This window comes from Streptomyces sp. 13-12-16, from assembly GCF_002114215.1.
In the GTDB taxonomy this organism is placed as follows: Bacteria; Actinomycetota; Actinomycetes; order Streptomycetales; family Streptomycetaceae; genus Streptomyces.
The window spans coordinates 4,734-46,067 of record NZ_NCTE01000977.1 but is presented as its reverse complement, the minus strand read 5'-3'; the positions used below and the strand labels follow the sequence as shown (position 1 = coordinate 46,067).

Sequence of the window (41,334 nt, the reverse complement as noted above, 5' to 3'; positions counted from 1 at the left end):
GAGGCCGCCGGTCCGCAGCCAGTCGGCGAGCCGCCGCCCCTCCGGCGTGCCCAGCAGTGCGGCCCGCTCGGCGGCGGCCTCGGCGGCCGCCCGGTCCGTGGTGCGCACCCGCAGCAGGGCCTGTGCGAAGTCGCACGCTCCGACGTGGGCGCCCAGCCGCTGGTACGTCTTCAGCCGGTCGGTCAGTTCTCCTGGCTCCAGCAGCCCGTTGTCCCAGCTCGGCGTCGACAGCAGGAACGGCTGCGGATCGGTGAGCAACCTGTGGGCGATCTCCCAGAAGCGGGCCCGGAAGGGGCCGTCCGGGAGGCATCCGGCATGCGCGCCCCCGCCGTCGAGCACTGCCTTCGCGGTGCGCGGTGTGATCCGCTGGTGGAGGCCGGCGAGGACCAGGTCGAGGGCGAGTCGCGGGGTGAAGCGGACATGGGAGGGGGCGAAGGCGGAGGGGACCGAGTCGTCGGGGAGAGGCCGGCGGCAGGTGCGGGACCACCACCGCGTCGCCGCTACCGGCTCGAGCGCCTCCAGCAGTGCTGCTCGATCCTCATGGGCCCAGCGCACCAGTCCGTCCAGGGTCCGCTCGAAGTCGGCGACGGGCAGGATGCCGTGGGAGGCCAGCAGCGCGCCGGTCTCCTCGGCCGTCTCCGCCACTGAGGCCGGCGGCGACGCGAGCGCGACCGGGGACGGAACGGGCGGCAGCGTGTCCTCGCCGGCCGCCTGCAGAGCTTCTTCCGCTCCGGTTCCCAGGGCTTCGACCACTCGGGTGCGCAGGCCGGGGGCGATGGGCGCGGCCGAGGTGAGGATCTCTTCACGCGAGAGGGCGTCGGTCAGATGTGTCCCGTGCCGCTCGATCAGCTTCAGGGCCCGTTCCTGGGCTTCGGTGTCCTCGTGGGTGAGGGCGTGGGACGCGGCCGGGAGCAGTGCGTCGGCTGTGGCGGTGTCGCGGGTGACCACTGTGTCCAGCAGTTTCAGCTGAGCTCGGACCAGGTTCTTCTCCGGCCGGGTGAGCACCGCTCGCGTCATGTCGGCCAGGTCATGCGTCGGCAGGGAGCCGGTCAGGGCGAGCTCGGCGAGGACGGACTGGACGTGGACGGCGACGGGCTGGAGCGCGTCGGCGGCCAGGGCCCGCCAGTCGGCGACACGGCCGGCGTGCTCCTCGGCGGACAGGTCGAGGTCGAGCAGCAGCCGGTGGGACGCACGCTGGTCCACTGCCGTGCCGCCGCGCAACAGCCGCCCCAGGCATCCGTCGACCATGGTGGCGCGGTCGAGCGTGCCTTCTGCGGTGAGCCTCGCGAGAGCGAGAAGCCAGGGATTGTCCTTGTTGGAGTGGCCGCTGTTCAGCGCCTGGCCAGTCCCCCCTGCCGTGAAGAGGCCGGCCACCATGGGCCTGAGGTAGGGCGACTGTCTCAACCGCTCGGCGATCCGGTGCGCCAGCTCCGTCAGCCATTCGGCGGGGCGCTCCTCGAGCATGGGGATGAATCTCTTCTCCGCCACCCACATGCGCTCCCAGCCGGAAGCTGTGAGCCAGGACGCGACGGCCGCCGCTCCGCTCTGGCCGGCGACGCCCGCCACCAGCAGCGCAGGAGAGGCCGCTTGGAGCTGCGGCGTCACCCAGGCGTCGCGGAACTCCTTGCGCAACGCCTTCAGCGCCGGCAGTTCCCCGCGCCGTTCGGCGGCCGTCATGCCGTTCACGATCGTCACCACGTCGTCCGTCCGCCCGCCGCGCACCGCTTCGATCAGCTTGCTCAACTGTTCCTCTCCCGTCGTGCCATGCGTACCGCCAGCGCGTGCTTGCAGGGGCCGCGTCCGCCCCGGTATCTCGCCCACCACAGGCAGCTGCACCTAAAGACGCCGGCGTCCTCGCGCACCCGGTGGGTGTGGCCGTCCTCGGCCGTGACGGTGCCCATCGCGCCGTCCAGCGTCACGGCACCGGCCGACAGCAGGGCACGGGCATGCCGCAGCCTCGGGTTGTGACGCTCGGCGAGACCGGAGTCGTAGGGCAGCTGCCGGTGGAAATAGGCGGCTTCGGCCGTGTCGTAACCCACCCGGCCGGAGGTCGCCAGGCGCATCAGCGCCGACCGGACCCGCGCGGTGGTCACCCCGCAGGCCGCGGCCAGAGCACTCACGTCGATCCGCGGTTCCCACGCCAGCAGCACGGCCACCAGTTCCGCGTCCTGGACGGTCTCGTCGTCGGCCAGTGCCTCCAGTACGCCGCCCTCACCGGAGAAACCCCTTACGGGGTCCGGGGAGAGAGTGAGCGTCAGGAGCATGCCCGGCAGAACCGCTTCCCAGGCACTCGCGGTGGCCGCCCGGCCGTCCCCCACGGGACCGTAGACACGCAGCGCGGTAGCGTGCCGCAGCACACGGTGAAACGCGGCCAGCCGCTCCGGTCCGGGCAGGCACACCGCTCCTGGTGCGGGACACGTGGTGGGCCTGAGCCCTGCCGGGCCAGCACGAACCAAACGGGGCCGCGCGGTTCTCTTCCACCGCTGTGAGGAAGGGACCGCAGGAATCGGACTGCTTCGGACGCGGGCAGTTCGGCACGCAGGTCGAACCCGGAGGCGATCGCCTGCGCCTCCGCGAAGCCGCGCAACCACCGGTCGGGCAGGGGCACCTTCTTCTCCACCACCGCGCCGCCCAGTGTGGTCACCGTCAACTCGTCAGGCCCCACCCGCAGATGGACCGGATCGCGTGGGGCCGACGCGCGTGAGCGCCTCACGTAACGGGTTGTTGACGTCGAAGTTGCTGGTGCCGTGCCCGATCTCTCCTCCGTCGAGTGCGTCTGCCAGCACGTCGAGCCGTGCGTAGACACCGCAGCAGCCGGAGAACGACTCGAAGCGGAGCCGGTCGCCGTTGCCGGTCGCCACCGGGTCCAGCCAAGCCGGTAGGTGAGGCCGGTAGTAGCGGGCGGCGGGGATGTCGGCCACCGAGAGCAGGCCGGCGGCGGCTGCCTGGGGACTGGTGAGGAAACCCGAGAAGAACCGGGGATGGTCCTGGAAGCCGGAGGGCGTCGCGCCTCGGGAGGTCTCCAGCCCCAAGAGGCTTCCGTCCGCCGAGGCTTCGAACGCGGAGAAACGCGCATAGGCGAGGGTCCCCGATGATCGCGTCATGGAGGAGACACTAGAGGCGACCACCGACAATGCCCTGATCAAGCCCTCGCGGCCGGCACTCGAACGAAGAGAGCCCACCGGTCCGGGTCCGCCTTTGCCCCAATTCAGAGTGGATCGCGTTCTTCACTCTCGAGAAAGAACCTCACACGCGGTACCAGGAAAGCGAACGGTTCGGCGTTTCCGACGAGAGCACTGGCCGCTGCGGACACGACCGGCCCGGAAAGAGCTGTGCAGGAATCGAGTGGGATACCGAGAGAGATCTCCTGCCGGGTCACCTGTCCGTGCCACGGTTGAACCGAGAGCGCACGGTCCTGAGGCACGCAGTAGGCGAGCATCCTCCCGTAGTCGGGAAAAGCGCGTCGCCAGGGTCCATCCGTCGGCCACTCGGGCAGCGGAACGAGGTGGGCCTCGGCGTCCGGGGCGGTACCGCGCCCCGGAGCCAGAAGGAGATCGATCCGATCGTCCTGCGCAACGAGTATCGAAGCTCGATCAAGAACGTGCATGGGCAACCCCTCGGCGACCATGCGCGCACCGAGGGCGTGCACCGTGCGATCGACAGCGGTACTGAGGAAGTAGACGCCCAGGGAACCTGTGCGGGGGTGGCGCACGTAGATCCGCCAGTTGCTCTGCAGCGGGGAGGGCAGAAGCCGCCGCCACCGGCCGAGCAGCGCTGGCCCCAGATGTCCATGGCGGTAACTCAGGAAGGTCACCATCGCCTGGTCGCCGCTCTTGCCGAGACGCTGCAGTTCCAGGCCGGGTGGGACCAGGGGTGCGATGCGGTGAGCATCGACCACGTAGTTGACGTAGACGACGTCGGTCACGTCGCTGACAAAGACCATTGAGGGGATGCGCTCACACAGCCTCCGCAGCAGTCGGCTGTCGGCCACCCGGTTCAGCGGTGCGGCGAGCCGGCCTCGCGGATGAACCCACGGTGCGTACCGCCCGTACCTGGTCTGCCGGCGAGTGCGACGCAATGAACGCTCGGCGGCCCAAGCGGCCAGGCCGACCGACAGGACGGAGCCGAGCACGGCGAGGAGCGTGAACATGAAGGCAGTATGGCAACCGCGGCGAATCCGGCTTCGGCCGCCAGGGACGTGGCATGCGATCTCACCCCAGTACTCGGGCCACGTTCGTGAGCCGGAGCCCGCGCCTGCCAGTGGCCGTCCGCGGTGAGCAATCCGGTATGGGTCCGCCCGCCGACGTTGTCGTCGGTCGACTGGGCCCCCAGCCGATTGCCGGTCTCCTGGGAGCTGCCGGTCACCTGTCTCCCGACAACGGACCCGGCGGGGTAGGTCCGAAGGATTACGCCCCGCCGATGAAGGCAGAAACGTGTCGCGAAGCGCGGGCGGCCTTCCCGCTCAGCATCTCACCTGGCGTCGAAGGACTCCCGTGCCTTTTCGATCTGGGGCATGTATGTCCGTACCCAGTCCAGGAGGACATCGACGGGCGGGCGCATGGTCTTCCCCAGCGGAGCGACCCGGTACTCCACTGCGACCGGCCTGGAGCTCACGACCTCGCGCTCGATGATGCCGTTGCGCTCCAGTCGGCGCAGGGTGGCAGTCAGCGACTTCTGTGTGACCGAGGGAATCGCACGGCGCAGCTCGTTGAACCGGCGCGGTCCCTCGCACAGCTCGCTGAGCACGCTCAAGGACCACTTGTCCAGTACTTGGTCGAGCAGTTCGCGGTGGGGCGCCGGGATGCTCAGTTCGTCGTCGTGGGAAGAGGCGGTATCGGTCATGAAACCTGGTCTCGTTGAAGTGTCCTGTGACTCCTAGGTATCAAAGGTATACGAGGTCCGTCACCGGAAGGAGACCACCATGTCCGTCCAACGTTTCACCCCCGAGGGCTTGCTGCAGCCCGCGCCTTACCATCACGTCGCCGTCGGCACCGGCAGCAGACACGTCCACGTCAGCGGGCAGACTTCCAGCCTCGCGGACGGGACCCCCGTCGCGCCGGGAGATCTCTCCGGGCAGGTCGCGCAGGCGCTGCGGAACACCGCACGCGGTCTCGCCGGGGCCGGCGCGACGTTCGACGACGTGGTCCGACTGACCGTCTACGTCACCCAGTGGAAGCCGGAGAAGATGGGCGCCTTCATGGCGGGCGTCGAAAGCGTCGCGGACGAGATCGGGCTGCCCCAGCCCCTCCCCCCGGCGTCACTCATCGGCGTCGACTGCCTCTTCGACCCGGGCGTCCTCGTCGAAATCGAAGCCACCGCCCTCGTCGACTGACCGACCGCTTGCACAGGCCCGCCCACCTGTGGCAGGTCCAGAACTCAGCTCTCTACCGACGCGCTTGTGGAAGGGCTTCGCATATCCCAGCCGAGCGAGGACGCTCGGCCCGACCATCCCGGTTCAGCGCGGGAACACCCGCCCGACCGACGCTTTCGCTGTTCGAGGGCACACGGCGCGACGCAGCTGTGCGCCGTTTCAGCCCAGAAAGGGAGTAACCGCTATCGGGCCGCCTGGTCGAAGCGGCCCAGTACGTGAACCGGTGCGGGCACGCCAACTCGTGGCTCACGTGCAGGGGCTGTCGGAACGCCCCACCGAGATGCCGCCCCGCTGCGGCATGCGAGGACCGGCGCATTCCACACGAATGATCAGGACAAGACGACCCCTCCCTGTACGAGGCGGTCGTCGTCAGAGCGGCACACCGTGGCCGCACCTTATGGGAAAAGGATCAATAGCCATGAAGCGTTCCACTTCGCGCATCGCCGTCACTGTGACGGCGGCGGCAGCCCTGACGGCTCTCCTTCCGGCCTCTCAGGCTGCCGCGATCAACCAGACCGACTGCGGCGACAGGACCGACTTCGTCAAAGTCTGGTACGACGGCGGTGCACGGACCATGTGCTTCGCCAACGGGGGCACTGTGACCCTTCAGCTTCCCAACGTCTCGAAGGTCACCTCCGGCGACAACAACGTCGCGATGTTCCTGGGCGCTCGAGCAGTCACCATGAACAAGTGGTCCACCCTGGTCGACGCCGAAGGACTCAACGCGACGCTTCACGCCCTCCAGATCTACTGACCCACCGCAAAAGTGCCGGGCCACACAGGCCCTTTCGGTGTACGGCATGCTCCGTGAAGCGTCGGCAGCGTCCCCACGCGGCCCGGGGCATGCCCACTACCCCCGCAGCGCTCGCGGCGGTACTTTCCACACCTTTGGCACCTCCCTTACGGCCGGCCGGTAGCTGCTCCGACGGTGGCTGCCGCTCAACGCCGCGTCTCTGTCCGGAAGTTGTGAGGCCGCTGGCACCACTGCGCTCTCGTAAGCTGCTCAGGTTCGATGCGTGTGTACGGGAGGAGTTCGTCGTGGTGCAGCCGTTGGAACAGGGAGATCCAGACTTCCTGGGTGACTACCGGGTGGTGGGTCGACTGGGTGAAGGCGGCATGGGGCGGGTCTTCCTCGGGCGTTCGCCGAGCGGCCGGTCCGTGGCGATCAAGGTGGTGCACGCGTCGCTGGTGCACGAGCCGGAGTTCCGGGACCGGTTCCGACGCGAGGTGGAGGCGTCGCGTCTGGTCGGGGGAGCTTTCACCGCCCCCGTGATCGACGCCGACACGGAGGCCGAACAACCCTGGATGGTCTCCAGCTACATCCCCGGCCCCTCGCTCCACCAGGCGGTCGTCGAACAGGGGGTCCTGCCCCCGGTGACGCTGGCCGCTTTGGCCGCGGGGCTGGCCGAGGCCCTGGTCTCCATCCACCGGGCCGGCCTGGTGCACCGCGACCTGAAGCCCTCCAACGTGCTACTCACCGACGACGGCCCGCGCGTCATCGACTTCGGCATCGCCCGGGCGCTCGACGCCACCGCCCTCACCAGGACCGGGGCCACCATCGGCTCGGCGGGCTTCATGTCCCCCGAGCAGGTCGCCGGTGGCGAGATCACCGCGGCCAGCGACGTCTTCTCCCTGGGCGCGGTGCTCGCCTTCGCCGCCACCGGGGCCGGTCCGTTCGGTGTGGGATCGGCGCCCGCCATGCTCTACCGCGTGGTGTACGAGCCCCCGGACCTTCAGGGCGTCCCGGACCCCGAGCTGCGTGCCCTGCTGGCCGACTGCCTGGCCAAGGAACCGGCACTGCGCCCCACTCCGCAGCAGATTCTCCGCCGGGTGGCCCCGGCCGCTCCCTGGGCCCCGCGTATGCCGCCGGCCGGCCGGCCGGCCACCGACGGAGAGACCGGTGGGCCCACGCGGCTCGCCACCCTCGCGGAAATGTTCACCCAGTACGCCGGGGCGCCGCTCTCCCCGCCGGGGTCGTCCGGCGGGCGGGCGTCCGCGCCGGGCGACCCCCGCCGGTCCATTCGTCGCGACGTGATGGCCCCGGCCGCCGGCGTCCACGCGGAGGAAGCGGTTCCCGCATCCGGGTTCGGTCCGGCGTCCGGGTACACGCCGGTCTCCGCGGGAGCCGTGCCCGACCCCGGTTCGGTGTCCGCAGCGCCTCGCCCCGTCGCGGCCTGGCGGCTCGACGAACGGTCCGGAACGCGGGCGACGGACGCCACCGGACGCCACCACGCCACGGCCACGGCAGTCAGATGGGCAACGCGCCACGGTGAGGGCGCCGAGTTCAACGGGTTCAGCAGCGAAGTGGCCACCGAAGGCGCGCTGATCGACACGGCACGCGGCAGCTTCACCGTCGGCGCGTGGGTCCGGCTCGGGGTGATCCCTCCCCACTTCGTCACCGCGGTCAGCCAGGACGGCGAGGAAACCAGCGGCTTCTACCTCCAGTACTCCTCCGACGAAGGCCGCTGGGCCTTCGCCCGCCCGGACCTGCGCGTCACGTCGATGTCCGTACCGGTCGCCGGTGCGTGGACCCACCTGACCGGTGTCTGCGACAGCGTCGCCGGTGAGTTGCGCCTCTTCGTGAACGGCGTCGAGGAGGGCGCGATCCGTGACAGGATCCTGATCTGGTCCGAGGGGCCCTTCGTCATCGGCCGGGGCCGTTACGGCAGGAGGCCGGTCGATCACTTCCCGGGCAGCATCAAGGACGTCACGGTCTTCGACCGTGCCCTCACCGAGGGGGAGATCGCCGGCCTGCTTCAGCCATGACCCGCCCAACAGCCCGAATGGCCGGCTCGGAGAACAGGGGGCACTGCCAGCTGTTCGCGGTGGGACTCGGCGTTCACAGCGGCGGGGCTGATGCAGGTCCGCGGTCGGCTGGTGGGACAGCAGACCTCGGCCACGGGCGGCGATGGTCGAAGGGTGACGCGGTGTGTGGACAGCCGTACGGCCGCTGGCAGTTGGCTACCAGGACGTTGTCGGAGGGGTGCCTTACCGTGTCGATCAGGCATCGGGCCCGCCCGCACGGTGCCGGTCACCGATCCCTCGTCAGAAAGCGACTTCGTGGACAACTGGACCAGCACCGTCGGCCCCTCCGGAGATCCTGTGGGGCAGACGTCCCGCAACAGCGCCTTCCGGGCCTTCGCCCGGCGGCACGGGGTCTCCGACGACGCCATCACCCGCCTGCTGTGGAGCATGGAGCCGGCGGTGTACTTCGACTGGAAGGCCCCGGGGAGTGTCCGGCCCGATGACCGGGTGATCGGTTACATCGGAGGGGCGCCGGAGCTGCCCCTGGACATGGAGTGGGACATGGGCGACGTCTTCGTCGCCTCCTTCGACCTCGCGGCGGTGCCCCGGACGCTGTTCGACGACAGGCTGCCCCGGGAGGGGCATCTCCTGCTGTTCACCTGGTCGGACGCGGGCGGCGGCAAGGCGCTCTACATACCACCCGGGACCGAGACGGCTGTGGCCCCGGTGCCCGTCCCGAGCGCACTGGACCTGCGTCTCGGGTCCTCCCACATGGTGCTGGAGCGCAGGACCATGGTGGCCTCCCGCGACGACGCCTGGGACGCCCACGCCTGGCTGATCGGCGAGGAGTACGGGGGCATCTGGGACGAGGTGGAGGACGAGGAGGCCGAGTGGCACGCTCGGCTGGAGGCCGCCGTCGAGGAGTACGCCGCCAAGGTCGGCGTCCGGCCGGCCATGAACAACAGCACTGACAAACTGCGGGGGGTGCAGCGGAACGTCCACGACAGCTGGGACTACGTCACCGAGGCGTTCCAGCGTCTGCGGGAGGAGGCGGTCCTCGCACTCCGGGACGACCCGGAGCGGTTCGACGAGGTGTACGACCGGGCGTGGCGGGAGCTGCCCGAACAACCGCTGTTGCACCTCGCGACCTTCAACATGGAGTCGCTGCAGTACGGCTGGATGGACGGTGACATCAGCTGGTTGATCAGCCGCGACGACCTCCACGCCAGACGGTTCGACAAGGTCGAGCACCACTGGCTGGGCTGACCCCGGCGGCTCGCGCACACGCCCCCGCGCGATCGCCTCGCATGAGACGGTCCGTCGCTGGTGTGTCACGTTCGGACAGACCTACGCCGACGCGCTCCGCCGTCGGCATCTCCGGTCCGGGGTGGCCGGTGCACGAACCACCGGTCCGTCGACGGCCGCCCCGCGCCCGTCTTCCGGTACCGGGAGCGGTCGAAGAGCGGTCGGCAGCGATGCTCGCCAGGCGGATGATGAGCACCGTGCCGACGCGGACGCCGGTGTCGAGTAGGGCCTCGACGGCGCCCGTCGGGCAGTCGGCGAGATGGAGCAATGATGCGGGTCGGTCGGCTGCGCGAACTGAGCTTCCGACCTGGGCGCACGGCTCCGACACCCGCCGGGCGTAGCAGGGAGAAGAGGGAATATTCAGCAGTAATAGGACTGCATGACGCGGTCGAAGCGCTGCGCCAGAAGGTCCTCACGGCGGATGATCCAACTCACCTCCCCGTCGCCGGTGTCGAACAGCTCGGACTCGCCGAACTCCAAGAGGTTCAGCCAGGGGCCGCCCTCCTTCCACCACGCTTTCTCCAGACCCTCGGCATACAGCTCGTCGAACCTCTCCGGCGTATCCCTCAGCGTGACCACAGCTTCTTCGCACCGGTCCAAGAACTCCCTGCCGTACTGGCACCAGTAGTCCCGAGGACTCAACAACTCCCCCCGCAGGGTGCAGGTCCGGTGCACGAAGGGGATACTCCCGACTCGCTCGGCGTACTCCGTGATCGCCTCCAGAAGCGGACGGAGCGTCTCCCTGTCGTCCTCGTGGACGTCATCGAGGTCAGGCATCAGAGCCCGGGGATGGTCGTACTGGTGCTCGGGAGCCCATGTCCAGCCCAGGGGGTCCCATGATGTACCGGGGCGGTAGACCAGTGTCCGGCGCTCAAGGACCTGTGTTGTCCACGTGTTGTACGGGGCAATGACCGAGACGCCCGCGGGTGCGGGTCGTACGGTCGTCTCGGTGCCTGGCGGTACGTACACCACCGGTGCGGACTCGTCGTCCTCGTAGCCGACGTTCGTGAAGAACAGGAGGTGTCCCTCACGGGGAAGATTGAGGGACAGGGGCTGCTCCGGTATCGCGGCCAGGTCCAGGCCGGCGACATAGACTTCCCCGCCCTCCCAGGGAACACCGGTGGGCAGCTCGGGCAGGCCGCCGGTGTGACCGACCACGATGTCGTGAGGGCCGACAGCCGCCGGATCGACCATGTCGAGGTGTACGGACGGCTGCATGCACCACATGATGCGGGTGATGGCCTCATCGGAGACGCCGTGTTCACAGGCGAAAGCCCGGAACTCGTCTGTGTATGACATACCGTCATCCTCACACCTGCCACTGACATGCCATGCGCTCGGGTTTCGTCAGCGGACCGCGTGCGAGGCACCTTTCCGGTGCCGTCGGCATGCTCTCGGCCGGCTGGCATCCGGGCAGCTGGGGCCGTCGGCCAGTAGGGCCGTGCCATCGGCGTACCAAGCGAGGAACTGCGGCACTCAAAGTGGACCTGGCCGCGGAGGAGGGCGCAGTAGCCGAACCGGCCGTCTCATCATGCCCACCACATCCGGGCCGCGGCAGCACGATCACCCGGAGCCTGTCCGGCGTCCAACTCGTCGCCTCCAACGCCCATGCCGGCCTGGTGGACGCGATCGACGCGGTCCTGCCTGGCGCCTCCTGACAGCGCTGCCGCACCCACTGAAGCCGTAAGGATTCAACCTGTCGGGGTGGCGCCTTCGCTTTGTGCTGCGGTGAGGAGATCAGCGGCGGATCGGTAGCGGGTACTGGCCGGGGACGGGAGGAGTCCGGCTTCGGCGAGCAGGGGGCGGATCTCGCGGACCGTGTTGCCGATCGAGGATCTGCTGACGTCGCCCAACGCCTCGGCGAGGACGTCCATAGTGCACAACTTGCGCAGATAAGTGGCGGTCCTCGACCTGGACCGGATCGCCCTTGGGTGCGTACTTGGGCGCCGCCCAGCACGACCTGCTGGCCTTCAGATCTAGCGACAGATCTGGTTGAACAACCCGCAGGAACGGCTACACGAGGAGATCCTCCCCCACGGCTGCGCCGCGGGAGGTGCCCCCAGCCGCACCGACGTGGTCGGCATCTTCTCCGACCGCACCACCGTCATCCGGCTCGTCGGTGCGGTCCTGGCCGTGCTGAACGACGAATGGACCGAAGCCTGCCGCTATATGGGCCGCGAACTCCTCGTCAAGGCCCGACTCCAACCGATCGAGTCAGAAACCGACGACCCGGCCGTGCCTACCGAACTCACCGCATAGCCTCGCACGAGATCACCGAGGCCACCGAGTGGCCGTCGATACACCACTCCAGCGGACGTGACCCTCAGTGTGGCGCCGCTGCCTTCTGATGGCGGTGCCCTATTCGAGACGAGGGCAGCGGCCTGGTCGCAACAGGTAGAGACGCCTTTTGTGGGTGGGTCCGCAGTCGATCCAGAACCAGGAGCCCCCTTGCGGTGAATGGGCCCCATCGGGGTGCTGATTACGGAGTGGGGCCGCTGCCGTAGCCGGTGAGGTCACTACCTCCTTGCGTGACGCCTCCCCGTCAATACCGGTCAGGAGTGGACGAAAGGCAACGCCTTGTCAATCCGCCTAATCAGATTGAGCATCGGTTCGGGCGAAGCCATCCGGCAATGATCGAGTCATGCCGCTGTGCCGGGTTCGATGGGACGGTTGTGCAGCGACATCCCGGACGGGGTCTGACTCGTGAGATCTATGACCGAAGTGTCCAGTCACGGACCTGTCGACTGTCGTCGCGGGATGCTGCCTGCCGCCGAGCCACAGGGCGTGTCCCAATAGGGGCCTTGCCACGATCAGGCGCCATCACGGTTCAGACCGCCCGAGCAGGCCGGTGCCATCCACCCAGCCAGCACGTGATCACGTGGGAGGACGACCACCATGAAGACCCGACAATGCAGCACCTCCTCGAGCACGGATCCTCTCGTTCGGCGCGAGGTCGTCCTGGGCGTGGACACGCACGGCGAGGTGCATGTCGCCGCCGTGATCTCCCCGCTCGGGAAGGTCCTGGGAACCGAGTCCTTTCCCGCGACGGCGGCCGGCTACCGACAACTGCTTGTCTGGGCCCGCAAGCGGGGGACGGTGCGCCGGGCCGGCGTGGAGGGCACCGGCACCTTCGGCGCGGGCCTGTCCCGTTATCTGCTCGCTCAGCAGATTCAGGTGTTCGAAGTGAACCGGCCCGACCGCTCGGCCCGCCGGCTGCTCGGCAAGTCGGACCCGCTCGATGCCCAGGCCGCAGCGCGAGCCGTGCTCAGCGGTCGCGCCCGAGCCCGGGCGAAATCCGGCGACGGTCCGGTGCACAGCGCCCGGATCTACAAACTCGCCAAGGACTCCGCGGTCAAGGCCCGCACCCAGGCGATCAACCAGCTCAAGGCCGTCCTGGTCATCGCCGACCCCGCCCTGCGGGAACGCATGTCGAGCCTCGGCAACGCCGAGCTGTTCCGCACCTGTGCGCGCCTCGGCCCGCACGACGGTGGTGGGGGAGACGAGGACGCGGTGGCCCAGGCCACCCACATGACATTACGCATGCTCGCTGAACGCATCGAGCAGCTCACCGGACAGATCAATGAGCTGAACCAGCGACTGACCCGGCTCGTCGAACGCCACGCGCCGCAACTGCTCGTACCGGTGGGCATCGGTCCGGACAGCGCCGTCACCCTGCTGATCACCATGGGAGACAACCCGGAGCGGCTCAACACCGAGGCGTCCTTTGCCGCCCTTTGCGGAGTCAGTCCCATCGAGTACTCCTCCGGCCGGCGGAGCACGCGCCGGCTCAACCACGGCGGCGACCGGCAGGCCAACGCGGCCCTGCACCGCATCGTCTTCACCCGCCTGCGTCACGACCCACGCACCCAGGAGTACTACGAACGCCGCACCCAGGAGGGCAAGACCCGACGTGAGATCGTCCGATGCCTCAAGCGATACGCAGCCCGCGAGGTCTTCAACCTGGTCAGACCGGCTTCCCGCACCCCTGCGTTATAGGGGCGTCCGGGACGATGCCACGAGCTCGGACCTGATCACGGTAGACGTCATGGTCGTAGCCGCGGTCCGCGAACAGCGAGTCAGGCTTGCGGTGCGGCCGTCCGACGCGGCCACGGACAGGCGGGACCGCGTCGAGCAAGGGCAGCAACTGGGTGACATCGTTGCGATTGCCGCCAGTCAGCAGGACCGCAAGCGGAGTGCCGTGTCCGTCGGTGATGAGGTGGTGTTTCGAGCCAGCCCGCCCACGATCGACCGGCGACGGGTCCGTCTGGCTCCCCCTTTTGACGCCCTAACGTGCGAGGAGTCGACCATGCAACGGGACCAGTCCAGCCGGGAGGCCGCGTTGAGCTCGGCCAGCAGCACATCATGCAAGCGTTGCCAGACGCCGGCCTCGTTCCAGTCCCGCAATCTGCGCCAGCACGTCATGCCGGAGCCGAAGCCGAGCTCTTGAGGCAGGTGCTCCCACTGGATTCCGGTGTGCAGCACGTACAGGATCCCGCAGGGCACCTCCCGGTCTGGCAGCGGCCTGCGGCCGGGATACCGGAAGCGCTGCTCGCGCTGCGGCAGCAACGGCGCCAAGCGGTCCCACAGCTCATCCGACACGATCCGCGGTGACGTCCCCACGCGGGGACGAACGCTCAACTCCCACCCCAGACACGGCTGTCACCGCCTGCCCACCTCATTGTGTTAACAGTTGTTACTGCCTGCTTACGATCAGTTCGGCGTCGGCCGGTGACAAGGCCGTGACATGGGAGTGATGCGCTTTGACGTGTTGCCTCACGCATCCCGCATGGGTGCGAAAGCTGTATCGGAGGACGGACAGGTGCGGGGCGATCCGTCCGACAGGGCAGGGCGTGATGCGGGCTTGATGGGCCCCAGTTGGACAGGGCGCGCTGGGCGAGAAAACCAACCGAAAGCGGATTGGTGACGGTGGCCTGCGTTCTCTCAACCCCGCATCTGGCGAACGGCACTGTGGCCACGGCACCTGATCACGGCGGTTGTCCGAAACGAACTGCATCACACCGCCAACCCTACTTGGGCCGATGGTGGCCGAATGTGCGCGAGTTCGGCGACCGGTGCCACTACGTGTCCGCCATCGTTTGCGCATCACCACACGGCCGCACCGTTCCGCCCCGGCCGTGGGTGCCGCGTCATGCCGGGGACACACCGGCCAAACCTGCCAGTCCATTCGAGTGGGCTCTCAGCCTCTGGGCCTCTCCGTACGCTTCGCACCCATCACCGACGGTCTGACCCCACACCTCGTGTCAGAGTCGCTCCGCGGGTGGCTCCGCTCGGACAGCGGCACCGTCTCCTTCCTCCCTCAACACGACGCATGCTGAAGTCCACCTCGATGGAGTTTGGTTTGCATGAAGGCCGCTTGTGGTCGATTCTGTCAAGTGGTTGACGTCGAATTATCGAATTCGACTGCTTGGGTCGGGAAGTCCCCACAGGAGCGGTGCCGTCGTTACGATTTCTTCTGGGACCCGAGGAATCCAGTCGCCTGCGAGTGCGTGGATCTTCTGGAACGGGGGGTAGGGCTGATGCGTCAGGCAATGATGCGGTGGGCGGGAGGTGGGATGCTCGCGGTCGGCCTCGTAGCTGGTTGCGGCGGTTTTGATTCCTCTTCGTCGCCTTCCTTGTCTCCCTCGTACTCGCCTTCTTCCGGATCGTCGTCCAGCTCTTCCGCTGCCTCTTTTTCCTCCTCTACTCCGGTCACCGTGGAAACCGATCCTGAATCTCAGGCGACAAGCCTTCCCAAGGGATTCGTGCCTCCGCAGCTCGTCGGCGAATGGGACGGTGACGGTGCGGGCATACGCTTCGACAAAATCAGGTTCAGTGCCGACGGCGGCGTGGCCCTGATCTTCAACAGCGGTTCGGTGCTCGAAGGAATCGCCGTCGCCGACGAAACGTCCTTGATTCTTTACGCGCAGGGCGGGCCGATTCACTACCGAAGGTGGTCGGTCGAGGCATTCGAAGTGGGCTCCGGTTACACGTTTGAAAATTTTGTGCCGGGCGGGGTCAGTTATGTTCGCCAGGCCAGTGGCTGATGAAGGTAATTAGTCTATTACATAGCTGAGGCAGGAGGCGGAATTGATCGGCAGGCGTAAGGGCGGGCAGGCCCCGGATGGCGGTGGCGCAGTAGACGAGGACCTCGTCAGGGATGTTGCCCGCGGCGTGATCAGCAAGGTGACACCGCGGGAGTTGACGCTGTTCAGGCGCCGTAGCGACGCCTTTTTCAAGGACCCCGAGGCGGAACTGAACGCGGCACGAAAAAGCCTGCGGGCCAGGCCGAAGGAGGAGTTACTCGCCTGGGGTACTGCTGAAACGGTCGTAGCACTGACCCCCTTCGCTCTCGCCGTCGTGCAGGGCGTGCTCACGTCACTGACCGAGTCGCTGGTCGCGTCAGCAACCGATCGGGGCCGGGAGGCCGCGGCGCGGCTCCTCCGGCTGATGCTGCGACGCGCGAGCGCCGGAGAGACGGCACCGGACGTGCACGGCGCGGCCTCCACGGAGGAAGAGCACCTCAGCGCCGAACAGTTGGGCCTGGTGCATGCCCACGCTCGCGAACTCGCCCTGTCCCAGGGTCTGGACGAGGCCAGTGCTCTGCGGCTCGCTGACGCCCTGGTCGCGGAACTCGGGCCGTAATGGCATGGAAGCTGCCGTCTGCTCGCGCAGGTGCGTGGCAGGCCGAGCACCGCTGTGACCATGCAGGCCAGGTGCACCCCGACCCATTCGGCCTGCCCGACGGCGTGAAGTTCCGCTTCGTCCTGCTCGTCACCGCTCTGTTCGGTACCTCCGGTTTCATTTACAACCTGTTCTACTACGCGATCCGTCCCGGCGCCGCGGACCACTATCGCGACTGTGTACTGGAGGCCGCCGTCCCACGGGGAGCCGCACCGGGAAGCTATACAAAGGAGTTCCTCGCGTGTACCGCGCCCGGTCGGCAGGAGAGCACAGCGTGGGTTCTCGCGGGCCTGGCGCTGCTGGCACTCACCACCGCCGTCGTCCACCTGGTCCTCCCGTGGTTGCGGACCAAGTGGCAACGGCTCGCACCCCTGCGGCCGGACATCGATCCCGGCGAAGCCGCGCTGTCACAGGTTCTTGAGTCCCTGGTGACACAGGCTGGGCTGCGCGTGAAGCCGCGTTTCTACGTGGCCCCCAACCGCAAGGAGGCCGGCGCCCTCGCTTTCGGCAGGCTCGGCGACTACCGCGTGAGGCTCAACGACGGACTCATCGACAAAAGCGCCGACGACATGGAACACCTGCGCACCGTGGTACTGCACGAATTGGCCCACATCCGGAACCGGGATATCGACATCACCTACCTCACCGTGGCGCTGATCGTGTCGTTCGTGCCGCTCGGGCTCATTCCGCTCACTATCGCGCTGGCCGCGACGGACACCGAGAACGCATTCGACGTGAGCTGGCGCGCGGTGGTTCTCGTCGGCGTCGTATGTCTGACGGCGGCATCCGTGCTACGTGTCCGCGAAATTGCCGCCGATGTCCGTGCCGCCTCCTGGAGCGGCACCCGGGCGGGGCTGCTGAGACTGCTGAGCGCCCCGTCTCCAACCGAACCGCGGCGGTCGTTGTGGCTGCGGGGTCCCTTACGGCTGCATCCCACTGGTCGGCAGCGTGCGTGCCAGATCCGATGTCCGGAAGGTCTGTTCCGTCTCGGTTTCACCGAGTGCCTGGTTGTTGGCCTGTCCGCCACGGTCGGGGTGTCCAGTCTGAACACGATGTTGTTGACAGCCTTTATCGGTCCGGACACACGAACGCTTTTCTGGATCGCCGCCCTCGTGCTCGCACCTTCCGTGGTGGCTGTGACCGGGGCCGGAATATGGCGGGCGGGCGCCTGGGCGAGGGGCCGAGGACCGGAAGCGGCGGACGGGGCCCGGCCCCCGACGGTGCTTCCCGCTGTTGGTTTGACCGTCGGTCTTGTGGCGGGCCGCTACATCGCGGCGGACAACGGCATCGGCGATGGCGGAACCTTCCTTCCGTCGCGGGCTGCGGGAATGTGGTCTCTCGTTCTCGGCGTGCTGATGGTGCTCTTCTTCCGCTGGATGGCGCAGGGGGCTATGGTCTGGCTCGATCCCCTGGGCCGTCCTCTCAGTCGAGCCTGGCCCGTCGTCTGGGTAGCTGCGGTCGTGCCGCTGGCGGTCCTGCTCGCCTGGTGGCTACTGCTCTACGACCTCGCGGACGGTCTCCACGTGGTCAACGAGGGGCTCGTGGCCGACCACCGCGCCGCCTCGGCAATCGTCCCCGCCGGACCACTGTGGGCATGGGCGGCGCTGAACTATCCCATGGTCCTGCTCTTCTATCGCTGGACACCCACGGTGCTGGCGGCAGTCACTCTCTGGGCCCTTCCGCTCGCGGTGCTGTGGCGTCGGGGCACGTACGCACCATCGTCCGGCTGGGCCCGGTGGGTCGTCATGTCCGCCCTCGGGGGAATGGCCGTTTTCACCGTCGTAGTCATTGGAGCCCGCCTGTCGATCCACTTCCGCGTACCCGAAGAGCTCCGCGGCAGCCCCGGCTACGCCGGAGTGTTCGAGCATTGGCTGGTCATCGCGGCCGTGCTGCTGCAGGGGGTAGTGGCAGCGTTCGTCACCGCACGGCTGCACCACGCGCACGGCCGTCCCGCGGTCCTCTTCGGACTGATGGCTGCATTCGTGACCGGGTGCCTCGTGACGGCGGTGTTCCTCGGGTCGGCCGTCGCGGGCGGATGCTGGGACGCGCTCGCACTCGCCCCCGGGCCTTGTCGATTCAACATCGCCCCTTCCGCCATACGCGACAGCCTGCTGCGGACGGTGGTGGCGGGCGCCGCGGTCGCGGTCGTCGGAGCCGCATCGGCCGCCGCGGTGCGCTCCTGGTGGACACGGCAGCAAGACACGCCGACCCGTATCTTCACCGGTTTCTCGCCTGTCTCCCGCGGACAGCGGGCCGTCCTCGCCGCAGCCGGCGCACTGGCCCTAACGGTGGTCCTCGCCGGGCTGACAGTCGACACGAGCGCGGGCCAGCCTGAAGTGGCCTCCCATGGGGCCACCGCGCGTGCCTGCCAGAAGCTCGACGACATCATGCGCAGCGCGGACCACATGACCGGAGCCGACAAGACCGCAGCACTCTTCGAGGCCGTGGGGCTGGCCGAGGACGGCCACAACACCGCACTTGCCATGGCGCTAAAGGACCTGGTCCGCGCCGCGGAGAGAAAGGACCTCCCTGCCTTCGCCGACGCCGGCGAACGGATCCGCGCGCAGTGCCTGGCAGAGAACTCCCCTCTACGAGTGTTCTGACACGACATTCGCAGTTCCGGCGTCTGTGCCGGCCTCCCGCCGGCAGCGTGCCTCAGCCGACATAAGCGACGCGGACGGGTTCCTTTGGAACGTTGGGCCACTCGAGCGGGCTCCGGCTGCGTCAGCAGCTCGCGACGTGGGCCGGAGAGGATCTTGAACAGATTTACCTCGACGTGAAAGGGCTGCGGTACGAAGAAGGGATCACGGCGGAGAACCCCCGTTCCCTGATTGGCTTTGCTCCGCACGTCCGCCTCCACGTCGTCGGCGCCGCTGCCGATCTCCGATAGCGTGCCAATGCTGCTCGTGTCCACGCGGCGCCACGTCTCTCGTGGGCGGGCTGAACAGGACGGATGCGTTCCGCTGCACGAACGGCTCCGGCTGGCGCACACTGGCCTTGGAGCCCGGTGGCGGCTGCTGCCGCGCGGTGTGAGGGGGGACCCGTGTACGAAGCCGAACATCGACAGAACCACGGAGACGGCTGGGGCGACACGGAGGGCTGGGACGACGGGAGCCAGCAGCCTCCTGAGGGAGAGCCGGGTGGTCTAACGGAGGCGCTTGAGACGCTGAGGGCCGAGTTGGACGCGGCGCAGGAGGCCGGTGCGCGGCGACGGCTGAGGTTCGAGATCGAGGAGGCCACCCTCGAACTCCTACTGGAGCTGCGTTCGGATGTCAGGCCAGGGGTGAAGCTGGCGTTCGGCGTGGTGAGCGCGGATCTCGGCGCGGAACGCGGCAGCACCCGCACTCACAAGCTCACGCTCAAGCTGAAGGTCCGCGACGAAGCATTCGGTGGTCGCAACACACAGGTGCGGGAGACACGGAAGGAGCAGTGGGAACCAGGCGCCGCCGCGCACGGGGAGCAGGACCCGCCGGGGCGGGCGGACTAGCCGTGGATCCGCGCCGCCTGGCCGCCGTGCGCGCAGGGGATGCCGAGTACGTCCAAGCCAGCGGCTCCGGCTACGTCCTCACTCCGCGGCTTGTGCTCACCGCTCTGCATGTCGTCACCGCCACCCATGACCGGAAGCCACACCAGCGTATCGATGTCGTCATCGGGCACCCCGGTCACGGCGACCGGCAACACCGGTCTGGTCGGTTGTGCTGGGCGGGCACCGCGCGTGATGTCGCGCTGATCCGGCTCGACCGGCCGGTGGACGTGCCGGGCGAGGTGCTCTGGGGGCGTCCGGTCGCGGGAGTCCTCGACTACGAGGCCCTGGGCTTTCCGAGCTTCGCCCGGTACGACGACGAGGTAGCGCGCGTCGAGCACCTCACCGGTCGGCTCCCCACCTTCGGCCAGGGGCTCGCCGGCGGTCTCGTCCTGGACCAGAGTGCCGCCCCGCGTCCGCATCCGGACCGACATAACTGGGCCGGCGTGTCGGGTGCCGCCGTCTTTTGCGGGGACTGCTTGGTCGGGGTGGTCATCACGGACGACGCGCACTTCGACGACCGGCGCCTGCATGCGGTACCGGCCTATGCCTTCACCCAGGACGCCGAGTTCGTAAGCCACTTGGAGACGGACGGCGGGCGAGCGCCGAGCCTCAGCACGCTGACCGACCGCGGGCGGCCACATGGCCAGAGCAGGACATCGCCCGCTCCACAGGCTCCGGCTCCGGCCGACGAGCTGCGGCAGCTGTCCGAGGAATACCTGCAGCCGACCGCCACCACCCGGCGGCAAGCGAGCCCACACGGGGCCTTCTTCGGGCGGGAAGAGGCCATCCGAGGCATCGAGGAATGGCTCCACCCGGCTCCGGACACAGCCGCAGCAACGGCCTTGGTGGTCACGGGCGGAATGGGCTCGGGGAAGTCCGCACTGCTGCGGCAGACGGCACTCGCCCACGACGAGTACGGGCGGCAGACCGTTCCAAACGCGTGCACGGCTCCCTCCCGGGGTGGCTGGCCCGTGCTGACGGCGCACCTGTACGTGACCGCGATGGACCGGGCCAGGGTCACACGCGTACTGGGCGCCGCCTGCGGAGTGGATGCCGAGACCGTCGCTGACATCCTGACGGCACCCGCACCGGCCGAGGAAGCCGCGCCGGTCGTACTGTTGGATGCGCTAGACGAGGCGGACCGGCCCGAGCAGTTGTGTCGAACGTTGCTCGTGCCCCTGATCGAGACCGATGTGCCCCGGGTGAGGCTGCTCATCGGCACAAGATCGCACCGTCTGCCGTTGCTGGAACGTCCCGACCTCGTGACGATCGACCTGGACAGCCCAAACTACGCGGACCGGAAGGCACTGGAGCACGCCGTTCGCCAGGACCTGACCGATTCCGTTCCGGACAGCGTGTGGCGCGGCGCTCCGCCGCACCTGCTCGCCGCAGCCGTCCGGCAGGTGGCCGATCGGGGCGAGCCCTCCTTCCTGTTGGCCGGTCTGCTCGCCAGGGCGCTGGCACGGCGGTCCTCCACCGCTCTTCCGGGCAGCGAGGAATGGCGCCAGTTGGCCGAGGACGGCATCCACGGTGCGCTGAGGGCGGAGACCGCCGAGCGGCTTGGCGGCCGGCTGCCCTGGGCCGAGGGGCTCCTGCGGCCCCTCGCCTTCGCCCGCGGTGCCGGTCTGTCGTCCGCCCACGTATGGCCACAGGCGGCGTCCGCCCTGAGCGGGCGCCGCTATACCACCCACGACGTAACGGAGTTACTCCGGCTCGTGGGCGACTACCTCGTGCCTACGACGGTGACCGACACCGCGGCCGGTGACACGTCCTTCCGTCTCTCCCACACCGCCCTGGCCCACTGGCTGGCGAAGGGGCACGACGAGGAGGCCGCGCACGAGGCGATCGCCCAAGCGCTGATCGGTGCGGTGCCCTGGGACGGCGCGACACCCGATTGGCACGCCGCGCCCCGCTACGCCCTCGACCACCTCACCACCCACGCGCGGTCGGCGCACACGCTGCACACGCTGTTGGATGACCCTGGGCTCCTCCTGCACAGCGACCAGACAGCCCTGCTGACCGCGGTCAACCGCGCGGACGTCCCGCGCACCGCGCAGGCTCTGCGGGCCACGACGGCACTGCACCGCGACACTCCGGCCACGGTCCGGGCACAGATCCTTCAAGCCGCAGCCCGCCGCAGCGGCGCCGACACGCTCGCGGACCGACTTAATGACTGCTGCTGCCCACCGCGCCGCGCCACCCGCTGGAGCCGTCGCAGACTCATCCTCGACGACGAACTGCCCACCGGTTTCGAAGGCGGCCCCCGTGACATGATCGCGCTCTCGTGGCTCGGGCAGCCCGTTTGCGTCGTGCTCGGCAGCCGGCACCACCAGGACTTCCTTCAGGTGTTCGACCTCGAAACACGGTCCCCCATCGGCGACCTCGTGCCGGTTGGCCGAGCAAAGGCCAGCGACCTCCTCGGCTCGGTGACCAACGCCCGCAGGAAAACACTCGTCGTCTACCACACCGATAACCGATTGAGGCGCTGGTCGATGGATGACGGCGACCACCTGTCTCCCGATCTCCTCTTCGACCAGGAGGAAGAGCACGGCGCACAGAATTCTGCACGGCACTGCGCCCTGGGCCGTATCGGCGAGCGCACCGTCGCAGTGGTCGCGACCTGGACCGACCGCCTGTATTGCTTCGACCTCGACGCCGACTCACCACAGCCCATGCACACACCCGAACACATCGACGCGCTGCCGCTGAACGGCCTCGCCCTCACCACGGTGCGGGGAGAGCCCGCAGTGGTGTGTCTGTCCTACGGACACGTCGAGTGCCGGGCACTGGGCGACGGAACCCGCCTCTCCGACTGGGAGGTGGCCGGCGGACTCACGTCCCTCGTCCTGCTCGACCGCGAGGACCGGCCGCAGGAGCGGGCCATGGCGGGCTTCCGGCTGCGCGCCACCATGACCGACGACGAATTCGCGATCGACCTGTGGGACCCGCTCACCGGCGAGGTCCTGGACACTAACCCGGACTACCGAAAGACGCGTCGCAACCGCTGGGAAAGATACCCGAGTTACAAGTCCGTGTGGACCGAAGAGTTCGACGGCCGCCGCCGACTGTTCCTGTCGTCCTGTCGGGAACGCTACGAGCGCGACCCGCACACCGGCACCCGGCTCGGCCCTCCCTGCCAACTGCGCCCCGACACTGTGGAACTCACCGTGCACGGCGAACGCCACACACTCGGAATTGAGAAGAAGCGGCTGCGCCTGCGCAAGGCCGGCCCCTACGCCCGTGACCCCTTCGATCCGTCCACGTGGCCTCCCGGCGGCCTGTGGGCCATGCGGGGGGAAAGGTACCCCGGAGAGCCCAAGGTCCCCGAGCCGCTGACGGGCGTCCCAGGCCGGACCGGAACACACCGAGGGCGGCCCGTCCTCCTCGTGACAACTCCGTACGAGGGCCACCTGAGCGAACAGCGAAGGGCGACTCTGATCGACACGCGCTCCGGCGCCCGGCTCGCTCCGCCTTGGAACATCCCCGTCTCGCCCGACGAGGTGACGGCCATCGACTGGGCCGTGATCCAAGGACGTCTCGTAGTCCTCGCCTTCCACAACAAGCTGGTCATGGACCTCTACGAGGGCAGCGCTTCCGTGGTGCTCTGGGACCCCGAACAGCCCATGACAGTGCGCCGCATGCCGATCGGGCATCCCGGACAAGTCGTCGGCATGCACGCTCTGAGGGCAGCTGACCTGCTGTACCTCACGGTCGACGAGGGACCGGACCTGTTGTGGGACACAACCTCCGACACGTTCACTCCGGTGAGTTGTCCCGATGGAGCAGAGCCGGAATCCCTGCACGCCTTCGCCGGCCGGGGCCCCTACCTCTGTATCCCGCCCGCGGACAGCCGCAGGCTGGGCAGTGGCCGGGCATGGCGGATGGTCTCGACGGACCGCGCGGAGGCCACCCCGATCCACCTGCTCCCACCAGAGGCGGACGGCAGTTGGTACGCGACCCCCAATGCGCTACGCGACTCGGACGCCGTTATCAACGCCGACGGCCACATGACGGCCCTTCGCGCGCGAGAACGGACCTATCCCACACCCGGAACCGCACTGGAAGTCCATCTCCTGCCGGCCGCCGCGACCGACCCCGAGCCTGTACGGCGTTGCTGGTGGCGCAGAACACGATGGCCCGGTATCGCGGGAGACATCTTCCAGCTGGACCGTCGAGTGGACCAGGTGGTGGCTGCGGAGGACTCCGAGCCCGGCCGCTTCTACGCCGCCAACGGCAGCCTGCTGACGGGATTCTCCCTAAAGTGGGAGGAAGAGACCACACAGGAACCGCCCGACGAACTGCACAGCCGGGGCACACGCTCGGCGCCACCGGAACTCGTTCCCGTCCTGTATGAAGACGACGAGAGCTACGACGCCGGCGCACGCATCCTGCATGTGCTGCCCTGCCCGGGTGAAGGAGTTGCCCTGTTCACCGAGGATGGTGTCACCTTCATCTCGGCCGGGCCGCGGTGAGAGCCGGGACGGGCAGGCCGGCGTTCAGTTTGTCCTCACTCGCGCCGCCGACGCTTCAAAATTCCGGATGGGAGAGCTGTCCGTCCGCTCACCGAGATCACTGGCCAGCTGGAGTCGGCCTTTTCCCGTCTCCCCTTTGGTCTGGTCGGAGAGAATTCCTGTCGGCATCTTGCGTCGGTGAGTGATTCAGGCGGGGCAGAGCAACGGTGCGGCGTAAGGGAGTTCTGCCCTGGCGATCACCTTCGTGGGGGCTTCTCTGGCTCGACGGCCTGTCGATCATCAGCGCCAGTTAACCATCACGTTCGATCCCCACCGGGAACTGCACGGACCCGAAATGATGCGCGCCCGACACGCTGCCGCGGAGCTCATCGAGCAGCATCCACCGCTGGTGCGCAGCCCGCCCGAGGGGGCCATGCGCAGCGCATGACCTCTCAAGGCTTTCAGCCCACGTGACGGCTTTGCTTGCCCGGGCGCAGCAGGGTCGTGGCCTGGCCGTCATCGACGTCGTAGGCCAGGCTGTTGACGACACCGACCACACCGTCGGTCCGATACGTCAGCTGAATCGCCAACGGGATGTCGCTGCGATGCTTCAGGCGCTCATCCAGCGTGACCATGCCGTCTCGGACAGAGGCGGTCACGGCGTCGGGCGGTAGGCACATGGCGCAGGTGAACACCTCGACGATGACGTCCCTGCGGATCACCTCGTCGGTCCGCAGGGAGACGCGCAGCAGGTCGCGGTTGGTGGCGATACCGATGAGCCGGTCCTCCTCGTCCACGACCGGGAGGCGTTCGACACCGCGGCGTTCCATCGCACGCGCGGCGTCTGCGACCCGTTGTTCGGGGTGCACCGTGATTGCGGGTGATGTCATCAGGGCCTCGGCGGTCTTGGCCCGGGCGACGGCGGCCGCGCGGCGGGGGGAGCGCCGCAGCGTGGGCCCTTCGAACCGCCGTGCAGAAGGGACGGCGGACTTTACCGCCTGGCGCCGGATCAGGTCGGTCTCGGGAAGCACGCCCAGGACCTTGTCATCATGATGGACCACGGGCAGACCACTGATCCGATGCTGGTCCAGCAGTCGTGCCACGATGTTGTCTCCCGGCGGGCTTCGGCAACCTCGCGGGTCATCACCTCACCGACGACGTGAGTCATCACGCCCACCTTCTTTCTTCTCCGTCGTCTCCCGGCGGAGGGCGACCGAGCGCCGCGCCCGACGCCCAACGGAGAGCGCGGGGCCGCGCCACCGCGCGATGGGCACCGGGAGCCGGAGTGCACGGGCTCGCTCGGCCGTGGTGGTCGATGTCGTCCTGCCGGACCGTCCCAGGGAGCCGGCCCTTGGCATCTGGCCAGCTTCCCTCCCGGACGGCGGGTGGGGCAGGGGCTGAGCGGCCCAGAGCCAGAGGGCCGGGGCCGTTGGCCGGTGAGGTCGTGGCAGGGGCCGCGGGCGGGGCCCACCTTGCGTGCCGGGGGCTACCGAGCCTGGCCTCAGCACCCCCACCGCTTCCGCTCCTGCGGAAACGTCTCGATGCGTGGCGGCGTATGTTCATGTCCATGCCGTTGGGTATTTAGCACGCCTGCGGTCGGCCTATAGAGTCCGGACGGCCCGCGCTCACCCGGGTCTCACGCTGGGTGCCGATCGCCGCCGCGCCCACCTACCTCGCTTTCCCCGACCAGCCGCACAGCATCGGCATTCACGGCGGCGGCTGTGCGGTCACCCAACTGTCCGCCCTACCCTGGCTGCACGATGTACGCCTGGTTTGCTGGGGCGACCTCGACACCCACGGCTTCACCATCCTCGACCGGCTCCGCCGAGTCTTCCCGCACACCCAGTCCATCCTGATGAACAGGCGCATTCTTCTGGAGCACCGAGGGCAGTGGGCGAAGGAAGACGTCCCCGCCCGCGAGCACCTCGGGACGCTCATACCGAATGAAGCCGACGTCTACGACAGCCTCGTGGACGGTGACGGCGAAACCGGCGGTCGGACCTCGCGTCGGCTCAACCATGGCGGTGACCGGCAGCCCGATGCGGCCCTGTACCGCATCGTGTTCACCAGGCTGCGCTTCGATCCCCGCACCTAGGCGTACGACGAAGGCCACACCCTGGAAGGCGAGACTCGACGGGAGGACAGCGCCTCAAGCGGTATGTCGCCGTTGAGGTCTGCAACCTGGTCAGGACGGCATGAACCGCGGCGCGGCCACCAGTGCCACGGCCTCGGTCAGAGTCAGGCCAGCGACGTCACCGAGACTGTGCAGCCAGCGCAGCCCGCCACCCTTACCCGCCTGGGCGTAGTCGCCAAGGCGTTGGCCGCCGGGGGCCTATCCACCGCCGACAACGGCGGCTAACGTCAGGTTTCTTGAGCGCCGCAGTGCCGACACGAGGCAGGTCGCCCTCCGACGTCGTCGGGCTCTTCTCCATACGTATCCGGACGGGCGGTTCGAATGAACAAGATCAAAATGATCCTCATCCAGGCCGACGACAGCGAGAATCACGGAACCTACTTCAATTCGGCACCCCTCGGTATTCACCGCATCAGGAAATGGCTGGAAAGCGAATTCAAGGAAGGGATCGAAGTGACCTGCTTCGATCCTAACCTCTACGCGGACGCCCGCGAGACACTCAATGGCCTCCTGGAGGAAGCGAGATTCGAGATCGTTGGGTACAGCCCTCTGCATGACACCCTGTCGCGGGACATCGGCCACATGCTGGACGCCGGCGACATACTCCCGCATGCATTACATATAGCAGGAGGCCAGCAAGCGGGACTCTCGAGAGAGCTGCTTTTTCGGCACGTTCCGAATCTCAGTCTGATCGCTCGCGGGGAAGGTGAAAAACCTCTCACTGAACTGCTGAAAAAGGTTCACGAGTACGGGACCGATGCGATCGGGAGGAACCCCGGGCGGTATTTGTCTCACGTTCGAGGATTTTATATCAGAGGCGGTGAAAGGTCATTCTTCACCGGGTACCCCGAACCGTTCACGGTGGAAGAATTCACGCGCGCCACGCTCGCAGTGGACTTCACGGATGTGGGACTGGAACTGTACTGGGACCAGTTGAAGGCCCACTATTCCGCGGAGCAGCTCGATGATCCGATCCTGCTGGGGAAGATCCTCACCATCAAGCCGTACACGAGTAACTACTGCCCCATGGGCTGCGCATTCTGCAGTACGACCACCTTTCACCGTGACGGAAACGGCAGGACCGCCAAGGTCATCGCCATCCGCAAACACGACCTAGCCGCATACGTGCGGAATCTGCTCCTGAAGAATCCGCAGGCCCGGAAGGTGATGTTCAAGGATGACCTGTTTTTCCTCAGAGGCGGTTCGAGGAGCGATCTCCTGGAAGATCTCCAAGCGCTCGAGGACGTTCGGAACGAGGTTCACGCCCTCGACGGTAGGAACGTCACCTATCACGGCAAGGCCCGGGTCGACACCTGGGTCGACCCGAGGACCCTCACGGTCGACACCCGCCTTCTCGAAGCGACACGGCGCGCAGGATTCACCGGGGTGAGCATGGGCTTGGAGACCTTCGATCCTGATGAACTGGAGGCGTACAACAAGAAACTCGGGTCCGACGGGGCCGAGGTCAACCGGTTGGCGTTGGATGCCTGCCGACGATACGGGATGAACGTGGTCTCCTACATCATCCTGTCGGGCCTGTACTCGACAGTGAAATCGCTGACTCAAAACGTTCGATGGATCACACGGTCCTTGTCGGACGGGCATGTCATGCGCATTAATGACCGGCTCTTCAGTCTGCCCGGCACGAAAATTGATCTGGACCTGCAGGAAAGCGGCGAGGGAATTACCCTTGAAACAGATTCGCCCGTGGTGGGACACGAGCACATCCGGGTCAGGCGTGTCGTGTCTGTCTTCCCCCGGGATCCCGAGGCCCGAGAGGTGATGGACGAATTCGAGAGGTCACTTGCATCCTCGAGAAAGGAGTGGCAGAAGAGGCTCGGGGTGAGCCACTGGATTCCTGAGGTCGAAGGTCCACACAAGATGTGGCTGCTCAATCGGATCCTGGCAGGGCGCGCGCACCTGCCCGCCGGGGAGAGCGAGCGGATCGAGGAGGCGCTGGAGGCCATGCTGCTCGGTTACAGCGGCTCACACCGATCCGTCTCGAACGAGCAGACCAGCGCCTGACCGAAGGATGCCCGCGGACCGAGGGAAGGACGTTGGTGGAGCGCGTACTCGTCACCGGAAGCAACGGATTCATCGGCTCACACCTGGTCGAGCATTTGGCCGGGCTCGGTCTGTCGGTTCTGGCTGTCGACCACCAGCCACCGCGCTTCGGAGAGCCCTGGCAGTGGCCCGGCGTGCGCACCCTCGACGTCGACCTGCGGGCCGATCCGCTCGAGGAGTTGGTTGAAGGACGCGACGCAGTCTTCCACCTCGCCGCACGGCCGGGAGTGCGAGGATCGTGGGGAGCCGACTTCGGCGACTATCTCTCCGCCAACGTCACCGCGACCCACAGGCTCGTGAACGCTTGTTTCCACGGCGGCGTACCGCGCCTGGTGTTCGCGTCCTCGTCCAGCGTCTACGGTGAGACCACGGGGCCGAGTTCCGAGGCCGACGATTGTCGGCCGCTGTCGCCGTATGGCGTGACCAAGCTGGCCGCCGAGCAGTTGTGCCTTGCATACGCGCGCCGTCCCGGCAGCCCGCTCAGCGTGGTCGCATTGCGCTACTTCACGGTGTACGGGCCGCGTCAGCGCCCCGACATGGCTTTCTCCCGGATGCTGTTCGCCTGCTACTCGGGCGTGCCGTTCAGGATGTTCGGCGACGGTACACAGAAACGGGAGTTCACGTACGTCGGCGATGTCGTCGACGCGACGGTAGCAGCGGCGCGTGTAGCGGCCCGGGACGAGATCGTCAACGTGAGCGGTGGCGCGAGCGTGTCGCTGCTCGATGTGCTCACGGTGGCGGCCGCGGTCACGGAACGACGCGTCTTGCTGGACGTGTCCGGAGCGCGGCCAGGTGACGCGTGGGCCACCGTTGCTGATCCGTCACACGCCCGGCGGCTGCTCGGACACCGGCCCCGGGTGTCCCTCGCCGAGGGCCTGGAGCGGCAGGCGCGGTGGCTGCGCGGCCTCGGCCAGGACCAGCTCAAGGTCTTCGTCGCCGAGGAGGGCCGGTAACCGCCGTGGGGTCCGCACGGAAGCCGGGCCTGATAACCGGTCGCCACCCTGTCGACTGTCCGGCCGGTTGTTCGGAGAGCAACCAGGTGTGCACGAGCCCACCGACCACGCATCGGGCGTAAGAGCCCTACCTCACACCCGGGCCGTCGGCGCTGCGGGCCGCCGGCCTGATCAGTCCCGGCGGTCCGGGGCCTCGCCCACCAGGTCCCGCCAGTGCCCGGTGATCACCTCGCGCAACGTGTCATGGAACAGCCGGTAGAGCGTCACCCCGTCCTCCTGGTCTGCGGTGAGGTACGCCCCTGCGCGGGAAGCGAGCAGCCAGGCAATCTCCTCGTCACCGTAGGGCTGCGAAGGGGAGTCGCGGGACAGGGCGTTGGCGACCACGGGCCAGATACCTTGCCGCGGCATTCCCCGGCCGTACGCGTACGCCACGGCGCGGAGCAGCTCCACCGCGACGAGCCGGTCCCCCGGGTTGGGGAAGATCCGGCGCAGGTCATCTCGGAAGATCCCCACGAGACCTTCTGTGAGGACGGCCCGCCATTCCTGGGCGAGGGGGTCTACGGCACGGTCCCGGGCGGCGAGATTCCCGGCGGCCGCGCGGGCCATTAGGTACGACGGTCCGGCGGCGTCGGCGACGGCACGGGCGACTTGGTCGGCCAGGGACTCCTGCTCGGCGTACGGGGAGTTCTCGTCGCCGAGCAGAACGGCCCGCACGCAGGCGGCGATGTCGTCCCGCCGCCAGTAGGGGGGGTCGTCGAGCCGTATGCGCTCGGCGCGCAGCAGCGCTTCGGCACGGTCCGCGAGGGTGTGGGTGGCGGGCTCCGAGTCGGCGGTCTCCGCTCCGCCCGGCGACCGCATGCCGACGATCAGCCGCAGCCGGCGGTGTCTGGTGTGCGGCGGCTCGAGCCGGCCCAGCAGATCCTGGAGGAGACGGTCAGGGTCGGCGGCCTCGTCGGGCGCGTCCACCACCACGGTGACAGGTTCCGACGTGCTGTCACGCCAGTCCGCCCAGGCTTCGAGCCACTCCTGCGGCGAGGGCGGTCCTCCCGGCCGGCCAGGGGCGGGAATCGCCAGCGCCGCGAAGATCCGGGCCATGACCTCGGTGCCGCTCAGCCCCGCGGCGTCCACGAACGCGTCCACCCGGTACGAACCGCCGAGTGCCGCCAGCTGTGACAGGGCCGCCGACTTCCCGCTGCCCGCGCACCCCGTCACCAGCAGCGCCTGCGGCGGTCCGGCGGCGGCCCGGATCAGCCGGTGCATGAGTGCGCGGCGGCCGAAGGCGTCCTCTTCGTCGTCCTCGCCCCCCGGGGCACCGGTGTACGCGGGATGCGGCAGACAGGGATGCGGTCCGTAACGATGGGATCCGAGAGGGTGGAGCGTTCGTCCGAGTCTGCTCTGCACGCCCAGGACGAACTCCTCGACATGGAGCAGCGGGCCGGGCTTGTACGCGTATGGGCGGGCCACGACGTCCTCGAGGAACTCTGAGATGGCCGTGGTCAGCGCGCGGCTGTCCGCCTCTTCGTCACGCGCGGCGCTCGGCAGGATGAGCCACCCGGGGGGAAGTGTGCTCTCCCGTTGGACGAGATCGGCGCTGAGTTTCTCGGCATAGCACTCGTCGACGATGACCAGCAGGTGCTCGATGCCGCTCTCCGCGAGCCAGGCGATGAGCTGACCGGTGCGCTGCGCGGTGCCCGCGTGGCCACCCTTCATCGTGCGCCGCAGGACACTCCAGTGGGTCTCGTCGGCGACCGTGCCGTGACCGGTGATGTAGACCACCGCGGCGTCTGCCTCACGCCACCGCGCGTGCGGCTCGGGGTCCTGCAGGGCGTGGCTGATGTCCGTCAGGGTCGGGTTGTCGGCGAGATGCGGGTGGAGGGGGGTGAAGCGCCGTCGGCCCAGCGTCCTCGCGCAGAGCCAGTCCCGCATCACGCGGACCTCGTCGTCCACCGGCAGTTTCTGCGGCTGCCAGTGCGGGTCGTCATAGTCGGCGGTCGCGATCGCCACGAAGTGGCGTCTGAGGACAGCCTCGTCGGCGACCTGCGTCACGGGGTTGTCGCCGCGAGGACCTCCCGCACCGCCGCCCCTGTCTCCCGTTTGCCGAGATATCGGGTCACGGAGTGCGCGTCGGCCTGGTTGTCGACCTGCCGGTCGTCCACCTTGGGCCACCGGTCGGCCAGATGCCTGCCGCCGGTCACGGGGTCGCGGGGATCGAGGACGTTCACCCAGGAACGCACCCCCACCGGGAGGCCGTGCACCGCGCCGTAGCGGGGATTGGGCATCCGGGACCGCACCATGCGCAGGCCCAGCGGCGATCCCATCGTCAGCAGTAGGTCGAGGCGGCGGCGCCTGTGCCGACGCACGTACTCGAACGCGACAACGGAGCCCAGGGAATGGCCCATCAGCACCCGGCAGTCCTCGGGGACGGCGGCGTCGACGCGGTCGTCCACCTCCTGCTTGAGCGCCGGGTCCCCCAGATATCTGCGCACCTGCCGGAAGGCGCCCACGTACAGCAGGGCCGCTCCCGGGCCGTAGCGGCGGTCGACGGCACGCAGGACTCTCTGGACGGATGTCGGAACACGTGTGTAGCCCTTGGCCGGTGCCGCCTCGGCGTCCGCGATGTCCTGTGCGTCGACGATGTCCGAGAGGGCGTCGAGGAGTTCCTCCTGTGTGGTGCCGTCGCTCAGGTCCGTGAGCCAGGAGGTGATGACCTCCGTGTCCGGTCCTGAGCCCTTGCGGGCGGAGCCGTCCGAAGGCTTTCTGAGGAACAGGTCGGCGTAGTAGACGAGGTCGAACGCGGGGACGGCGACCGGCCCGCCGGCCGCCCGCTCGAGTCCGTCCCCGAGGGCGGGGCCCCACTCTGTGAGCATCTGCCGGCGGCCGAGTTGTTCCTTGCCTATGCCGTGGATGCCTACGACGGCTGCCATACGGGTCCTACCTTTCTCTGGCGGACGGTGCAGGGGGACCGGACCGGGTTCCTCGTCCGCCCGGCCAGTGTCCGGTGAGTTCGGCGGAGAGGGTGGCGAAGTGGTCGCGGAGGTCGAGGTGACGGAACTGGTAGGCGATGCCGGCGCGGCGGAGCAGTCCGGCATCGTGCGCCTGGGCCAGCACGTGTGTCAGGCGGAAGGCCAGCGTGCCCCGGCAGCAGATGAGCAGCGCGATGTGCCGCCGCCAGGCGTCGGCGACGAATCCGAAGCCGAGCGAGAAGCCGGCTCCGACGGACACCAGGGTGACCTGAAGCGCTGACGCCGAGAGCGGCAGGTAGTGCAGGAGGACAGCGGCGATCGCCGCCAGCATGGAGCCCGACACGCAGGCGGTCCGGACGTCGTTGGCGATGAAATCCTCGAACACGGGGTTGCGGACGTGGCCGGGTTCGGCACCGCCCCGCAGGGCCGCGCGTACCGCGAGCACGAGGGCGAATCCGCCGCCGCCGGTGCCGGCCAGCATGCCTCCGGCCGGGCCGAGCGACCCCAGCGCGAGGCGGGTGGCCAGTCCGAAGACCAGTCCCACGGCTGCAGCGACCGCGGCCAGGACCCGCACGTCCGCCCCCTCTCGTACCGCGAGGGCCGATCCGCTTCCGAAGATCAGCGCGAACATGGCCGCATAGGCGGCGGTGAACCCCGGGGCACCGGTGGCCGCGAGGAGGATCAACATGAGTAGGCCCACCGCCGCGGCGGCCGAGAGCCGTCTGACGCCCGTCGGGGTGCGGAATCTGCCCAGTACGACGTTACGGGGATGCGGCCACTGGGCGAGGCTCGTGTGGGCGGAGTAAGCGGGGAAGAGACCGAGTACGCCGTATACCACGGCTTTCAGCCAGAAGGGCCATGCCATGTGTCCGACGGCCCAGAGCACGGCTGCGGCGGCTGGAATCCACAGCAGCAGGCTGAGCGCGGCGGTGACGTAGCGCGGGGCGCGCGGCCCGCCCACCGGCCACAGTTCGTGCACGACCAGGTCCACGCCCGAGAGCGTCTTGCCTTCCTCCACGCCTGGAAGTGCCCTTCCCTCGTCACCCCGGCCGCGCTTGTCGTGAAGGTACGCGGCGAGGGTGGCGAGGGTGCGGCGGGTGGGTTCGCGGCGGCGGGCGACGGCGGGGCGGCTGAGCAGTTCCTCGACGAACCGCCCCACGGTCACGGGTGGTGTGTCGTCGGACCATCCCGGGGCTGTGAGGTCGGAGAGGTCCCGCGCGTACCCGTCACCGGACTTCTTGTCGTAGATGATGACCGCCATGGCCAGTCGCCAGGGCAGGTTGAGGTATTGGGCGAGGCGGCCGTTGGCGTCCTTCTCCAGATGGGAGAGGACGTCCGCCCAGCGCTCTTCGTCCGCGACGCTCCTGATGTGGCGCTGCACCTGCTTCGGGCTGAGCCGGAGCATCTGGACGGCGACGGTGTCCGTCAGTCGTGCCCCACGGCTGACGAGTCTGTCGTGGGTGTCGGTCCTGCAGGTGAGCACGAACGGGATCGGCTTGTCGAAGCGCTCGGCCTTGTTGAGCTGTTCGACCACTTCGGCGGCGCGGGTCGGGAACGGCGTGTGCGGGGGGTCCATCTCGTCGAGGCCGTCCAGCAGTGGCAGAACGAGCCCACGGGTCACCAGATCCTGGGCCTGGGCCAACGGTATCCGGGTGTCTCGGGAAATCTCCTCCGCCATCCAGGCGGACAGGTTCCGTGAGGTGTCCCACCGGGAGAGTGAGAATCTCCAGGCGACCAGTCCCCCAGGCGCGCGCTCGTCCAGCATCTGCAGGAGCAGATGGACGAGGATGACGGTCTTGCCCGACCCGCCCTCGCCGAGGAACATCAGACGTTCATTCTCGCAGCCTCGGTAGTAGGAGGCGACGTCACTCAGCCGACTGGCGCCGCTTCCCTGCGGATGGCCCGCCGAGTCACGTAACCGCCGGAACAGCAGGTCCATCGGTGCTCCGGTCTCCACCAGCTGGTCGAACTGACGCCGCTCACGCGCTGCACAGATGCCGGCGAGTTTGTCGGCGAGCGCGGGCGCGGAGAGGTCCTGTGCCTCTCCGGTGGCCGAGAGCACGCGCACGGCGTGCAGGGCGGCCAGTGCGGCCGCCGCGAGGACTGCGGTGGCGGCGCAGACCGGACGCCCGATGTGTGGCGGGCTCCAGCCGTATAAGGTCTGCGCGAGCAGCGCAGCTAGGGACAGCATCAAAAGACCTGCGACGGCGAACGTCGCGGCGGCTCGGGCGGTGAACGCCTGCCGGTAGTCGTGCACGGCCGGCGCTCCATCCGACGAACGTGAGATTACACGGACACAACTGGTGCCAGGATATAGCCGTTTGTGTACCAGAGAGAGGGGTCTGTGAGGGTCGGACGGCTTGTACGGATCGAGCCGGTCCGCCTCGCAGGCCGGGGAGGGCGGGCAGTCATGACGGACGACACTGACGCGCGGGCGCACCGGCGTATCGCCCGGGCCCTCGCGGACACGATCGCCGGCTCCTCGTCCGAGGCCAGCCCCCACCCCTACATCCGGCGCCATCTTGCCCGTCACGCGGCGGCGGGAGGCGTGCTGGACGACGCCCACCTCGCTCCGGCGTTCCTGCCCTGGGAGTCCGGCGCAGCGGTGCGGGGGCTGATGGGGCTTCCGGTGACCGGCTCACCGCACACGCGGGCACTCGCGGCGTGGGCGGGTATCGAGCCCTTCGCCGGTGACGCCGACTACCGCTCCCGCGCCTCCAGCCTGCACCTGGCCCTCTTCTCGGGTGGGCGGGGCCCGCGTCACCCCACACAGGCAGTGCCCGGCTCGCTGGTGCGGCCCCTGTGGTCGGACTGGGAGCTGCCGGCCAACGTGGTGGCCCGAACCGCCGCAACCGTACGCGGCCTCGCGCGGGTTCCGGTTCCCGGCGGACGGTGGCTCCTGGCCGCCGGGGACGCCGAGGGGACCGTCCGTCTGTGGGACCCCGTGACCGGAGCCGCCGTGGGCGTGCCCATGACGGGGCACGAGGACGGCGTCGATGCCCTGGTGGCGCTCACCCCGCCCGGCGGCCCCGCGCTCCTCGCGTCGGCGGGGCGGGACCACACGGTGCGGGTGTGGGACCCGATGACGGGGGCCGAGGTGCGGGAACTCACCGGCCACGAGGACTGGGTCAACGCGCTCACAGTGTTCCCTGGGCCGGACGGTTTTCCGCTCCTCGCGTCAGGGGACGGTGAGGGCACCATCCGGGTCCGGAATCCGGCGACGGGCGCCGAGGAGGCCGTCATCTGGTCGGCGCACGCCGCGCCGGTCCGCGCTCTGACGGCCGTCACGACGGAGCGGGGGCGCACTCTCCTTGTCTCGGCCGGCCACGACGGTGCGGTGCGCATGTGGGATCTGTCGACGGGCGTGCCCGTGCGGGAACTGCGCGGCGGCGACGCCCGGATCAACGTGCTCGCCGTCTTCACAGGAGCGGATGGGCGGGCGTTGATGGCCACCGGGGACGGCAAGGGCGTCCTGCGCCTTTGGGATCTCGACCGGTCCGACGTACCGAGGGTCCTCGGAGTCCACGAGGGCGACGACGGCCAAGAAGGCCACGAGGCGCACACGGGGCAGATCACCACCCTGAGCGGGTTCGAGGGTGTGGACGGCCGGTTCCTGCTGGCCGCCGGAGACGCCACGGGCGCCATACGGGTCTGGGACCCGGCCACCGCAACCGCCCGATACGCCCGCGGCGGGCATCAGGGCGCCGTCACCGCCATGGCCGTGCTCACCGGAAGCCGGCACCGCCAACTGCTGGCCACCGCCGGCGACGACCGGACGCTGCGGCTGTGGGATCCGGCCGCCTTCGTGGACGCGCCCGGACCCCATACCCGGCGCCGCGACCGGACACAGACTCTCGTGACGGTCATCAGTACCGAGGGCCGACCGACGGCTGTCCTGGCCGACCGGGACGGCATTGTGGAGGTCCGCGACGTCCGGTCAGGTGCCGTCACCGGCCGGTGGGGCGACCGCGTCCGCGTCCCGGTCACCGCCGCCACGGCCGTGGCGTCCGGAAGGCGCCTCCTGCTCGTCGCCGCGTCGGCGGACCGCCGCGTACGATTCACGGTGGCGACAACAGGTCAGGAAACCACCGCGCCGCTGGCATTGGTGGTAGAGCCCGGGACGACGGTGACCGCGTCAGCGGCGTTTGCCGCTGCGGACGGCAGCCCGCGGTGCGCCCTGGCGGTCACCGACGGCACGGTCCACGTTTGCGATCCGTCGGGCGGGACGGCGTATTGGTACCGCTCCGGCCATTTGGCCGCTGTCACGGCCATGACCGTCTTTCCTGGGCGCGGCATGCGTCCCCGTCTCGTGACCGCCGGCCGTGACGGGCTGGTCCTGGTCCGGGACGCTCTCACGGGCAGCGACGCCGGAAACCGGATGGCCGGTCACAAAGGCGCGGTCAACGACGTGGCGGTTTTCCGGGACGACCGGGCGAGGACCCTCCTCGCCACGGCCGGTTCGGACGGAACCGTACGGCTGTGGAACGCGTCGACCGGCGCCGAGGAAGGCGTCATCACCGGCCACGGCGGCGAGGTGAGCGGTGTGGTGGCCTTCACAAGCGCCCGTCAACGGCCCCTGCTCGCCGCCGCGAGTGACGACTGTGTCCTGCGGGTGTGGGATCCCGGCACCGGCGAGTGCGTGCTCAGCGTGGTGTGCGGCGCTCCCGTCCAAATCACCGGCGTGCCGAACGGCGTACACCCCGCCTTGCTGTTGAGCGGCCCGGCCGGTTACCTGTGCTTCGAGATCGACACCGAGGCACTCTAAGGAGCCAGGTCGTGGAAGCTCAGCGCGGTGTCCACGTTCCGCTCCAGCAAAGAGCGCGCTCCGTCGGGAAAGGCCCCCCAACCGGCGGCGACCCGGGCGTCCTTGGCGAGCATCAGGACCGCACGTTCGGCCCTGTCACGGGCACCGGTCGCCTCCAGCACAGACTTGATCTCACTCACCTGCGTGTCGGACAGGTCCTCGCGGCCGGCCAGGTCCAGGACCCGCGCCTGCACTGGAGTCGCCATGGTGCGCGCATACTCGATCAGCATGCTGAGCCGCCGCTCGCGCAGGTCGTTCGGCGGCTTGCTGCGCGAGGTCCCGAAGACGCCCTCGAGGTCATTTCTGAGGATGTAGGCCCTGCCCAAAGGTTCGGCGTACGCGCTCAGCGCGGCCATCAGAGGGGGCTCTCCCCCGGCGAGCGCGCAGCCGATCTGCAGGGGCAGCAGCGCCACATAGCGGCCCTTAAGGGTGACGACCCGCTCGGCGGAGCCCGGCGAACTGGTGTTCCCCTCTTTCGCCGAGACGACCAGGTCGATGTGCTGGGACGCCCACAGGTCGGCGGCCGACCTTCGCCACACGTGCTGTGCGCCGCTCACGCACGACGGCTCGACGGCGAGCAGAGCACGGGCGAATGCGTCCTCCGCCCAGCGCAGCAGGAGGGCGCCCTGCCAGAGCGCCACACCGCGGCCGAACGACCCGGCCCACGGCTCCTCGGCGTGCAGTGAGGCGTACGCAGCCCACACCGTCGGCTGCTGGCGCCTGTGATGCGACGAGTCGACGATGTCGTCGTAGATCAGTCCGGCCTCGTGGAAGAATTCGGAGGCGATCGCCGCGTACGCGGGCGCTTGCGACTCCGCGTCTCCTCCCGCCAGCAGCCAGCCCAGATAGGTGAGGACCGGGCGGGCGGGAAGCCGGTGCACCGGCAGTTCCTCGATGACGGCCATGAGGGAGGAACGGGCCGGCTCGGGTAAGTCCGCTGCCAGTTCCCGGTGTTCGTCGAGGATCCGCGACCTCAGCGGTACCACTGACGACGCGTAGTAGTCCATGATCTGCCTGGCGTCCATGTCGTTGTCTCCCCCGTCGCGACGCACCAGCGCCGAAGGGACGCGTCGGCGCCGTCCGCCGTCCCGGGCGTCAGCGTAGTGCGCCGTGCGCGAAATGGTCCCGCAGTTCGAGATGGCGGAACTGGTAGGCGATTCCGGCCCGTCGCAGGAGACCGGAGCGGTAGGAGTGCTCCAAGGCGACGCCCAGCCGGACCGGAAGGCGCCCGCGCGCCAGGAGGAGCATGGAGACATGCCGTCGCCAGGTGTCGGCGACCGCGCCCAGACCCACGGACAGGCCGACCCCGCCAGCCGCCACGGCGATCTGCAGCAGTGAGGCCCCCAGCCCGGGCAGGAGCGCGAGCATGGCCGCGGTGATCGCTGCGGTCAGCGTGCCCGAGACCAGTCCGGTGCGGAGGTCGTTGCTCACGAATTCACCGAAGACGGGATTGCGCACATGTCCGGGCGTCGCCTCCGGCAAGCGCAACGCGGCCGCCACGGCGGCGAAGAGGGCCAGCCCCGCCCCGGCGGTGCCGAACAGCAGTCCGCCGGCCGCACCGAGGAAGCCGACCAGTACCCGCCCCAGCAGTCCCAGGAGCAGGCCCGTCGCAGTGCCGGTCAGGACGAGCAGCCGGCTGTCCGCGGTGTCCCGTACGGCCAGTGCGATCCCGGCGCCGAACACCACCGCGAACGAGATCGCGAACGCCACGGTGTAGTCGGGTCGCCCGGTGGCCGCCAGCACCGTGCCCAATGCCAGGGCGCCGGGGAGGGTCATCGCCAGCCGCGCCCGACCGGCCCTGGTGCGCAGTCGGCCGAGCACGATCCGTTTGGGATGCGGCCACCAGGCGAGGCTGGACCACAGGGAGCGCAGCGGCAGCAGGGACGCCGCGATGGCTATGCCCGCGTCGAGCGCCGAGGGCCAGTCCATCCGTCCCAGGACCCACCAGACGACGAATGCTGCGGGCGTCCACAGCACCATGCTCAGGGCAGCGCTCAGCCAGCGGGCAGAACGTGCTCCCGTGATCGGCCACAGCCGGTGAACGACGATGTCCACATGGGGCAGCGGTTCGCCGCCGGCCCGGCGCTGCAACGCCTGGTTGTCCACTAGGTAGGCGGCGATCTCGCTCAGCATGCTGCGGATCCGGCGAGCTTCGCTGCCGTCCGAGCCGCCGGCGCGCAGCAAGGTGGCTGCGTACAGGGACACCGGCCCGGCGTCCGGCGGGGCCGACTGCGTCCGGATCAGATCCGAAGGATCCCGCAGATGACCCCCGTCGTCGTCCCGTTCCTCGTACAAGGCTGTTACTACGGCCAGGTGCCACGGGACGGACAACTGTTGGGCCAGCCTGCCGTAAGGGCGGCGCTCCAGTTCGCCAAGTACCTCGTGCCATCGTTCGTGTCCCGGAAGGCCGTCGACGCACTGGCGGATCCGCTCGGCGTTGAGCGCCGACATGACGACGGCGGGCGTGGCCGGATGACCATCCGACGCGGCCAGTATCTGGTGGACACCGTCTCGGCAGGCCGTCACGAAGGGGGCCGGCTTGCCCTCTCGTGTCCGTTCGTGGAGAGCGCGCCATGCCGCCGCGGCCCGGCACGGGTGTACCGCGCCCGAAGGGTCCATTTCGTCCAGGCCATCGAGCACCGGCAGGATCATTCCCTCCGAGACGAGCAGAGCGGCCTGGCCGAAGGACAGGCCGCTGTCCCTGGCCAACTCCCTCGTCATCCACCGGTCCAGACCCTCTCCAACGTCCCAGCCGGCGGCGGAGAGTCGGTAGGGCACCGCCTCGCCCGGCCCGCGAAGGTCCAGCAGCCCGAGCGCCATGCGGATGAGAAGACAGGTCTTGCCCGTGCCGCCCCCGCCCACCACGACCAGACGGGCGTCGGCGGTCCGCCGGTAGAAGTCGGCGATGCCGGCGCTGGGCGTCGTCTCGGGATCGGACGCCCCCTGTCCCGGCACCGTGAGTGGCCGGAAGCCCACGTCCATGACGGGACTGTGGTGGATTAGTTGACGCAGTTGCTCGGTCTCCCGCTGCAGTACGCTCGGGGCGAAAGCGTCCGCCAGCGCGCGTGCGTCGTCCCGCCGCCCGGTCCTCATGACGCTCACCTCATCACCCCGGCGATGCTGTTCCCTTCACCGTAATGGCGTTCGGGACCGATGGATCCGAAAGCGCCTGCAAACAGAGGGGGAACAGCGGGCGGCCCTCACCGTGCTTCAGGTCAACGGTGCTCAAACCTCTGCGGGGCGATGGTGGGCGCGGGATGATTGTCCGCGCGGTCGTCGTCTCTTGACAGAGGTCGGGAACTGGTGCCTGAGGGATTATCCGCTTGACCTTGCGTGCAGCGACAAGTGTCGGCGGGCGTCGGCCGAAGCACACAGCGGGCCAGCCGCGCGCTGAACGGCTTTACGACGAGCGGGAGGAAGACCACGGGGATAGGGCGATGCATGCCTGCACCGGGCCGGCGGGCTGTGTCCCGATAGGTATCTCGGGTTCTGAAGAAGTCAAGCAGTTGCTGCCGCTGTGGAAGTCGTGAGCGGATGGAAGGCGCGTTCTTCGTCGACGTGAGTCCCGCGGGAACTGTCTCCCAGTCACTGCCCTTGCAAGGCGACCGCGTTGGGATGGTTGGTGAGCCACCAGTGGCACACGTTCCAATGGTTGTCCTTCCCGCCGGCGTCGTCGAACGTCACCACGGCAACGGCCGGGCCACTGCAGTGAGGACTCGGCGGGGTGTGCATGCTGCACCCGAGCCGGTTGTCCGGCGACACTTCGTCGATGGCCGTGATGACGGATTTCATGACATCAGCCTACGGCGGTGTCGTACAGGTGCTTGCGTCCTAGTAGGGCTTGGTCAGGTCCGGAGTGGGGTGGGTATGTCGCGGTGGCAGGTGGGGCAGGCGCCGGTCCAGAGGGCGAGGAGTGTCTGCAGCTCGCGGACGACCTGGTAGAGACTCAGACCTGCGCCGCGTCTTTTGGGGCTCGCGCCAGTCGTTGCAGCGTGCAGAAAGCATGCGCGGCGGAGACGAGGGTGACGTGGTGGTGCCAGCCCTTCCACGTGCGGCCCTCGAAGTGGGCAAGTCCCAGGGCCTGTTTCATCTCCCGGTAGTCGTGCTCGATGCGCCAGCGGAGCTTGGCGAGGCGGACCAGTGTAGTCAATGGTATGCCGGAGGGCAGGTCGGACAGCCAGTACTGCACCGGCTCGCTCTCGCCGGCGGGCCATTCGGCCAGCAGCCAGCACGCGGGCAGTTCCGGTCCGTCGACGCGCTGGCGGACCTCGCGTCCGGCAGGCCGGATGCGCAAGGCCACGAAACGGGAGTACATCCGCTTGCGGCCCGAGCGGCCG

Annotated in this window: 28 protein-coding genes and 4 pseudogenes; 16 read left to right on the top strand and 16 right to left on the bottom strand. The window is 68.7% G+C overall.

Annotation, left to right across the window (positions count from 1 at the left end; translation table 11 throughout):
* From B7767_RS33605 to B7767_RS33590, 4 genes and pseudogenes are all read right to left on the bottom strand, one after another.
* The coding region (locus B7767_RS33605; RefSeq protein WP_256923659.1) for a DUF6493 family protein at positions 1-1,743 on the bottom strand (1,743 nt) is incomplete at its 3' end.
* A pseudogene (locus B7767_RS33600) lies at positions 1,740-3,104 on the bottom strand (SWIM zinc finger family protein). The gene B7767_RS33605 and the pseudogene B7767_RS33600, both read right to left, overlap by 4 nt.
* A gap of 104 nt (positions 3,105-3,208) precedes the next feature.
* Complete coding sequence (locus tag B7767_RS33595) at positions 3,209-4,150, bottom strand: DUF2071 domain-containing protein (RefSeq protein ID WP_085575404.1); 942 nt, start codon at positions 4,148-4,150, stop codon at positions 3,209-3,211.
* A 320-nt stretch (positions 4,151-4,470) separates the two neighbouring features.
* Positions 4,471-4,842 carry a helix-turn-helix domain-containing protein gene (locus B7767_RS33590; RefSeq protein ID WP_061441704.1) on the bottom strand — a complete coding sequence of 124 codons (372 nt, stop codon included), beginning with the start codon at positions 4,840-4,842 and terminating at the stop codon, positions 4,471-4,473.
* 79 nt (positions 4,843-4,921) lie between these two features.
* Here B7767_RS33590 and B7767_RS33585 point away from each other — a divergent pair, with 79 nt between their 5' ends.
* The 4 genes from B7767_RS33585 (at position 4,922) to B7767_RS33570 (ending at position 9,382) form a co-directional block, all read left to right on the top strand.
* Complete coding sequence (locus B7767_RS33585) at positions 4,922-5,332, top strand: RidA family protein (RefSeq protein ID WP_061441703.1); 411 nt, start codon at positions 4,922-4,924, stop codon at positions 5,330-5,332.
* 457 nt (positions 5,333-5,789) lie between these two features.
* Complete coding sequence (locus B7767_RS33580; protein WP_085575403.1) at positions 5,790-6,125, top strand: beta/gamma crystallin domain-containing protein; 336 nt, start codon at positions 5,790-5,792, stop codon at positions 6,123-6,125.
* 284 nt (positions 6,126-6,409) lie between these two features.
* Complete coding sequence (locus tag B7767_RS33575) at positions 6,410-8,137, top strand: LamG-like jellyroll fold domain-containing protein (RefSeq protein ID WP_373408262.1); 1,728 nt, start codon at positions 6,410-6,412, stop codon at positions 8,135-8,137.
* 336 nt (positions 8,138-8,473) lie between these two features.
* Positions 8,474-9,382 (top strand): DUF1963 domain-containing protein, encoded by a 909-nt coding sequence (locus B7767_RS33570; protein WP_218775834.1) that lies wholly within the window; start codon positions 8,474-8,476, stop codon positions 9,380-9,382.
* Between the two features lie 399 nt (positions 9,383-9,781).
* Here B7767_RS33570 and B7767_RS33565 read toward each other — a convergent pair whose 3' ends face one another.
* Positions 9,782-10,639: a DUF1963 domain-containing protein gene (locus tag B7767_RS33565; RefSeq protein ID WP_179167394.1), complete on the bottom strand. Its 858-nt coding sequence runs from the start codon at positions 10,637-10,639 to the stop codon at positions 9,782-9,784.
* A gap of 347 nt (positions 10,640-10,986) precedes the next feature.
* Here B7767_RS33565 and B7767_RS45125 point away from each other — a divergent pair.
* Positions 10,987-11,076: pseudogene (locus tag B7767_RS45125) on the top strand (transposase); the annotation flags it as partial.
* Positions 11,077-11,112: 36 nt separating this feature from the next.
* Here B7767_RS45125 and B7767_RS45945 read toward each other — a convergent pair.
* Positions 11,113-11,295, bottom strand: a complete 183-nt coding sequence (locus B7767_RS45945; protein ID WP_143652765.1) for a hypothetical protein — start codon at positions 11,293-11,295, stop codon at positions 11,113-11,115.
* 109 nt (positions 11,296-11,404) lie between these two features.
* On the opposite strand from B7767_RS45945, the pseudogene B7767_RS33560 reads away from it, so the two are divergent.
* Positions 11,405-11,593: pseudogene (locus B7767_RS33560) on the top strand (transposase); the annotation flags it as partial.
* 723 nt (positions 11,594-12,316) lie between these two features.
* On the top strand, positions 12,317-13,417 hold the full coding sequence (locus B7767_RS33555) for an IS110 family transposase (protein ID WP_179167393.1): 1,101 nt from the start codon (positions 12,317-12,319) through the stop codon (positions 13,415-13,417).
* 7 nt (positions 13,418-13,424) lie between these two features.
* Here the strand turns inward: B7767_RS33555 and B7767_RS33550 are convergent.
* A pseudogene (locus B7767_RS33550) lies at positions 13,425-14,041 on the bottom strand (IS5 family transposase); the annotation flags it as partial.
* Positions 14,042-14,963: 922 nt separating this feature from the next.
* On the bottom strand, positions 14,964-15,134 hold the full coding sequence (locus B7767_RS46755) for a hypothetical protein (protein WP_179167392.1): 171 nt from the start codon (positions 15,132-15,134) through the stop codon (positions 14,964-14,966).
* Between the two features lies 1 nt (position 15,135).
* On the opposite strand from B7767_RS46755, the gene B7767_RS33545 reads away from it, so the two are divergent.
* The 5 genes from B7767_RS33545 (at position 15,136) to B7767_RS33525 (ending at position 24,100) form a co-directional block, all read left to right on the top strand.
* Positions 15,136-15,465 carry a hypothetical protein gene (locus B7767_RS33545; protein ID WP_143652764.1) on the top strand — a complete coding sequence of 110 codons (330 nt, stop codon included), beginning with the start codon at positions 15,136-15,138 and terminating at the stop codon, positions 15,463-15,465.
* 127 nt (positions 15,466-15,592) lie between these two features.
* Positions 15,593-16,063, top strand: coding sequence for a hypothetical protein (locus B7767_RS33540; protein WP_143652763.1), 471 nt, complete (start codon positions 15,593-15,595; stop codon positions 16,061-16,063).
* A complete protein-coding gene (locus B7767_RS33535; protein WP_085575397.1) occupies positions 16,063-18,705 on the top strand; it encodes a M48 family metallopeptidase in 2,643 nt (880 codons plus the stop codon). The genes B7767_RS33540 and B7767_RS33535 overlap by 1 nt, the downstream gene beginning before the upstream one ends.
* Before the next feature lie 440 nt (positions 18,706-19,145).
* Complete coding sequence (locus B7767_RS46750) at positions 19,146-19,589, top strand: trypco2 family protein (protein WP_179167391.1); 444 nt, start codon at positions 19,146-19,148, stop codon at positions 19,587-19,589.
* A gap of 2 nt (positions 19,590-19,591) precedes the next feature.
* Positions 19,592-24,100 (top strand): serine protease, encoded by a 4,509-nt coding sequence (locus B7767_RS33525; RefSeq protein ID WP_085575396.1) that lies wholly within the window; start codon positions 19,592-19,594, stop codon positions 24,098-24,100.
* Between the two features lie 440 nt (positions 24,101-24,540).
* Here the strand turns inward: B7767_RS33525 and B7767_RS33520 are convergent, their stop codons facing one another.
* Complete coding sequence (locus tag B7767_RS33520; protein WP_306298018.1) at positions 24,541-25,182, bottom strand: CBS domain-containing protein; 642 nt, start codon at positions 25,180-25,182, stop codon at positions 24,541-24,543.
* 542 nt (positions 25,183-25,724) lie between these two features.
* On the opposite strand from B7767_RS33520, the gene B7767_RS33515 reads away from it, so the two are divergent.
* The 3 genes from B7767_RS33515 (at position 25,725) to B7767_RS33505 (ending at position 29,230) form a co-directional block, all read left to right on the top strand.
* Positions 25,725-26,174: a Wadjet anti-phage system protein JetD domain-containing protein gene (locus B7767_RS33515; protein WP_179167390.1), complete on the top strand. Its 450-nt coding sequence runs from the start codon at positions 25,725-25,727 to the stop codon at positions 26,172-26,174.
* Positions 26,175-26,534: 360 nt separating this feature from the next.
* On the top strand, positions 26,535-28,238 hold the full coding sequence (locus B7767_RS33510) for a radical SAM protein (protein ID WP_143652761.1): 1,704 nt from the start codon (positions 26,535-26,537) through the stop codon (positions 28,236-28,238).
* 35 nt (positions 28,239-28,273) lie between these two features.
* Positions 28,274-29,230 carry an NAD(P)-dependent oxidoreductase gene (locus tag B7767_RS33505; RefSeq protein ID WP_085575393.1) on the top strand — a complete coding sequence of 319 codons (957 nt, stop codon included), beginning with the start codon at positions 28,274-28,276 and terminating at the stop codon, positions 29,228-29,230.
* 171 nt (positions 29,231-29,401) lie between these two features.
* Here B7767_RS33505 and B7767_RS33500 read toward each other — a convergent pair whose 3' ends face one another.
* Genes B7767_RS33500 through B7767_RS33490 form a run of 3 tightly spaced genes read right to left on the bottom strand, consistent with a single transcriptional unit; the run spans position 29,402 to position 34,450 of the window.
* A complete protein-coding gene (locus tag B7767_RS33500; RefSeq protein WP_085575392.1) occupies positions 29,402-31,276 on the bottom strand; it encodes an ATP-binding protein in 1,875 nt (624 codons plus the stop codon).
* Positions 31,273-32,154, bottom strand: coding sequence for a hypothetical protein (locus tag B7767_RS33495; protein ID WP_085575391.1), 882 nt, complete (start codon positions 32,152-32,154; stop codon positions 31,273-31,275). Before B7767_RS33495 ends, B7767_RS33500 begins: the two co-directional genes overlap by 4 nt.
* A gap of 7 nt (positions 32,155-32,161) precedes the next feature.
* Positions 32,162-34,450 (bottom strand): NACHT domain-containing NTPase, encoded by a 2,289-nt coding sequence (locus B7767_RS33490; protein WP_085575390.1) that lies wholly within the window; start codon positions 34,448-34,450, stop codon positions 32,162-32,164.
* A 153-nt stretch (positions 34,451-34,603) separates the two neighbouring features.
* Here B7767_RS33490 and B7767_RS33485 point away from each other — a divergent pair, with 153 nt between their 5' ends.
* Positions 34,604-36,958 (top strand): WD40 repeat domain-containing protein, encoded by a 2,355-nt coding sequence (locus B7767_RS33485; protein WP_085575389.1) that lies wholly within the window; start codon positions 34,604-34,606, stop codon positions 36,956-36,958.
* On the opposite strand, the gene B7767_RS33480 is transcribed toward B7767_RS33485, so the two are convergent.
* The 4 genes from B7767_RS33480 to B7767_RS45120 all read right to left on the bottom strand — a co-directional run.
* Complete coding sequence (locus B7767_RS33480) at positions 36,955-38,022, bottom strand: polyprenyl synthetase family protein (RefSeq protein ID WP_179167389.1); 1,068 nt, start codon at positions 38,020-38,022, stop codon at positions 36,955-36,957. The genes B7767_RS33485 and B7767_RS33480 overlap by 4 nt on opposite strands.
* Positions 38,023-38,092: 70 nt before the next feature.
* The gene (locus B7767_RS46745) at positions 38,093-40,090 is read right to left on the bottom strand and encodes a hypothetical protein (protein ID WP_179167388.1); all 1,998 of its coding nucleotides are present in this window, start codon (positions 40,088-40,090) and stop codon (positions 38,093-38,095) included.
* Between the two features lie 492 nt (positions 40,091-40,582).
* Complete coding sequence (locus B7767_RS45940; protein WP_143652760.1) at positions 40,583-40,789, bottom strand: hypothetical protein; 207 nt, start codon at positions 40,787-40,789, stop codon at positions 40,583-40,585.
* Between the two features lie 154 nt (positions 40,790-40,943).
* Positions 40,944-41,334, bottom strand: a 391-nt coding sequence (locus B7767_RS45120) for a transposase (RefSeq protein WP_143652766.1), incomplete at its 5' end; no start/stop codon positions are given.

Coding starts and splice junctions, on each gene's coding strand:
- B7767_RS33595 (WP_085575404.1), bottom strand. CDS start 4,150: ATGTTCACGCTCCTCGCCGTGCTCGGCTCCGTCCTGTCGGTCGGCCTG.
- B7767_RS33590 (WP_061441704.1), bottom strand. CDS start 4,842: ATGACCGATACCGCCTCTTCCCACGACGACGAACTGAGCATCCCGGCG.
- B7767_RS33585 (WP_061441703.1), top strand. CDS start 4,922: ATGTCCGTCCAACGTTTCACCCCCGAGGGCTTGCTGCAGCCCGCGCCT.
- B7767_RS33580 (WP_085575403.1), top strand. CDS start 5,790: ATGAAGCGTTCCACTTCGCGCATCGCCGTCACTGTGACGGCGGCGGCA.
- B7767_RS33565 (WP_179167394.1), bottom strand. CDS start 10,639: ATGCAGCCGTCCGTACACCTCGACATGGTCGATCCGGCGGCTGTCGGC.
- B7767_RS45945 (WP_143652765.1), bottom strand. CDS start 11,295: ATGGACGTCCTCGCCGAGGCGTTGGGCGACGTCAGCAGATCCTCGATC.
- B7767_RS33555 (WP_179167393.1), top strand. CDS start 12,317: ATGAAGACCCGACAATGCAGCACCTCCTCGAGCACGGATCCTCTCGTT.
- B7767_RS33535 (WP_085575397.1), top strand. CDS start 16,063: ATGGCATGGAAGCTGCCGTCTGCTCGCGCAGGTGCGTGGCAGGCCGAG.
- B7767_RS33510 (WP_143652761.1), top strand. CDS start 26,535: ATGAACAAGATCAAAATGATCCTCATCCAGGCCGACGACAGCGAGAAT.
- B7767_RS33495 (WP_085575391.1), bottom strand. CDS start 32,154: ATGGCAGCCGTCGTAGGCATCCACGGCATAGGCAAGGAACAACTCGGC.
- B7767_RS33485 (WP_085575389.1), top strand. CDS start 34,604: ATGACGGACGACACTGACGCGCGGGCGCACCGGCGTATCGCCCGGGCC.
- B7767_RS33480 (WP_179167389.1), bottom strand. CDS start 38,022: ATGGACGCCAGGCAGATCATGGACTACTACGCGTCGTCAGTGGTACCG.
- B7767_RS46745 (WP_179167388.1), bottom strand. CDS start 40,090: ATGAGGACCGGGCGGCGGGACGACGCACGCGCGCTGGCGGACGCTTTC.
- B7767_RS45940 (WP_143652760.1), bottom strand. CDS start 40,789: ATGAAATCCGTCATCACGGCCATCGACGAAGTGTCGCCGGACAACCGG.